This window comes from Streptomyces sp. NPDC046465 (genome assembly GCF_040646035.1).
Taxonomy (GTDB): Bacteria; Actinomycetota; Actinomycetes; order Streptomycetales; family Streptomycetaceae; genus Streptomyces.
Genome location: NZ_JBEYZK010000004.1, coordinates 242,960 through 300,630 on the forward strand (window position 1 = coordinate 242,960; position 57,671 = coordinate 300,630).

A 57,671-nucleotide genomic window follows, 5' to 3' on the forward strand; every position below is an offset into this window, starting at 1 on the left:
GCTGCGTCGTGGACGAGTTGCCGCTGTTGTTGTGGCCGACGCCGCTGCCGTTCACAGTCGCTACGCCCGCATTCGATCCGTTGTTCGCGAAGGCCCCGTTGTCGGCCATCGCGACGCCCGAGAAGAGTGCCGCAGCCAGCGGTACGGCAGCAGCGGCGGCGATGATGCGGGCGGTACGGATGCTTGCCATGTCAATTCCTCCAGAGCAGGAGGCACACACCGGCTGACAGCCGGGCGTGCCCGAAGTGCGGCTTTCCCAAGGCAGTTGGCCGACCGTCTTGGCGTTCCGTGCGGCGTCGCGACTCCAGAGTTGCCCACCGAATCCCCGGCGAACCACCCTGGAAGCCTCAATTCCCCCGCAAGCGTGATGACATGCCGATAAACGCGCCGTGCGCCCCCTGAGTCCGGGCCGAGCCCGGGCCGATCCCGCGCGACCCCCGCCGGACCGCGGTTCGCGTCAGGCGCCGCACGGGGCGAAGCGTTCCGGCAGGGCTCCACACCGAGGCCCGCCCGAGGGGGCGCCGCCCCTCCGAAAGCGCACCACCCCCGCCATCTCCGGGCCATCCCCCCTTCCCTTCTTCGAACGTGTGTACGAACATGGAGTCATGGCCCCCATCGACCGCCATGCCGCCGAGCACCCCGCCACCGGGAATCCCGCCACCGGACACCCCACCACCGGGAATCCGACCACCGGACATCCCGCCGCCGAACCCGCCACCGCCCGCAACACCCCTGGCAACACCCCCGACCGCCGGGCCGGCACCCTCGCGCTCGCCCACGCCCTGTCCGCCGCCGAGCGCGGCCTCGCGGTCATCCCGCTGTCCCGCACCAAGCTCCCCGCCCTGCGCTCCCCCCACCACGAAGATCCCCACCCGGCCGTCTGCCACGGCGAATGCGGCCGCCTCGGACACGGCGTCCACGACGCGTCGACCGATCCGCAGCGCATCCGGGCACTCTTCGCCGCCGCCCCCTGGGCCACCGGTTACGGCATCGCCTGCGGCCTGCCGCCGCACCACCTGATCGGCATCGACCTGGACACCAAGTCCGGTACGGACGCTCCGGCGGCCCTGCGCGAACTGGCCCTGCGCCACCTCTTCACGATCCCCGACACCGTCGTCGTGACGACGCCGAGCGGCGGCCGCCACCTCTGGCTGGCGGGCCCGGTCGGCACCGTGGTCCCCAACTCGGCGGGCCGGCTCGCACCCGGCATCGACATCCGGGGCGCGGGCGGCTACCTCGTCGGCCCCGGATCCCGAACCGAACACGGCGTCTACGGCACCGTCCCCGGCACCGCCCACCTGCCGCCCGCGCCCTGTCCGCCCGCACTGCTTCGCCTGCTGGCGCCCCCACCGCACGCCCCCGACCGGTCGTCCCACCAGTCGTCCCACCAACCGCCCCACCCGGCCGGGCACCCCGCTGCGGAGGCCCAACGCGGCCAGGGCCTTGTCCAGTTCGTGCTCGCGGCGCACGAGGGCCAGCGCAACACCCGCCTCTTCTGGGCGGCCTGCCGTGCCTACGAGAACGGCATCGGCGAGGCCCTGGCCCCGCAGCTCACCGACGCCGCCCTCCGCGTCGGCCTCACCGAGCGCGAGGCTCACTCGACGATCGCCTCGGCGGCACGCCTGACGGGACACGCCTGACGGGACATGCCAGACAGGACATGCCGGACAGGGCGGCATGCCCCGAATGGGGGGCAAGAACGTGTCCGAGGGCGCGGCCAGGCGTTGGTCACGCGGGCGCCCGACAGGTGTGCTGCTCCTCTGCCGGAGCGACGTCGCGTCGTGGCCCGGCGGGGCGCCTTTCGACTGGCACGTACTCAAGGAGAAACAAGCATGTCCGCAATGAAGAAGACCACCGCAGTCGTGCTGGGCACCGGTGCCCTCATCATGGGTGGCGCCGGCCTCGCCAGCGCCGACTCCGGCGCTCAGGGTGCCGCCCTGAACTCCCCGGGCGTCATCTCGGGCAACACCATCCAGGCCCCGATCCACATCCCGGTCAACGTCTGCGGCAACACCATCAACGTCATCGGCCTGCTCAACCCGGCCTTCGGCAACACCTGCGTCAACGACTGACCGGACACAGCACGCCGTAAGGGGTCACAGCCCGCCCCACACGGCCCCGGCCGAGCGCGCCACCGCCCTTCCTTCCGGTGGCGCGCTCGCGCGTTCCACGCGGTCGGTCGGACAGGGGCCCTCGTAATCCCAGGGGCCCTCGTAATCCGCTGTACGAAGGGCCCCGAGATGTCATAGCATGGTCAGGCTTCTGCTCCGGAGGTCTCGGCAGCAGTCGCCGGAGTTCCTGTTCCTTCTGCGTCGATCTTGAGGTGACGTCCTATCAACCAGGCCATGTAGTCGTCCGCGTTCCCCGCGTGCTGATTTGTCGCACGTGTCCGGGGCGGACGTCGCGCTGGTCTGAGTTGCGTCACCCCCGCAGTTTTCTGTCTTTCCCCGGGTGCAGCTCTGCCGTCTGCCCCGGGTTCCGTGTTTTCCGGCCCCGGTGCGGCTTTCGGCAGGGCTCCCCGATTCCTTTGGATCAGGAGTTCCCGTCGTGTCTTCCTCCGCGCTCGACAACGAGCCGCAGAACACCACCCAGTCCCCAACCCGCCCAGCACCTGGATTGTCGAAGATGGGCTTGGCCGCCTGGATCGCCCTCTTGGTGCTGCTGGGCGCCGAGCTGATGGACATGATCGACCAGTCGGTCGTCCTCACCGCTCTGCCCGCCATCCAGGAGTCGACCGGCGCCGGACCGGACGCGGTGCAGTGGCTGACCACCGGCTATTCACTGCCCATCGCCGTCGGGCTCATCACCGGCGGACGCCTCGGCGACCTCTACGGTCGGCGCAGGATCCTCCTCATCGGCACCGTCGCGTTCACCACGGCCTCGCTGCTGTGCGGCCTTGCCGCCGGGCCAGGTGTGCTGATCGGCGCCCGCGGGCTCCAGGGCGCGGGAGTGGCCCTGATGATCCCGCAGATCCTGGCCACCCTCCATGTCACCTTCGAGGGGCAGAACCGCAGCAAGGTGTTCGGCCTGTACGGGGCCGTCATGTCGCTCGCCAATGTCCTGGGCCCGGTGATGGGCGGTCTGCTGACCGAGGCGGACCTGTTCGGGCTGTCCTGGCGGCCGATCTTCCTGGTCAACGTGCCTGTCGGCCTCGCAGTGATCCTTCTGGGACGCAGGTTCATCCCCGAGTCGACCGTGAAGAAGGCCGACCGGCTTGACCTCACCGGCATGCTGCTGTCCGCGCTGGCCATCGTCCTGATCGTATTCCCGCTCACCGAGGGTCACCTGCATCACTGGCCGCTGTGGTGCTTCGCCCTGCTCGCCGCGGGCGTTCTCGTCCTCGGCGTCTTCCTGCGCCACCAGCGGCGCAAGCAGGGCAACGCACCCCTCGTGGCCCTGTCCCTCTTCCGGAGTCGGCAGTTCTCCGGCGGCATGGCCGCGCAGCTGATGCACGGCCTGCTGTGCGGGCTGTTCTTCATGACCTGGACGCTCTACCTCCAGCGCGGACTGGGCATGAGCCCCTTCCACGCGGCCCTGGCCTTCGTGCTGCTCTCCCTCGGAGAGCTGGCCGGTGCGACGATCGTGGCGAAGAGCGGCGGGCGCTTCGCCCGTCGGCTGCCGCAGGCGGGAGCTCTCGTCGCGCTCGCCTCGATGGCTGCCTACGGGCTCCAGGTCGACGCAGGCCAGGCGGACTTGACCCTGCTGGCGATGACCGCTCCGGTGGTACTGGTCGGGTTCGGCCTCGGCATGGTCGGCGGCCCGCTCGCCGACATGTCGTTGGCGCGAGTCCCGCATGAGGACGCCGGGTCGGCCTCTGGCCTGTTCAACACCGTCATGCACCTGGGCATCGCCCTCGGTACCGCGCTGACCGCCCTGGTGTTCTTCGCCACCACTGACGGCTCGCTCGACGCCGGGCTCAACCGCGACGCGTTCATCACCGTGCTGTGGTGGGTCGGCAGCCTTCTCGCCCTGCTGTGGGCCCTGATGTTCTGCCTGCCCAAGCGGGCGAACAGCCCGGCCGATTGCTGATTCACTCCGCGGCCCGCGCCTCACGAGGTTCCCGACGGTATCGGGGACCTTGTGAGGCGCTCCGGGACAGCCGCGATTCAGGGTGAGACACGCCTGCACGAAAAAGGGTGCCTCTCATGGAGAGACACCCTTCTGAACTGCTACTTCGCTGACCTGCAAGCGGTGGGTGTGGGATTTGAACCCACGGTGGCGTGAACCACGACGGTTTTCAAGACCGTTCCCTTAGGCCGCTCGGGCAACCCACCCCGCGCCGTCCACGGAAACGGAATCCGGACGGCGCGAGGACAAGACTAGCGGGTCAGCTGTCGCCCTTGCGCTGGCCCAGGGTCACGTCGACCGTGTGCTCCTTGCCGTCGCGCTCGTAGGTGATCTTGACGGTGTCGCCCGGCTTGTGTGTCCAGATCTGGCCGATCAGGGTCGGGCCGCTGTCGACCGCCATGTCGTCCAGCTTCGTGATGACGTCGCCGGGCTTGAGGCCCGCCTTGTCCGCCGGGCCGTTCGGGGTGACCGGTTCCGTATTGCCCGCGCCCTGTCGGCTGATGGTCGCGCCGCTGCCCTCCTGCTGCAGGGAGACCGAGGCACCGATCACCGGGTAGACCGGCCGACCGGTCTTGATCAGTTGCTGGGCCACCTGCTTGGCCTGGTTGACCGGGATCGCGAAGCCCAGGCCGATGGAGCCGGACTGGCCACCGCCGCCGCCGAGACCGCCGCCGCTCTCGGCGGGCTTGATCGCGGAGTTGATGCCGATGACCGCACCGCGCGCGTCGAGCAGCGGGCCGCCGGAGTTGCCGGGGTTGATGGACGCGTCGGTCTGCAACGCGCTCATGTACGAGCTCTTGCCGCTCTGGCCGCCGTCGCTGGAGGTCACCGGGCGGTTCTTGGCGCTGATGATGCCGGTGGTGACGGTGTTCGACAGGCCGAAGGGCGCGCCGATCGCGATGGTCGAGTCGCCGACGGCCACGCGGTCGGAGTTGCCGAGGGCGAGCGGCTTCAGGCCCTCGGGCGCGTTCTTGAGCTTGATGACCGCCACGTCATAGCCCTCGGCGCGGCCGACGACCTCGGCGGCGTACTTCTTGCCGTTCGAGAACGTCACCTGGAGCTTGCCGCCCTCCGCGGCCGACGCCACCACGTGGTTGTTGGTGAGGATGTGGCCCTGCTTGTCGTAGACGAAGCCGGTACCCGTGCCGCCCTCGCCGCCGCCGCTCTGGGCCTCGATGGTCACGACGCTCGGCAGCGCGTCGTTGGCGGTCTTGGCGACGGAGCCGGGCTCGCGCTTGAGGTCGCCGGGGGTGTCCGCGGCGGAGACCGTCGTGGAACCCGTGTCGTCGTCGTTCCGCTCGGCCGCCCAGTAGCCGACGCCGCCGCCGATGCCGCCCGCGATCAGGGCGGCGGCGAGCACCGCGGCGACCAGGCCGCCGCGCCGGCCGCCGGGCTTCGGCTCCTGCGGGTGGTACGACGCGCCCCAGCCGGATCCGGAACCGCCGCCTGTGGCGTACGAGGGCACGGCGGGCGGCGGCGGAGGCGGCCAGTTCCCGGCGCCGGGGGCCTGCCCGGGAGCGTGCCCCGAGGCCTGCCCGGGAGCGGTCTCGTGGGGGGCCTGCGGAGCCCCCGCGTAGGCCGGGGCGGGCGCGTGCTCGGGGGCGTGGCCCGGAGCGGAGTGCGCCCCCTCGTAACCCGGCTGCCCGGCGGGCGGGATGGCACCCGTCGAAGCCGGAGCCGCGGCAGCGGAGTCGGCGGGAACAGCGGGAGCGTCCACCGGCGCAGGGGGCGCGGACGGGGCCTTGGGTACCTCGTTGCCCTCGTTCTCGGTGCTCACAGCTCTTCTCCTCGGTCCATGCTGTCGTTGCGTGCGTTCTCGGTCACGGCCTGGCGGTGCCGACTGTGCGTCAGTCGTCTCTGTACGAGTCATCTCTGTTCGAGTCGTCTCCGTACAACTGTCTGCAGTCAGCTTTTCCCATGGGCTGTCAGGGCACCATAAGCCGAGCCTGTGTGTCCGGCGCTCCCGGAGGGTGCCGTCCGGCGAGCCGTCGAGTACCCCGTGATGGCACCATGACGCGGTGACCCTCGCACGACAGCACCAGATCCAGGTCGTCGCCCACCGCGGAGCCTCCGAAGACGCTCCCGAGCACACGCTGGCCGCGTACAAGAAGGCGGTCGAGGACGGTGCCGACGCCCTCGAATGCGATGTACGGCTCACCGCCGACGGGCACCTCGTGTGTGTCCATGACCGGCGCGTCAACCGTACGTCGAACGGCCGCGGGGCCGTCTCCGCCCTCGAACTCGCCGATCTCGCCGCCCTGGACTTCGGGTCCTGGAAGAAGCAGCACGGCGAGGCCGACGAGGGACCCGACTGGGAGGGCTCCGCGGGCGAGGCCACGTCCGTCCTGACCCTGGAGCGGCTCCTTGAGCTGGTGGCCGAAAGTAATGCTTCGGGGCGCCGGGTGCGGCTGGCGATCGAGACCAAACACCCCACGCGCTGGGCGGGCCAGGTCGAGGAGCGGCTGTTTCTGCTGTTGAAGCGCTTCGGTCTGGACGCCCCCTCCCGCGAGGCCGACTCGCCGATCCGGGTCATGAGCTTCTCCGCCCGTTCGCTGCACCGCGTGCGGGCCGCGTCGCCGACGCTGCCGACCGTCTATCTGATGCAGTTCGTCTCGCCGCGCCACCGTGACGGACGCCTTCCCGAGGGCGTCCGCATCGCAGGCCCGGGCATGCGGATCCTGCGCAACCATCCCGGCTACGTGGCCAAGCTGAAACGCGCGGGACACCAGGTGCACGTGTGGACAGTGGACGAGCCGGAGGACGTCGAACTCTGCGCCGAACTGGGTGTCGACGCGATCATCACCAACCGCCCCAAGCAGGTTCTGTCCCAACTGGATCGTCTGGGACTCCGTTAACTCCGGTTACAGGGTGTGCACCGGCGCGTTCGGTCCGTATTCGATCGTTACGAGTGCGTCACCGGACGGGGTTTGGCCGGTTTCCGGTCCAGTCCATTGGGGCATCCACACCGTGGCGTGGGGCAAAGGAGGTCTCGGGGGTGGCGTTGGTGGTGGCACGGGAGGTGCCCACGTCGTCGAGCATGGCCGTTCCCCATGGCCCTGCGGGCGTGGGGGAAGCGAGACGCCGTATGCGCAATCAACTGCGCATGAGCGGGGTCCCGGATTCGGTGGTCGACGATGCCGTACTGATCCTGTCGGAGTTGCTCAGCAACGCCTGTCGGCACGGCAGGCCGCTGGGCCGCGGCATGGTCGGCGACGGTGATGTACGAGCGGCCTGGCACATCGATCGGCAGGGCCGCCTGACGGTCGAGGTGACGGACGGCGGCGGACCGACCCGCCCGGCCCCGGCCACTCCGTCGGTCACGGCGCACGGCGGCCGCGGGCTCAACATCATCACGGCGCTCTCCGACACCTGGGGAGTCCGCGACGACGTGCACGGCGAGGTCACCGTGTGGGTCATCCTTCAAGCGGGGCACCATCGCGAGGATTTCGCTACGCGCGTCGCCGCGCCGACACCGTCCGCGATATCCGAACTCGCCTTCGCCGACCCCTTCGACGACCTGGACTGACCTCGACCGGCCGGGCCGCGAACCGGACCGTTGACCGGGCCGCGCACCGACCCGCGTACGGGCAGCCGTCCCAGCACGCGTCCCGACGGCCCCCGTGCCAACGGCTAGGCTCGCGCCCGTACGCAAGAGAGCCGTAGCCGGGAGACACCCAAGATGGCCAAGAAGCGCCCCCAGACCAAGGGCAAGTCGCAGCAGCCGCAGCTCAAGGACGGGGAGATGCCTGTCGTCGGCGCCCGTGAGCCCTGCCCCTGCGGCTCGGGCCGCCGGTACAAGGCATGTCACGGCCGGGCCGCCGCCCACGCGGTGACCGAGCTGGTGCAGCGCCCCTTCGAGGGCCTGCCCGGCGAGTGCGACTGGGTCGCGCTGCGCGAACTGGTCCCCGCCGCCACGGTCGAGCTGCCCCTCAAGGCCGGGCTCCCCGAGGGCGTCCCCTCGGTCTCCCTCGCCACCGTGCTGCCGATGGCCTGGCCCGCGCTGCGCCGCGACGACGGCTCGGTCCTGCTCGGCCTGCAGAACGACACCTCGTCCGGCGACATCAGCCGCGACCTGGCCGACACCCTGCAGCGCGCCCTGGAGGCCGAGCCGGGTACGCCGGTGAAGGGCCGCCGCGCCCCCGCCGACGGCCCGCGGCTACAGGATCTGCTCGACCCCGCAGGCACGTTCGAGCCGGTCGTGCACGCCGGCTTCGAGTTCTGGGTGCCGGACGCGGAGAACGCGACGCCGGAGGTCTCCGCCTCCCTGGAGCGGGCGAACGACGCCGCCATCCCGACCGTGAAGCTGACCGGCGTGGACGCCGCGTACTGGTGCGAGACGCCGGACAAGAACCACCTGCGCTGGGTCATGCCGCACCCCGAGGAGCAGCTCCTTGACGCCCTTGCCCGGCTGCACGCGGCCGGTACGTCGAGCCTCGGCGAAGGCACCCGGCTCGTCGGCTCCTTCCGCGCGCACGGCCTGACCGTGCCCGTGTGGGACCTGCCGAGCGAGGTCGGCGCCGCGGACATCGAGAAGCCGGCGGCGGAGTTCGCCGAGCGGCTCGCGGCGGCGCTCGCCTCGGACGCCCCGCTGACCCCGGACGAGCGCCGGGCGCGCGGTGGCCTCACCAACCGCCAGGTCACGCTCAGCTGAAGCAGTGTGCGGGGTCGTGCGGGGTCGTGCGGGGTCGTGCGGGTTGTGCCGGGCCCTGCCGTACCACTGACGCGTCAGTCAGTCGGTGCGGCAGGGGAGGAATGGGTGACTCCTGTCACAACTACCCGTAGGCGCAAGTAAATCCCTGTCCGGATAACTGGGATCGAATTTGCCAAGAGCCGATCTCTTGTTACCGTTCAGGTAGCCCGGTTGCTGGTGCATCCCCCGTCGCCAGCAACCGGGCCTTTGCGTGCCCGCAAGCCGGTTCAGGGCTCAACTGCCCTGCGGTGACGCGGAGTTGCTCCCTGAGCGCAGCAACAGCCCGCCCGACTCACCCGCCGCGTACTCCGCCACCGCCGAGTACGCCGCCGCTTCGCCCACCGACCGCTCGCGCGGAGTCTCGCAGGTCGCCGGTTCGTCCCCCGCACCCACCGCACAGTGCATCTGCACGGTGTGCGCGCCGGGTCCCATCAGGGTCAGTACGGCGGTCAGCTCCTCGCCGGTGGCATTGCGGTAATAGGTACGCGCCCAGGTGTCGCGCCCCAGCGTCAGGACGCACGTCTGCGCTTCGACGCCGTCGGGCGAGGAGACTTCGGGGCCGCAGTGGGCGGCGGTGGTGGCGCCGAGACCCGCGAGCAACGAGGGCTCCCGTCCTGCCGCCGCCGGCCGACGCGGCTCCGAAGGGGCGTTCGAAGGGGCGGGGAGGGGCGACTTCGCGTCACCGTCGCCCACCGGCCCCGCGGATGCGCCGGCGAGCGGCAGGAGAACCGTGAGGGCCGCGACGCCCAGGAGCACGATCAGGCGGGGTTGCATGAGCCGAAGATAACGACAGTGGGCGCGCGGCCCGGTCGCCGCGCGCCCAATTCCCCTACAACTCGGGCGCGCTCACACCCGTACGAGTGAGGGCGTCCACGACGGCGTCCACCACCGCTTCGACGTCCGGCACCCAGGGGGCGGCGGAGCCGGGCAGCGGCGCACGCTCCCAGCGGACCTGCCCCTGTCCCGTCCCGGAGGGCGGCAGCGCGAGATAGCCGCCCTCTCCGTGGAAGCGCAAGGAGCCGGGGACGTAGGCCTTCGTATAGAGGAGCTCGCCCAACTGGGCCATGGAGTACGGCGCCACGAGGATGTGGAGCCTGGCTTCGGTGGCGACCACCGGGCCGAGCCTGATGCCCGCCTCGTCGAGTGCGGCGAGGGCGCGCACGCCCGCGTCCACGGGGAGGCTCACGGCGCACGGGGCGCTGTCCCCGGTGGCGAGCACGACGGGTGCGCCGGGTCGGTTGGTCCACCACCAGCGGACCATCCGCTCGTCGGTGGTGGCGGCGAGGAGGCCGGGGTCGAGGGGGTGCGCGCCCGGTACCGCGCAGTCGGGGTCGGGGCAGGCGCACCGGCTGCCGTCGCGCCGGTCGAGGGCGACTCCCGGCAGTACGGGCCACCGCCATGCGGTCGCGAAGGTCAGAGCCGCGCCGAGCTGTCCGGCGCTCCGGCCGGGCTTTCTTCCGATTCGCCAGGACAGGAGCCTGCGTCGCCTTCCGAGGATCTCGCGCATGAGCGCTCGTTCCTTTCCGTTGCACGCCGGCGTTAGCCGGGGAGACTGCGGGCCACATCACACCATGTGTGGATCTCTTCGCTGTACGTACGAGCTGGCACATCCGACCCCAGCCTGCGGCATGGGGAACCACTCTGAACCGAGCGTTGACGTGGCGTGGGGTGGCGGCGCCTGGCGTTTGCCGTCCCGCGATATTGCTTGCCGCCTCCGCCACGGGAGGATGGGGCACGGTCGTCGTGAGTTAGGACGCCCGGGTTCTTGGTCAGGTTCCGGACGGGTCCCAACTGCCCCTGGCCATCACTGAGTACGTACCCAGCGCGACCACTGCAACGCTTTACCGAACAACGTCAGTCGACCCCAATATGCCCTAACCCGGCGCTGTTTTCAGCCATCTTTTCAAGATCTTTTTCAAGTCACGCAATTCCCTCGGACACCAGGAATCCCAGCAGGACAATGCTGGACATCCCCTCATCAGTGCGTGTACATCTGGAGGCACTGCTAGCGGCGCAGAATGACATGGGGGTTTGCGATGCTATTGAGCATTACGCACCGGCCGGAAAGCCGTCAGCCATGAACGCCCCGCACCTTCCGAAAGTGGCCGGAATCGATTCCACAGTTCCGCCACCGGCCCACACTGTCGCGCCCACCGCGCAAGCCACGCCCGCCACGGCACCCCCGCAGGACACCTCCCTGCCGTGCGCACCGGGAGCCGTGCTCCAGGACCGCCTCGCGGGCTGGGTCTCCGACCTCACCACGCTCCACGAACTCACCGAGCGGATCGCCCGCACAGCCACCCTCGACGACGCCCTGCACGAGCTCCTGCGCGCCGGTGCCGCACTGGTGGGAGCCCGGCGCGGACTCGCCGTCGTGGAGCCCGGCGACGGGCTCGGCCCCGACACCACCGTCGGCCTCGGCCTCGACCGCGCCGACCTCGGGCACCTCGAGACGGTGCCGCGCGACGCCACCGCGTACGGCAGGATCCTCGACGCCGCGGAGGGCCGGCCGGGCGGTGTGCCGGACGAGATCGCACAGCCCGATCTGCTAGCCGACGACAGCCTCGACCCGCGCCACCGCGAGGTGGCCGCCCGCCTCGGCTACGCCGCGAGCTACGCCCTGCCCCTGGCCACTGGGACGGCGGGCCGGATCGGCGCCGCGGTCTGGCTGTACGACGAGCCCGCCGAACCGGCCGAGCGCCGCCGCCACCTCGTCGGGCTCTACACCCGCCACGCCACCGAGCACGTGGCGCGGCTGATCGAGCTGGACCGCGCCCGCGCGGCCGACGCCACCCTGCGCGAGGAGCTCATGCCCTCGCGGCTGCCCCGGATCGCCGGGGTGCAGCTCGCCGCCCGGCACCGCACGGGCCCGCGCGGCGGCGGCGACTGGCACGACGCGCTGCCGCTGCCCGACGCGGCGCTCGGACTCGCGGTCGGGTCCGTGACCGGCTCGGGGCCCAGCGCCGTGGCCGCGATGGGACGGCTGCGCGCCTCCCTGCGGGCGTACGCCGTGATGGAGGGCGAGGACCCGGTCGCCGTCCTCTCCGACCTGGAGCTGCTGCTGCGGCTTACCGAGCCCGCGCGCTCGGCGACGGCCCTCTTCGCGTACTGCGAGCCCGCCCTGCGCAAGGTCGTCCTCGCCGGTGCCGGGCACAGCCCGCCGCTGATCATCGGCGAGCGGCGCACGGAGTTCGTGGAGACCTCCCTGTCCGCGCCGCTCGGGATGCTGGCCTGCTGGGAGGCGCCGAGCGTGGAGATCAGCCCGGAGCCCGGAGAAACGGTGCTTCTCTACACCGACGGCCTTCTGCACCGCACCGGCGACCCGATGGACCGGGCCTTCGCGCGGCTGCACGCGGCGGCGGCGAGCGTGCCGAGGAGCGTCAGGGACGACCCCGGAGCCATCGCCGACCACGTGCTGCGCACCGTCCTGCCGGACGGCCTCGACACGGCGGACAGCGACGAGGACGTGGTGGTGCTCGCGGCCCGCTTCGAGTGAGACGCCGGGCACGCGCGCGTGGAGACCTCTTCCGCGCTTCCTTGTGAGGCGCCGGGCACGCGCTTCTTCGTGAGGCGCCGGGCACGCTGTGTAAGAGGCCTTCCGGCCCTGAGCCCCCTTCCGTACGCCCGTACGATGGAGGACGGCCCAGTGTCGTACATAGGAGGCAGATCGTGTCGGAGGCGCTCAACCCGGCTGAACCCATTGCTGCTACCGCAGCGGGTGCGGACGAGACCGAAGAAGAGCCGATCAAGCAGCGCAAGAACGGCCTGTACCCGGGCGTTTCCGATGAGCTCGCCGAGAACATGCAGTCCGGCTGGGCCGACACCGAGCTGCACGACCTGCAGCCGATCGCGCAGGCCGAGCACACCGCCGCCCGCCGTGCCGCGCTCTCCGCGCGCTTCCCGGGCGAGCGTCTCGTCGTTCCCGCGGGCAACCTGAAGACGCGTTCGAACGACACCGAGTACGCCTTCCGGGCCTCCGTGGAGTACGCGTACCTCACGGGCAACCAGACCGAGGACGGCGTCCTGGTCATGGAGCCCACCGCGACCGGCCACGACGCCACCGTGTACCTGCTGCCGCGCTCCAACCGTGCGAACGGCGAGTTCTGGCTGGACGGCATGGGCGAGCTCTGGGTCGGCCGCCGGAACTCCCTCACCGAGGCCGAGAAGCTGTACGGCCTGCCCGCCTCCGACGTGCGCGAGCTCACCGACGCGCTGCGCGAGGCCACCGGGCCCGTCCGCGTCGTGCGCGGCCACGACGCCGGCATCGAGGCGGCCCTGACCGACAAGGTCACCGCCGAGCGCGACGAGGAGCTGCGCGTCTTCCTCTCCGAGGCCCGGCTGGTCAAGGACGCCTTCGAGATCGGCGAGCTGCAGAAGGCCTGCGACTCGACCGCCCGCGGCTTCGAGGACGTCGTGAAGGTCCTCGACAAGGCCGAGGCCACCAGCGAACGCTACATCGAGGGCACGTTCTTCCTGCGCGCCCGCGTCGAGGGCAACGACATCGGCTACGGCTCGATCTGCGCCGCGGGCCCGCACGCCACCACCCTGCACTGGGTGCGCAACGACGGAGCCGTGCGCTCCGGCGAGCTGCTGCTGCTCGACGCCGGTGTGGAGACGCACTCGTACTACACCGCGGACATCACGCGCACGCTGCCGATCAACGGCCGCTACACCGAGCTGCAGAAGAAGATCTACGACGCCGTGTACGAGGCCCAGGAGGCGGGCATCGCGGCCGTCAAGCCCGGCGCCAAGTTCCGCGACTTCCACGACGCCTCGCAGCGCGTGCTCGCCGAGAAGCTCGTCGAGTGGGGCCTCGTCGAGGGCCCGGTCGAGCGCGTCCTCGAACTCGGTCTGCAACGCCGCTGGACCCTGCACGGCACCGGCCACATGCTCGGCATGGACGTCCACGACTGCGCCGCCGCGCGCACCGAGGCGTACGTGAACGGCACGCTGGAGCCCGGCATGTGCCTGACCGTCGAGCCCGGCCTGTACTTCCAGGCGGACGACCTGACCGTGCCGGAGGAGTACCGCGGCATCGGCGTCCGGATCGAGGACGACATCCTCGTCACGGAGGACGGCAACAAGAACCTGTCGGCGGCTCTGCCGCGCACGTCCGACGATGTCGAGGCGTGGATGGCGCAGCTCAAGGGCTGAGCAGCTTCCTGCCGGACCGGGCCTCTTCTTTAAGAAGGGGCCCGGTTCTGCGTTTCCGGGTTGCCGGGCTGCCGGGTTGCCGGGTTGCCGGGTTGCCGGGGTTTCGGGGTTTCCGGGCTTGGGCGGGGCACGGCCTAGCGCTCGTCCTCGCCTGCCACCTTGGCGGTGCTCAGGGCGATGCGGTTCCAGGTGTTGATGGTGAAGATCAGGGCGAGGACGCGGGCCAGTTCCGGCGCGTCGAAGTGGCGGGCCGCCTCGGCGTAGACGTCGTCCGGCACGCCGCCACGGGAGACGAGCGTGACGGACTCGGTCAGGGCGAGGGCCGCCTGCTCCTTCGCCGTGAAGAAGCTCCTGGCCTCGCGCCACACGCCGATCATGTGCAGCCGCGCCTCGTCCTCACCGGCCTTGCGGGCGTCGGAGGTGTGCATGTGGAGGCAGTAGGCGCAGCCGTTGAGGAGCGAGGCGCGGATCTGGATCAGCTCGACCAGGACCGGGTCGAGGCCTTCGCGGGCGGCGGCGTCGAAGCCTATGAGGGCCTTGAACGCCTTGGGGGCGGACTTGGCGAAGTCGAGGCGGGGCGCGTGCTCGTGGGCCTGGACGGTCGTGGTGGCGGCGGTCTGCGGGATGTTCGCGCTGTTCGTGTTGTTCGTGTTGTTCGTGTTGTTCGTCATGACCATGAATCTACGGGCGGAAAAGACCTCGGGTAGGGTGCATTTTCATGCCGGAATCATGGGTCAATCTGGCGGAGCCCATCGGCAGCGACCTGCATGTGGAGCTGTCGGGCCCCGGAAGTCGCCGCGCCGTTCTGATCCGTGCGCTGCGGGACGCCGTACGCGAGGGCAGGCTCGCCCCCGGCACCCGGCTGCCGCCCTACCGCTCGCTCGCCGCCGACCTCGGTCTGGCCCGCAACACGGTCGCCGACGCCTACGCCGAACTGGTCGCCGAGGGCTGGCTGACCGCGCGGCAGGGCTCGGGCACGCGGGTCGCGGCCGGGACCTCCGCCGCCGGGGCGCCACCCCGGCGCGCGCGAAGGCCCGCCCCTGCCCGGCCCGCCGCCCCCGCCCACAACCTTCGCCAGGGCACGCCGGACGCCGCCTCCTTCCCCCGCACGGCCTGGCTCGCGGCCGCCCGTCGCGCACTGGGCGCCGCGCCCAACGAGGCCTTCGGCCCCGGCGATCCGCGCGGCAGGACCGAGCTGCGCCAGGCGCTCGCCGACTATCTGGCGAGGGCCCGCGGAGTGCGTACGGACCCCGAACGGATCGTGGTGTGCTCCGGCTTCGCGCACGGCCTTCGGCTGCTCTTCGGGGGCGCGCGGGGCGCGGGCGGCGGGGTGCTGCGCGGGCCCTTCGCCGTGGAGTCGTACGGCCTCGGCTTCCACCGGGAGATCCTGGAGGACTCGGGCGTACGGACGGTGCCGCTGGGCCTGGACGAACAGGGCGCCCGCGTCGAGGAGTTGGCGGGAGGCCTACGGGTACGCGGCGTGCTGCTCACGCCCGCGCACCAGTTCCCGACCGGCGGTCCGCTGCGGGCCGCCCGGCGCGCGGCGGTCGTCGACTGGGCCCGTACCGGCGGTGGTGTGGTCCTGGAGGACGACTACGACGGAGAGTTCCGTTACGACCGCGAGCCGGTCGGCGCCCTGCAAGGCCTGGACCCCGAACGGGTCGTCTATCTGGGCTCGGTCAGCAAGAGCCTGTCCCCCGCGGTGCGCCTGGGCTGGATGGTCCTTCCGGAGCACCTCGTCGACGGCGTCCTCGCGGCCAAGGGGGAGCGGGAGGCGTGGGCGAGCGTCCTCGACCAGCTGACGCTCGCCGACTTCATCGCCTCCGGGCAGTACGACCGCCACATCCGCCGGATGCGCCAGCGCTACCGGAGCCGCCGCGACCGTATCGTCACCGCCCTCGCCGAACACGCCCCGCACATCGCGGCCACCGGCATCGCGGCAGGCCTGCACGCGGTGCTACGGCTGCCGCCCGGCACGGAGGCGTCCGCGGTCAAGGCCGCGTCCTGGCAGGGGATCGCGCTCGACGGCCTCGCCGCGTTCCGGCACCCGCGGGCGACGATGCCCGCCGGGGACGGGCTCGTCGTCGGCTACTCGACACCGGCCGAGCACGCGTACGGGGCGGCCGTCGAGGCACTGCTCCGGGCACTGCCACCCGCGGACGACCTCTCCGTAGACGGCTCCTCCGTAGACGGCTCCTCCGTAGACGGCCTCTCCGTAGAGGGGAAATAGGCCCGGCTCCTTGATCGTTCAGGGTGGATACCAGTCGGTACGCGGAGGGGATCTGACCATGAGCAGCGCGAGTGGCACCGTCGGTGCCGGGGCCGTCGACAGTCATGCCGTCGACATCGACGACGGCGTCAACAACGCCAACCCCTTCAACCGCCGTGTCATCGAGGAGTTCCGGGCCAACGGCGGCCGGGTCGGCGGGCCGTTCGAAGGGGCGAGTCTGCTTCTGCTGACCACCCGTGGCGCGAAGAGCGGGCTGCCGCGGACGACTCCCGCGGTCTATCTGCCGGACCCCCGACCGGACAGTGGCCGCCTCGTCGTCTTCGCCTCCAACGGGGGCTCGGAAAAGGCCCCAGGCTGGTACCACAATCTCCTGCGCGACCCCGCGGTCGTCGTCGAGGTCGGCACGGAGCGGTACGAGGCCCGCGCCACGCCCGTCGACCCTCGCGAGCACGACGAGCTGTGGCGTCGCCAGATCGAACGGGACCCGAACTTCGCGGAGTTCCGGGACCGGGCCCCGCGCACGATCCCGGTGATCGCGCTGACCCGCACGGATCAGTCCGTGGCGTCCTCCGGGTAAGGCACCCAGCGGTACCCGTCGCCGTCCCGGTGGACCGTGCCGAAGGGGACGTCCGCGAAGTGGATGCCGAAGCCGATGGTGCCGGGCTCCGCGAGCTCGGCGACCAGGGCGCGGCGGGCCTCGGCGGCCGCGTCCCGGTCCAGGTCCGGGGCGGCGGACCACTCGGGGTGGGCGACCTGGACGGGCGAGTGCAGCGCGTCGCCGAACGCGATGACGCGCTGTCCACCGGCGGAGATGACGTACGCGGTGTGCCCGGACGTGTGCCCGGGGATCAGCCGGGCCCGGACGCCGGGGCGTATCTCCTCGCCGTCGGCCACGGTGCGCACCCGCGGTGCGAGAGCCGCGAGGATGTCGTCGCCGAGCCCCTCCGCACCGGCGTGTCGGCGTCCGGCCCACTCCTGTTCGGCCAGCAGGTACTCGGCACCGGCGAGCGCGGGCCCTTCGCCGCCGGGCGCGGCCTGCCAGGCCCAGCCGACGTGGTCGGGGTGGAGGTGGGTGAGGGCGACCGCGCCTATCTCCGCCGGGGGGCGGCCGGTCGCGGCGAGGCTGTCGAGCAGCGACCCGCTCCGGACGGCGCCGAGCCGCGCGCCCTCTTGCGCGGGCATCGTCATCGGGCCGAATCCGGCGTCGATCAGCAGGGCACCCGCGCTGTCCCCGTCCTGCTCGACGAGGAGGCCGCCGATGCTCGCCACCAAGTAGCCGTCGGAGTCCAGGTATTCGGGGTGCGCGGCCCAGTCGGCCTCGGTGGACGCGGCGAACCACAGGCGGGGCGACAGTTGCACCATGCCGTCGGGTACGTACGTCAGCTTGAGGGGGCCGATGCGCAGCGAGCGCATCCGCGCGGGGCTCCTGAGCCGGTCGCCGCCATCTGCCGCTGTCTGACTACTAGTTGTCATGATTGCTGCCAACCGCGTTGCGGGGCCCCACATTCCCGCACCCACGCCGTCATACGGTTCAGGCCGTCATCAACGGCGCGTCCTCACGCCACTTGAGGATCTTGTCGAAGCTGATCACCGCGCCGCCCCTGCCCGGCTTGTTGCCGAGGTGGACGTGGTCGGCGAGTTCCCTGATGAGGCAGAGGCCCCGCCCGTGCTCGTCCGTCTCCGCGGCGGGCGGCCGGGGCGCCGGGCAGCCGCGCGAGACTCCGGCTCCGGGGAAGCCCGGTCCGGAGTCGGTCACCTCGATACGGCACTTCTCGCCGTCCAGATAGGCCGTGACCCGATACCCGCCCGTACCGCCCACCGCGCTCCCGGGGATGCCCGCACCGCCGTGCTCCACCGCGTTGGCGCACGCTTCGCTGAGAGCGACCGACAGATCGTAGGAGACCTCCGGGTCCACGCCCGCCGTCTCCATCGTGCCGATCAACAGGCGGCGGGCAAGCGGAACGCTCGCAGCTTCGCGCCGCAAATGGAGAGACCACCAGATGCTCATGCTCCAGCCTCCTGGCTGCGGCTCGACATACCGATACGTATTGCCACACGCGCTCACGGCTAAGCGCCCGCCCGACGTGATACCGCCCATACGGCGGATGCGCGCCCCCCGCCACCCGGTGTAGGACGGCGGCACCGGAACCCTCCCGGCCCGGCCCGCGAACCCGTCCGACCGGCCGCAGAAGCCCCCAACACCCTGGAACAGGACCTTCCGGACCTGCCGTACGCACCGGGTGGGCCCAGTGCGATGATGGCCCCGCCATGACTGCCCCCCACCAGCGCCAGCCGTGCGACGGAGCCGATCTCCGGCTGCTCAGGGCCGCGACATTCGCCGCGGTCTGCGTCGTGCTGTCCGCCGGGGGCCATGTGCTCGCTTCCTGCGCGGGCGTCCCGCTGTGGACGCTGGGTCCGGCCTTCCTCCTCGTGCTCGCCGTCGCGCTGCCGCTCGCCGGACGGGCCCGTTCGCTGCCCGGCATCGCCGCGCTGCTCGCGGTGGGACAGCTCGGCCTGCACGCCCTGTTCGGCCTCGGCCAGCACGGCGCCACCGCCGTCTCCGTCACCGTCACTCGTGACGGTGACGGCACCCTGGTGGAACGGGCCGCGCGCCTGGTCTGCGGGGCGGGCGCGGCGACGATCACGCCCGCGCAGGCCCACCGGATCCTCACCACCGCGGGGCTCGGCCCCGGCGGCACGGGCGGCTCCGGAGCGGCCCACTCCGCAGGACACGGGCACGGCAGGTCCGCCGCCGCGGCCGCGGGCACCGCCCTTGACTCCGTGGCGGGCGCGCCGGGGGCCGGAGGGTCCATGAGCTCGATGGGGTCGATGGGCGCCATGTCGCTCCTGCCCTCCGTGCCCATGCTCATCGCCCACGTCCTCGCCGCCCTGGCCGCCGGCTGGCTGCTGCGCCGCGGCGACGTCGCGCTGCTCCGCCTCGTCCGGCTCGCCGACGGGGCGCAGGGGGTCGCCGAAGGGGCGCTCGTACGTTCGCTGCGTTCGGCGCTCACCCTCGTACGCGCCCTGCGGGCGGGGCTGCCCGGCGCGCCCGAGACGACCGGGCCGCGGACTCCGCGCACCGCTCGGCTCGCGCTGCCGAAGCCGCGCACCGTCGCGCTCGAGGACACCGTGATCAGGCGCGGCCCACCGGCGGGGCTCCGCGACATCGAACTCGCCGCCTGAGGCGACACACTCCACACCGCTGTACGGAGGGGTCGCCCGGCGCCGCGCGCGTGCCCGACCGGCCGCGCTCACCCCTCGTATTCAGCACCGGTAGGCGACCCACGCGTCGCACACCGCTCACCACTGACGAAAGTGGAGTGTTCCTGTCATGAAGATGTCCCGTATCGCCGCCGTCGGCACCGTCGCCGCCTCCGCCGTCCTCGTTCTCTCGGCGCCCGCGTTCGCGCACGTCAGCGTCTCCCCGGAGGGCGAGGCCGCCAAGGGCGGGTACGCCACGGTCAACTTCAAGGTGCCGAACGAGATGGACGACGCCTCGACCAACAAGCTCGAGGTCTCCTTCCCGACCGACCACCCGCTGGCCTCCGTCATGACGCAGCCCATCCCCGGCTGGACCGTCAAGGTCACCAAGAGCAAGCTCGACAAGCCGCTGGAGATCCACGGCGAGAAGATCGACGAGGCCGTCTCCAAGGTCACCTGGACCGCCGACGGCAAGGGCATCCAGCCCGGCACCTTCCAGAAGTTCCCGGTCTCCATGGGCCAGCTGCCCGAGGACGCCGACCAGCTCGTCTTCAAGGCGATCCAGACGTACGACAACAAGGACGTCGTCCGCTGGATCGAGCCGCAGCAGAAGGGCCAGGAGGAGCCGGAGCACCCGGCGCCCGCCCTCGAGCTGACCGCCGCCTCCGAGGGCCACGGCGCCGCCGGTGACACCGCGTCGGACGACAAGCCCGCCAAGACCGAGAGCGCGTCCTCCGACTCCTCGGACAGCAGCGACACCACCGCCCGCGTCCTCGGCATCGTCGGCATCGTCGTCGGCGCCGCGGGCGTCGCGTTCGGCGTGCTCGCGGGCCGCCGCCGCGTCACCGGCTGAGCCGCGGGATCGAGCCACCCACGGGGTGCGCCGCCGCGGCAGACAGCCGCCCCGGTGCACCCCGGCCCCCTCACATCTGGGACATTTTCGTATGCGCACGATGAGCTCGAAGAGCCACTCCACGTACCCCTCGCAGAGCGCCGGGAAGAGCACCCGCAAGAAGCTCGCCGCGGCCGCCCTGCTGGCCGCGGCCGCTCTCACGCTGACCGCCTGCGGCAGCGGTGACGACAAGAAGTCGACGGCCGACGTCTCCGTAGAGACCGATTCGGGCAAGGCCGCCACAGTCCTCGACCAGCCGTACAAGAAGCCGGACCTCGTCCTCAAGGACACGCACGGCAAGAAGTACGACCTGCGCAAGGAGACCGCGGGCAAGCCGACGCTGATCTACTTCGGCTACACGCACTGCCCGGACGTCTGCCCGCTGACGATGAACAACATCGCGGCCGCCAAGCAGAAGACCCTGTCCAAGGCCGACCAGAAGAAGCTCAAGGTCGTCTTCGTCACCACCGACCCCGGGCGCGACACCCCCCCGGAGCTCGGCGAGTGGCTCAAGGGCGTGGACGCCGACTTCGTCGGTCTCACCGGTGACTTCGCCACCATCCAGGCAGGCGCCCATCAGCTCGCCATCAGCGTCGAGCCGTCCAAGAAGGACAAGAAGGGCAAGATCGTCTCGATGCACGGCACGCAGGTCATCGCCTTCTCGCCGAAGACCGACGCGGGATACGTCATCTACAACGACAAGGCCACGGCGGACGACTACGCCAAGGACCTCCCCAAGCTCCTCAAGGGACAGAACCCGTGAACCACCGCACCACCCGACACCGCGCGCTCACCGGCGGAGCCGTGGCGCTGGCCGCCGCACTCACCCTGGCGGGCTGCGGCGACTCGGACTCCGACAAGGCGTCCGGCCCGGCCTCCGCGAAGGCACCCGAGCTCAAGGTCGGCGGCGCCTACATCCCCGAGCCCACCATGGACGACATGGCGGCCGGTTTCTTCACGCTCACGAACAAGGGCGGCGCCGACAAGCTCACCTCCGCGAGCAGCGACGTCGCGGGCTCCATCACGCTGCACAGCACCAAGGGCGGCACGATGAAGGAGCAGAAGTCCTTCGACGTGCCCGCCAACGGCCACCTGGACTTCGCCAGCGGCGGCAACCACCTGATGCTCGAAAAGCTCAAGCGCAAGCCGGAGAAGGGCCAGAAGGTCGCCCTGACACTGCACTTCCAGAAGTCGGACCCGATCACGATCGAGGTGCCGGTCAAGGAAGCGACGTACAAGCCCGCGCAGCACGACACGTCACACAACTCGCACTGAGGGACGGACCGTTGATGCAGACCATCGCTCCCCGCTCCAGGGTCGCCCCCCGGACCAGCGCCGCCCCACGCGTCTGGCGGCTCCTCCTCGTGCTCCTCGCCGCGACCGGCGCCTTCCTCGCCGGGGCCGCGCCGGCCTCCGCGCACGCCGCGCTGACCGGCAGCGACCCGAGGCAGGGAGCGGTGGTCGCGTCGGCCCCCGCCCAGGTGAAGCTCACCTTCTCGGAGAAGGTCGCCATGTCGGACGGCTCGGTGCGGGTGCTCGACCCGTCCGGCAAGCGCGCCGACAACGGCAAGGCGACGGACCTGGGCGCCAACACGTACGGCGTGAAGCTGCGGCCGGGCCTGCCCGACGGCACCTTCACCGTCGCCTACCAAGTGGTCTCCGCCGACAGCCACCCGGTCTCCGGCGCCTTCACCTTCTCCATCGGCGCGCCCTCCGACACCAAGGTCGCGCTGCCCGACCAGGAGGCAGGCGGCGGTCTGGTCGGCCTGCTCTACGACATCACCCGCTACTTCTCGTACGCCGGGTTCATCGTGCTCGTCGGCGGCGCCGCCTTCATCCTCGGGTGCTGGCCGCCCGGCGCCGCGGTGCGGCCCCTGCAGCGGCTCGTGACGTCCGGCTGGGTCACGCTCACCGGTTGCACCCTCGTCCTGCTGCTCCTGCGCGCCCCCTACACCGGCTCCGGCAAGCTCGGTGACGCCTTCGACATGGGCAAGCTCGGCGACGTCCTCAACACCAAGACGGGTGCGGCCCTCGTCTCCCGGCTGCTGCTCCTCGCCGCCGCCGCGCTGTTCATCGCGGTGCTCTTCGGCGCGTACGTGAAGCGCGACGGGCCCGAGGAGGCCGCCGAGAAGAAGGACCTCACCTTCGGGCTCGCCATCGGCGGCACCGTCGTCGCCCTCGGCATCGCGGCGACCTGGGCGATGGCCGAACACGCCTCGACCGGCATCCAGGCAGGCATCGCGATGCCCGTCGACGTGCTGCATCTGCTCGCCGTCGCCACCTGGCTCGGCGGGCTCGCGGCGCTGGGCCTCGCGCTGTTCCGCACGGCGTCGGTGGACGCGCGGGCCGTGCGGCGGTTCTCGACCGTGGCGTTCACCAGCGTCGTCGTCCTCGCCGCGACCGGCACCTATCAGGGGTGGCGCCAGGTCGGTTCGTGGTCGGCGCTGACCGGCACGTCGTACGGGCAGCTGCTCCTCGTCAAGATCGGCCTGGTCGTCGTCCTGGTGGGCGTCGCCTCCATCTCCCGCAGGTGGACCCGGCGCATCGCCGCCGAGGCGGGCGGCACGGCCCCCGAGGTGGCCGCCGCCGTGGTCGTCGAGCAGCGCGGCAAGCAGTCGTCGACGAAGCCGCAGAAGAAGGCGCAGAAGAAGCCGGTCACGGTGCCCGCGTCCGGCGAGGGTGCGAGCGGCTCGGGCGGCTCAGGCGGCTCGGGCGGCTCAGGCGGCTCGGGCGGCTCAGGCGGCTCGGGCGGCTCAGGCGGCTCGGGCGGCTCGGGCGGTGACTCCAAGCGCTCCGCGCAACTGGCGCGCCAGCAGGCCGCCATGGACACCGCCCGCGAGAAGCGCGTCCGCGACGCCGACCCGCACCGCTCAGGACTGCGCCGCTCGGTGCTCGCCGAGACCGGTGTCGCCGTCGTGCTGCTCGCCGTGACGACGATCCTCACCACCACCGAGCCGGGCCGCACCGAGGAGGAGGCCGCCAACGCCACATCGGCGGCGGCGGCACAGCGCTCGGGCCCGCTCAGCCTCAAGGTGCCCTTCGACACGGGCGGCACCGACGGCAAGGGCACCGTGCAGCTGGACCTCGACCCGGGCCGCAGCGGCAGCAACGCCCTGCACGTGTACGCGAAGCGCCCCAACGGCAGCGCCTTCGACGTCCCCGAGGTGAAGCTCTCCTTCACCCTCAAGTCGAAGGACGTCGGGCCGCTGCCCGTCAAGCCCGACCACATCGCCACCGGACACTGGAGCGCGAACGGCGTGCAGATCCCGATGGCAGGAAATTGGCAGATCGCGGTGACGGTGCGGACCTCCGACATCGACCAGATCACCGTGAAGAAGAACGCGCAGATCGGCTGAACGGAACCACCATGGCGGACAACGGCATTTCGAGGCGACGGCTGCTCGGCACCGCGGGCGCGACCGGTCTCGCGCTCGGCGCGGCGGGTGGCGCCGCCGGATACGCCGCGGCGCCCGCGTCGGACGGGTCCGCCCCGGCGGGCTCGTCGTCCGCCCTGGCGAGCCTCGGCACGGACGAGGTGATGTTTCACGGGAAACATCAGCCCGGCATCACCACGCCCATGCAGTCCCGCGGCCATCTGGCCGCCTTCGACCTGGCGGCGGGCGCGGGCCGCAAGGAGGCGGCGGCCCTGCTGCGCCGCTGGTCGGCGGCGGCCGAACGGCTGATGGCGGGCAAGCCGGCCGACGGCGAGGACACGGCGGTCGCCCGCGACGCGGGTCCGTCCTCGCTCTCCGTCACCTTCGGTTTCGGTGCCTCCTTCTTCTCCCGCACGGGCCTGCGGAAGCAGCGTCCGGATGCCCTGAACCCGCTGCCCGACTTCTCCTCGGACCGCCTCGACAAGGCGCGCAGCAACGGCGACCTGTGGGTGCAGATCGGCGCGAACGACCCGCTGGTCGCCTTCCACGCGCTGCGCGCGCTCCAGCGGGAGGCGGCGGGCACGGCGAAGGTCCGCTGGCAGATGAACGGGTTCAACCGTTCGCCGGGCGCCACCGCCCGCCCGCTGACCACGCGCAACCTGATGGGCCAGATCGACGGCTCGAACAATCCCAAGCCGTCGGAGAAGGACTTCGACCGGCGCGTCTTCGTTCCGGAGGATGGGGATCCGGCGTGGATGGCGGGCGGCTCCTACGTCGTCGTGCGCCGCATCCGCATGCTCCTCGACGACTGGGAGAAGCTCGGCCTGACGGAGCAGGAGGCGGTCATCGGGCGGCACAAGTCGGACGGCTCGCCGCTGACCGGCGGCACGGAGACGACCGAGCCGAAGCTCGACAAGACGGGCCCGGACGGCAAGGTCGTCATCCCGGTCAACGCGCACGCCCGCATCACGCGGCCCGACCAGAACGGCGGCGCCGCGATGCTGCGGCGCCCGTTCTCGTACCACGACGGCTTCGACGCCAAGGGTGAGCCCGACGCGGGTCTGCTCTTCGTCTGCTGGCAGGCGGACCCGATGACCGGCTTCATTCCGGTGCAGCGCAAGCTCGACCGGGGCGACGCCCTGTCGGACTTCATCCGGCACGAGGCGAGCGGGCTCTTCGCGGTGCCGGGCGGTGCGGCGAAGGGCGAGTACGTGGGGCAGCGGCTGCTGGAGGCGTGAGCCGGGGCTTGCTGGAGGCGTGAGCCGGGGCTTGTTGGAGGCGTGACCGCGGTTCGCGGGGGCTACACGGGGGCGTACGTCTTCTTCGTACGCCCGTACGTGCGGCGGGCGCCGCTCTGTGAGACGCGTGAGCCGTGCCACGTCGGGCCCATTAGGGTGACGGTATGTCGGCGACGCGCTATACGTACCTGGGCCCCGAAGGCACCTTCACCGAGGCGGCCCTCCGCACGCTGCCCGAGGCGGCCACCAGGGAGCTCGTCCCCATGGTCTCCGTGCCGGCCACGCTTGACGCGGTCCGCAGCGGCGAGGCGGCGGCCGCCCTCGTACCGATCGAGAACTCCGTCGAGGGCGGCGTCACCACCACCGTCGACGAGCTCGCCAAGGGCGAGCCCCTGATGATCTACCGCGAGGTCGTCCTGCCGATCGCGTTCGCACTCCTGGTGCGGCCCGGCACGAAGCTCAAGGACATCAAGACGGTCACCGGTCACCCCGTGGCCCAGCCGCAGGTCCGCAACTGGCTGGCCGCGCACCTGCCGGACGCCGTGTGGGAGTCGGCGGCCTCGAACGCGGACGGCGCCCGCCTCGTCCAGGAGGGCCGTTTCGACGCCGCCTTCGCGGGCGAGTTCGCCGCGGCGACGTACGGCCTCGAACCGCTGGTCAGCGAGATCCACGACGCGGCCAACGCCGAGACGCGCTTCGTCCTGGTCGGCCGCCCGGCCCGCCCCGCCGCGCCGACCGGCGCCGACAAGACCTCCGTCGTCATCTGGCTGGGCGACGACCACCCCGGCGCCCTGCTCGAACTGCTGCAGGAATTCGCCGTGCGCGGCGTCAACCTGATGCGGATCGAATCGCGGCCGACGGGCCAGGGCATCGGCAACTACTGCTTCTCGGTGGACGCCGAGGGCCACATCACGGACCGCCGGGTCGGTGAGGCGCTGATGGGTCTCAAGCGGATCTGCCCGCAGGTGCGCTTCCTCGGCTCGTATCCGCGCGCCGGAGTGGCGACGGAGGATGTCCGGCCGCAGCGGCCCGGCACCACCGACAGCGAGTTCATGGCGGCGTCGGACTGGCTGGCACGCTGCCAGGACGGCCGTTTCTAGCCACGCGCGACAGGTCGCTTCGGACCGCTCTCCGTAGCCCCGTCAGCCGCTTTTCTGCGGCCCTTCTGCCTGCCCTGTGGCTATCCCTTGCCTGCTCCCCGCAGTCCTACCGCAGTCCTACCTGCAGATTTACGTTGTCCACAGAAGTTATCCACAGGCGCGCGTCTCGACCTGGGGACAAGTCGACAACGAAGCACGACATGGTCGACAAATCGGCCCACAGCCCCCAAGTCCTTTCACGGTCCGCCACGTCACCCCTCGTCCACTCTTTTCTATTGATCAACTCTTTGGAGTGAGGTATTTCCACTCGAAAGTGGGTGTGCGCGTGGTTTGGGAAGAGAACCTTTCGTCCCGCGCGAGGCTTTCGGAACGCCTCCTTCCGGCATCCACAGATCTTTCGCACAGGCTGTGGATAACCGTCCGGAGTCGCTGATTCCTGTGGACAACCACAGTGGACAGGCGGCCCAAGTCCCGCCTCCCACAAGGGGTTCCGGTCAAGGCGACGGACACGCTCTGCCCCATTTCGGGGAATGGTGCCCTTTTTATTGACCCAGATCGACTCAGCCGGGCGGGCGACCGGCCCCGGGAATTTACATTCCGGCAAAACAGACATAACGCACACCGTGGAATATCGATTCGTAGGCCGGAACCGCACGACGGTAGCCTTGAGGGGTGATTGACCTTCGCCTGCTCCGTGAGGACCCCGACCGTGTTCGCGCCTCCCAGCGCGCCCGTGGAGAGGACGTCGCGCTCGTCGACGCCCTGCTCTCCGCCGACGAGCGGCGCAGGTCGTCCGGCCTCCGCTTCGACGAGCTCCGCTCCGAGCAGAAGGCGCTCGGCAAGCTGATCCCCAAGGCCGCGCCCGAGGAGAAGCAGGAGCTTCTCAAGAAGGCCGGCGAGCTCTCCGCCGCGGTCAAGGCCGCGAACGCCGCACAGGACGAGGCGGACGACGAGACCAAGCGGCTCCTGCAGCAGCTGGGCAACATCGTCCATCCGGACGTCCCGGTCGGCGGCGAGGAGGACTTCGTCGTCCTCGACACCATCGGCACCCCGCGCGACTTCGCCGCCGAGGGCTTCGAGCCCAAGGACCACCTGGAGCTCGGCGAGCTGCTCGGCGCCATCGACGTCGAGCGCGGCGCGAAGGTCTCCGGCTCGCGCTTCTACTACCTCACCGGTGTCGGCGCCCTGCTCGAACTGGCCCTGGTCAACGCCGCCATCGCGCAGGCGACCGAGGCCGGCTTCATCCCGATGCTGACCCCGTCCCTGGTCCGCCCGCGCGCCATGGAGGGCACCGGCTTCCTCGGCCAGGCCGCGGAGAACGTGTACCACCTGGAGAAGGACGACTACTACCTCGTCGGCACCTCCGAGGTCGCGCTCGCGGCGTACCACATGGACGAGATCATCGACGCCGACAAGCTGCCCCTGCGGTACGCGGGCTTCTCGCCCTGCTACCGCCGCGAGGCCGGCACGTACGGCAAGGACACCCGCGGCATCTTCCGCGTCCACCAGTTCGACAAGGTCGAGATGTTCTCGTACGTCGACCCGGCCGACGCCGAGAACGAGCACAAGCGCCTCCTGGAGTGGGAGAAGCAGTGGCTGACCGGCCTCGGCCTGCCGTTCCAGGTGATCGACGTGGCCACCGGTGACCTCGGCTCCTCGGCCTCGCGCAAGTACGACTGCGAGGCGTGGATCCCCACCCAGGGCAAGTACCGCGAGCTGACCTCCGCCTCGAACTGCGACGGCTTCCAGGCCCGCCGCCTGTCGATCCGCATGCGCGAGAACCGCGACGGCAAGAAGGCCCTCCAGCCCCTCGCCACCCTGAACGGCACGCTGTGCGCCGTGCCGCGGACCATCGTGGCCATCCTGGAGAACCACCAGCAGGCCGACGGCTCCGTGGTGGTGCCCGAGGTCCTGCGCCCGTACCTGGGGGGACGAGAGATTCTGGAGCCCATCGCCAAGTGAGTCACCCTGCCCCGGTCCCGCCCTCCTTCCCGTACAAGCTGGTCGCGACCGACCTCGACGGGACGCTGCTGCGCTCCGACGACACGGTTTCGGGACGTACGCGCCAGGCGCTCACCGCGGCCACCGCGGCGGGCGCGGCGCACATCATCGTCACCGGCCGTGCGGTGCCCTGGACCCGCCACATCCTCGACGACCTCGGTTACGAGGGGCTCGCGGTGTGCGGCCAGGGCGCGCAGGTCTACCACGCGGGGGAGCACCGGCTGCTCACCTCGGTGACGCTCGACCGGCAGCTCGCGGGGCTCGCGCTCGCCAAGATCGAGGCGGAGGTCGGCCCCCTCTTCCTGGCCGCGAGCCGCGACGGCATCGACGGCGAGGTGATCGTCGGCCCGGGGTACGGGGTCCAGGACGGCCCGCTCCCGGCCGTCCCCTTCACGGACGTCGCCGACCTGTGGGCGGCCCCGCTGAACAAGGTGTACATCCAGCACCCCGGCCTCGGTGACGACGCGCTGACCGAGGTGGCGCGCGACGTGGCGGGTGACCTGGTCGGCGTGACCATGGCGGGCGAGGGCATAGTCGAACTCCTCCCGCTCGGCCTCTCCAAGGCCACTGGCCTCTCCCTGGCGGCGCGCCGGCTCGGCGCGAAGGCTGCGGACACGATCGCGTTCGGCGACATGCCGAACGACATCCCCATGTTCGGCTGGGCGGCACACGGCGTGGCCATGGCCAACGCCCACGACGAGCTGAAGATGGTCGCTGACGAGGTGACGGCGTCGAACGAGGCGGACGGCATCGCGGTGGTGCTCGAGCGGCTGCTGGGCTGAGAGCCTGCCTGAACCCGCCCCGGCCGACGCACCGGGGGGAGGGGCGGCCCGCGCAGCGATGCGGACCCCGCGCGCTCGAAGCGGCCGCCCCCGGGCAGCTCCCCCGTGAAGCGGGACTCTACGAAGTGGGTGACCACATCGGAGCCTGCCGCACGCTGCCCTGCCGGGAACTCGACGGACCGTTTGACGGGTACGTCGGCTCCTCTCCCGGACGGTTACCGCACCGGTTTCCCGTTGCGGTGACGTCAACTACTTTGCCCTCGACCCGAATTCACCGCCACCGAATAAATCGGGTCACTTGAACCGAATAAATCGAGGGCGGCCCGGACCGGGCCGCCCCCGGGCCGGGCCGCCTCGCACCGGGTCACTCCTCACCGGCCAGCGTCAGCGAGCGCAGCTTCTGCCCCGCGTACCAGGTGGCGAGCGCCGTGACGGCGACCAGCAGGACCGTCGCGGCCGGCAGGCCGACGTCCGAGGTGATCAGGTCGCCGTGACCGACCTTCTGAGCCACCGCGAGGGACCACTGCTGCACGCTGAGCGTGCGTGCTCCGGAGACCAGCGATCCGAACAGCGCCTCCCACACGAGGGCGTAGACGAGGCCGAAGACCACGGCGTGCCGGGTGATCGTGCCGAGGAGCAGGAAGATCGCGGCGTACGTGACGGACGCGACGAGCGCGGCGATCGTGTACGCGATGGCGATCTGCTGGCCGTTGCCGTTCAGGATCATCCCCGCGATGAACGTGGGGATCGCGGAGAAGGCCATGGTCACGGCGATGGCGACGATCAGCTTGGTGAAGATGATCGTGGGCCGCTTGACCGGCTTGGACAGCAGGTAGACGACGGAGCCGTCGTCGATCTCGGGGCCGATCGCGCCGGTGCCCGCGATGACGCCGATGATCGGCACCATCGTGGCGAGCGCGAAGCCGCCGAGGACGTCGACGGCCACTTGGTCGTCGGCGCCGCTGAAGCCCCGTACCGCCGCAGAGATGACGATCAGGAGGAGGGGCAGGGCGAAGAGGATCAGAGCCCGGCGCTTGCCGAGCAGGGCCCGGTAGGTGAGCCGGGCGACAGTGGGGTTGTACACGGTGACTCCCTTCAGGCCGCGACGAGGTAGGAGAAGACCGACTCGAGGGACTCGTCCGATGGCGAGACCGTCAGGAGCCGGATGCCGTGTTCGCGGGCGACCCGGGGCAGCAGCGCCGTGAACCGCCCGAAGTCGACCGCCTGGATACGCAACGCGCCCTCCTTGAGGTCGACTTCGATGCCGGCCGTCGACGGGTCAGCGATCAGGGCGGCGGCCAGGGTGCGGTCGTCGCTGGAACGGATCAGATAGCGGTGCGGGCGGTCGGTCATCAGGCGGCGGATCCTGCGGAAGTCACCACTGGCCGCGTGCCGTCCGGCGACGATCACCTCGATGTGCGAGGCCAGTTGCTCGACCTCTTCGAGGATGTGCGAGGAGAACAGGACCGTGCGGCCCTGGTCGCCCATGGTCCGCAGGAGCTCCATGAGCTGCATGCGCTGGCGTGGGTCCATGCCGTTGAAGGGCTCGTCGAGCAGCAGCACGGACGGGTCGTGGACCAGGGCGGAGGCCATCTTCACGCGCTGGCGCATGCCCTTGGAGTACGTGGAGATCTTGCGGTCCTGCGCGTACTCCATCTGGACGGTGGCGAGCGCCTTCTTGGCGGCCCGCTCGTCCAGGCCGTGCAACTCGGCGTTGGCGACGACGAATTCGCGGCCCGTGAGGAAGTCGTACATGCCCTCGCGCTCGGGGACGATGCCGATGTCCCGGTAGATCGCCTCGTTGCGCCAGATCGGCTTCCCGTCGAGGGTGACGCTGCCCGTGGAGGGGGCGAGGAAGCCGCCCATCATGTTGATGAGGGTCGATTTGCCCGCGCCGTTCGGACCGAGGAGCCCCGTGACTCCCGGGCCGATGTTCATGGTGATGTCGTTGACCGCCACCACGTTGCCGAACCAGCGCGACGTGTGGTCGATGCTGATGGTGGTCATTAGAGGCCGACCTTCCGGTAGCGGCGCATCAGTGCGCCGTAGCAGCCCGCGATGAGGCCGAGAACGACTACTACGTAGACGACGCCCACGCCGGACGACGGGCCTTCCCCTCCGGGGAAGGCGGACGTCGCGCCGAGGAAGGCGGTCTGTACGCCGTCGACGAGCGTGATCGGCGAGAAGAGGCCGAGCCAGGCGATGGCTCCGCTGCTGCCCTGCTCGAAGGCGATCGCCTGGACCGTGGACACCGCTCCGTAGGTGATGGTCAGGACGGCGATGACGGCGGCGATGCCGAAGCCGCGGCGGGGCGTGACCGCCGAGATGATCAGCGCGATGCCGGAGAAGAGCAGGCAGAGCACCGCTACGGAGACCAGGCCTTGGGCGAACCCTGCCGTCTGGTCGGCGAAGTCGAGTTTGGCGAGCAGCGCGCCCACGTAGAGCACGAGGAGCGGCGCGGCGGTGAGGACGAAGAGGGCGCAGGACATCGCGGCGAACTTCGCCAGTACGTAGTCGCCGCGTTCGATGGGACGCGAGAAGTAGAGGGGCACCGTCTTGAAGCGCAGGTCGCGCGACACGGTCTGCGGGGCCTGGGCCGCCAGGAAGAGGCTGATGACGGCCTGGAGCACGATCGCGTAGCGGGTGTAGTCGACGGGGAGGTCGTCGGCCTTCGTGGCGACGGCGACCGCCACCATGATCGCCGCGGGCAGGCACATGACCGCGAACAGGATCATGGGCAGGACCTTGGACTTGGCGGAGCGCCCGAGTCCGTACGCGCCGCGCAGGCTCTGGGAGAAGAGCGAGCGGCGGGCGTAGGAACGGCCGAGGCGCGGTCCTTCGTAGTTGCGGTATCCGATGTTGTGGATCCGGGTGGACTCGGTGCTCATCGCGCCCCTCCCTCCTTCTGCTGTGCGGCAGCGGTGGCCGACCGGGCGGCCGCGCGCTCGGTCACGGGCTCGGTCACGGGCTCGGTCACGGGCTCGGTCACGGGCTCGGTCACGGGCTCCTGCCGCGGCTGCTGCGGCTCGTCCTTGAAGACCTCCGCGATGTGGTGCCTGCGCTGTTCCATCCGGACCAGGCCGAGGCCGAGGTCGGCGACGAGGTCGCGCACGATGTCGTACGTCTCCTCGCCGTCGGCGGTGAGCAGGATCGTGTGTCCCGCGCCGGGCAGTTCGCCGCCGGTCTCGGTGCCGATGCCGCGGTCCCGCAGCGCGTCGCGCAGGGCGCGGGTGCCGTCGGGGTGCTCGTCGGTGTCGGTGACCTCGACGGCGAGCGTCGTGGTGGCCTGGGTGAAGTCGGTGGTGGAGCTGGACCGCAGGAGCTTGCCGCCGTCGATGACGACGACGTGGTCGCAGGTGCGCTCCAGCTCGCCGAGGAGGTGCGAGGTGACCAGGACCGAGATGCCGAAGTCGGTGTGGACGCGGCGGATCAGGCCGAGCATCTCGTCGCGGCCGACCGGGTCGAGGCCGTTCGTCGGCTCGTCGAGGAGGACTAGTTGGGGGTCGTGGACGAGGGCCTGCGCGAGCTTCACGCGCTGCTTCATGCCGGTCGAGTAGCCGCCGATGGGGCGGTACCGCTCTTCGTAGAGCCCGACGTGGCGCAGGGTGTCCGCGGTGCGCTCGCGGGCCGCGGTGGGTGGGAGTCCGGACATGCGCGCCATGTGGACGACGAACTCGGTCGCCGAGACGTCGGGCGGCAGACAGTCGTGCTCGGGCATGTATCCCACGCGTTCGCGGATCTCACCGCCGCTCGTGGCGACGTCGAGGCCGAGCACGGCGGCGCGGCCCTCCGTGGCGGGGGACAGACCCAGCAGGATCTTGATCAGAGTGGACTTGCCGGCTCCGTTGGCTCCGACGAGGCCGGTCACACCGGGCCCGATATCCATGGAGAGCCGGTCAAGCGCGGTCACCCTCGGGAACCGCTTGCTCAGGCTTTCGGTCGCGATCACAGTCACGCTTCGACGCTAGTGGCGCGGACCATACGGGTCGTCAGTCCATGGGCTTGCCCTGACCTCACTCTGGAGTATTACGGGCCCGTAGGGGTCGTCCGGAAGTCGATCCCTACGGGTTCTTCCGGACGTGTCCCGCAGGGTTGGGCAGAACTCTTGACGTAGCCGCCGGGCATTGTCACATTCATCAGTGTCAAGTTACGACCGCGTACGGCGATGGACCGGACACGGGATGGACCGGACTCGGGACGGACGGTGGCATGACCTCAGCAGTGGCAGGCGAGCTCTCCGCGGAACTGCGGGGGTTCAGAGAAGTGCAGACCCTCGCGTATGAATGCGCGGAGGCGGTCGCGGCCCAGCTCAAGCCGGGTGTGACGGAGCGCGGGGCGGCGCGGATGCAGCGCGAGTGGCTGCGCGAGCGGGGTGTGCGGGACTGGTTCCACCTGCCCTTCGCCTGGTTCGGGGACCGCACGGCGTTCGTGAACTTCCGGGTCCCCCTGCAGTTCTTCCCGACCAACCGCAAGCTGGAGCCGGGGATGCCCTTCATCCTTGACATGGCGCCGGTGTACAAGGGCTTCACCGCCGACATCGGCTATTCCGGCTGCCTCGGTCTGAACCCCGTGCACGACAAGCTCCTCGCCGACCTGGAGGCGCACCGCGAGCTGCTCCTGCGCGAGGTGCGCGAGCGCCGCCCGCTCCGGGAGATCTATGAGGACGTCGACCGGCTCATGGTCCGCCAGGGCTATGCCAACCGTCACCGCGCCTATCCGTTCGGCGTCATCGCGCACAAGGTCGACCGGGTCAAGGAGCGCCGGCTGACCCCGCATGTCTTCGGGTTCGGCACGCAGTCGCTGAAGGGTCTCGCGAGCGACGCGATCCACGGCCACCGGGACGGCTGGTCGCCGCTGTGGTCCCCGTACAAGTTCTCCGACCACCCGCCCCAGAAGGGGCTGTGGGCGGTCGAACCGCACCTCGGATTCAGGGGTACGGGCGCGAAGTTCGAGGAGATCCTGGTCGTCACCGACTCCAAGGACCCCGAGGAGAGCGCGTTCTGGCTGGACGACGATCTGCCGCATGTGCGGCGCTGGGCTGAGGAGAGGGCCGCCGCATGACGACCGGAGACATCGGCAAGGACACCGGCGTGGGTGTCGGCGCGGGCACCGGCGGGATTCTGAAGGGCGCGCGCGAGCGATGGGTGCGCACGGGCGGCGTGGAGCTGTGCGTCGCCGAGCTGGGCGAAGCCGACCGGCCCACGGTCCTGCTGGTGCACGGCTATCCGGACTCCAAGGAGGTGTGGAGCGAGGTTGCCGAGCGCCTCGCCGACCGCTTCCACGTCGTGCTGTACGACGTCCGCGGGCACGGCAGGTCGACCGCCCCGCAGCCGTTGCGCGGCGGCTTCACCCTGGAGAAGCTGACCGACGACTTCATGGCGGTCGTCGACGCGGTCAGCCCGGACAGGCCGGTGCACGTGGTCGGGCACGACTGGGGCTCGGTGCAGTCCTGGGAGTTCGTCACCGTGAAGCGCACCGAGGGCCGCATCGCGTCCTTCACCTCGATGTCGGGTCCCTCGCTCGACCACTTCGGCCACTGGATCAAGCAGCGCGTGTCCCGGCCCACCCCCCGCAAGGTGGGCCAACTGCTCGGCCAGGGCGCCAAGTCCTGGTACGTGTACATGCTGCACACCCCCGTGCTCCCCGAGCTCGCCTGGCGCGGCCCGCTCGCCAAGCAGTGGCCGAAGATCCTCCAGCGCCTGGAGAAGGTCCCGGCCGGCGACTATCCGACGTCGTCGCTGCCTCAGGACGCCGCGCACGGCGCCTGGCTCTACCGCGACAACGTCCGCGCGCGGCTGCGCAGGCCCCGCACCGACGCGTATGCCCACGCGCCCGTGCAGCTCATCACGCCCTCCGGAGACATCTTCCTGTCCGAGCGGCTCTACGACGAGCTGGAGCTGTGGGCCCCGCAGCTGATCCGCCGCACCCTGCCGGCCAAGCACTGGGTGCCGCGCACCCGGCCCGACCAACTGGCCGCTTGGATCGGCGAATTCGTCACGACGAACGAGGATGGCATGCCCGTCAACGACAGCGGCGCGACCGGCAGGCACGCCGACCGGTTCGGCGGTCAGCTCGTGCTGGTCACCGGTGCGGGCAGCGGCATCGGACGGGCCGCCGCCTTCGCGTTCGCCGAGGCGGGCGCACGCGTGGTGGCCGTCGACCGGGACGCCGAGAGCGCGGCCCGTACGGCGGAGATGGCCCGCCTGATAGGCGCCCCGGCCGCCTGGGGGGAGACGGTCGACGTCACCGACGAGCAGGCCATGGAGAAGCTCGCCGAACGGGTCGCCACGGAGTACGGCGTGGTGGACGTCCTGGTGAACAACGCCGGCATCGGCCTCGCGGGCTCCTTCCTCGACACCAGCAGCGAGGACTGGAAGAAGGTCCTCGACGTCAATCTGTGGGGTGTGATCCACGGCTGCCGGCTCTTCGGCAAGCAGATGGCCGAGCGCGGCCAGGGCGGCCACATCGTCAACACCGCCTCCGCCGCGGCGTACCAGCCCTCCCGGACCCTGCCCGCCTACAGCACCTCCAAGGCGGCCGTCCTGATGCTCAGCGAGTGCCTGCGCGCGGAGCTCGCGGGCCAGGGCATCGGCGTCTCCGCGATCTGCCCGGGCATCGTGAACACGAACATCACGGCGACGTCCCGCTTCGTCGGTGTCGAGGCCGACGAGGAGAAGCGCCGCCAGAAGAAGTCCGCCCGGCTCTACGGCATGCGCAACTACCCGCCGGAGAAGGTCGCCGACGCGATCCTGGACGCCGTCGTCAAGAACCGGGCGGTGGTCCCGGTCACCCCCGAGGCCCGTGGCGCCCGCCTCCTGTCCCGGTTCAGCCCGAAGGCCCTGCGTGCGATAGCCCGATTGGAGCCGCCGCTGTGAGCAAGGAGACCGATCCGCGGACACGGACCGAGGAGCACTACACGATCGTTCCGCGCCGGGTCTCGTTCGACTGGGACGGGACACCGCTGCACTGGATACCGGACGAGCCGACCGCCACCCACGTCATCAATGTCCTGCACCTGCTGCTCCCGGCGGGGGAGCGGTGGTTCGTGAAGGTCTTCAAGGAAGGCCTGCCGCTGATCACCGACCCGGTGCTGCGCAGTGACGTCAAGGGGTTCATGGGCCAGGAGGCCACGCACAGCGTGCAGCACGCGCATGTGCTCGACCACCTGGCGGCGCAGCGCCTCGACACCGCCGCCTTCACCAAGTACGTCGACTTCCTCTTCGAGAAACTCCTCGGCGAGCGGCCGCCGTTCGGCGCGCCGGTGCCGACACAGGAGTGGCTGCGGTTCCGCCTTTCGATCGTCGCCGCGATCGAGCAGTTCACAGCGGTCCTGGGCAACTGGGTCCTGCACGCCGAGGGCCTCGACCGCGCCGGTTCCGACGAGGTGATGCTCGACCTGCTGCGGTGGCACGGCGCGGAGGAGGTCGAGCACCGCGCGGTCGCCTTCGACATGTACCAGCACTGCGGCGGCCGGGGCCTTCCCCGGTATGCCCGCCGGATCGCGGGCATGACGGTCACGGCGCCGGTGCTGCTGTACCTGTGGATGTGGGGCACGGCCTATCTGATCCGCCACGACCCCCAACTCGCGGGCCGCCTGCGGTACTCACTGGCGGAGCACAACCGGGCGGTCGGCAAGGGCCTGCTGCCCACCTGGGGCGAGATAGGGACGGCGATACCGCGCTACCTGCGGCGGTCGTACCATCCCTCGCAGGAAGGCTCGTTGCGCAAGGCCGTCGCATATCTGGCGCAGTCGCCCGCGGCGCGGGCCGCGGCGGGCGCGATCGGCAGGGCGGCGATCCAAGGTCCGGGCGTCCACCGCCCAGGGTCTGGCACGAGGTAATACGAAGGGCGGGGAGCGTGGCGTACACGGAGCCCACAGAGCACCGGGCGGAACACCGCCCGGAGTACCGCATCGAGGATCTGGCGCACCACAGCGGCGCGACGGTCCGTACGATCCGCGCCTATCAGGACCGCGGGCTGCTCCCCCGCCCGGAGCGGCGCGGCCGGTCCAATGTGTACGGGGACGCGCATCTGGCCCGGCTGCGGCAGATCGCGGACCTGCTCGACCGCGGGTACACGCTGGCCTCCATCAAGGAGCTCTTGGAGGCCTGGGACGCGGGCCGGGGGCTCGGTGGGGTGCTCGGACTGGCCGCGGAGGTCGACGGCCCGTGGACGGACGAGAAGGCCGACCGGATCACGCGCGCCGAGCTCGACGCGGCCTTCGGCGGTACGCCCGACGAGGCGGCGGTGGCCGACGCGGTCGCCCTCGGCGTGCTCGAACCGATGCCGGGGCGCGAGGACGAGTTCCTGGTGCCGAGCCCTCAAGAGCTGTCGGTGGCGGTGGAGTTGTATGCGGCGGGTGTGCCGCTTCCGGCGATCTCGGGCCATTTGCGGGAGTTGAGGGGCCAGGTCGAGCACATAGCGTCCCGTTTCCTGGAGTTCACGACCGAGCACGTGTTCGCGCGCTATCTCGGTCCGCACCCGCCGACCGAGTCGGACGCGGCGGAAGCGGCTTCGCTGGTACGAAGGCTCCGGCCGCTCGCCCAGCAGTCGGTGGACGCCGAACTGGCCCGCGCGATGCGCCTGTTCGCGACGCGCCACCTCCGTCAGCACCTGGAACCCGGCCAGCGCGCCCAGGCCCCCGATGAGCCGCGGAGCGTCGCGCTGCCGATGTCCACAATGCGTGCCGTGCAGGCTCTGGTTGGCGAGGAGAACGCGGCGGCGTTCATCGCGGCTGCCGCCGAACGCGAGGTGCAGACAAGGACATTGGACGCACTAGCCGCAAGTCCGCACAATACACAGCAACTTGACCAAATGCCGCCTCACACCTAAGAGTTATCCACAGAATTATCAACTAGCCTGTGGATAACCCGACTTGGCTGTGGATCAAACCTTCGGACCGAAATACATCGATGAAAAGTGGGTGGACAAAAATCGAGTGCGCGGAGAACGGATCACCGCGACGCTGAAGGCATGAACGAAAGATCCGCGCCAGCCAGGGCCACTCCGTGGCCGTCGACCTCGATCTGCCCCCTGCGACGCCGCCCGCGTACCTCTACCACGGCACCATCGCCGCCCACCTGGCCGCGATCCGCGCCGAAGGGCTGCGCCCCATGAACCGGCACGCCGTGCACCTCTCGGCCGACCGCGAGACGGCGACACACGTCGGCGCCCGTCGCGGACGGCCCGTCGTCCTGTCCGTCGACGCGGGCAGGATGCACCGCGACGGCCATGTGTTCCAGGTCAGCGCCAACGGCGTCTGGCTCACGGCCGCCGTACCGCCCGGCTGCCTGCGGTTTCCAGGGCCGCACTGAACCGAGCGGGGGGACTCAGCCCAGCTGGCGGACCGCCTCCGTGGCGATCTTCTCGAACACCGACTCGTCCGCGGCGAAGTCGGAGCCGGGGATCGGCCAGTGGACGACGATCTCCGTGAAGCCCAGCTCCTGGTGACGGCCCGCGAAGTCCACGAAGGCGTCGACGGACCGCAAGGGGCGGCTGCGGTCCGGCGTGAAGCCGGTCAGCAGGACCTTGTCCAGCTCCGCCGTGTCCCGGCCGATCTCCGCGCACGCCTTGCCGAGCTTCTCGATCTGCCCAGCGAGCGCCTCGCGGGACTGCTCAGGCGTGCCCGCCTCGAACAGCTTCGGGTCCCCCGTGGTCACCCACGCCTGCCCGTGCCGGGCAGCGAGCTTCAGACCGCGCGGGCCGGTGGCCGCCACGGCGAAGGGCAGCCGGGGCCGCTGCACGCACCCCGGGATGTTGCGGGCCTCGGTCGCCGAGTAGAAGGCCCCCTCGTACGTCACCGAGTCCTCGGTGAGGAGCCGGTCGAGCAGCGGCACGAACTCCCCGAACCGGTCGGCGCGCTCACGCGGGGTCCAGGGCTCCTCGCCGCTCTTCAGCAGCGTCGTGGCGTCGAAGCCGTTGCCGCCCGCGCCGATGCCGAGCGTGATCCGGCCGCCGGAGATGTCGTCGAGCGAGATGAGTTCCTTGGCGAGCGTCACCGGGTGCCGGAAGTTGGGCGACGTGACGAGCGTCCCGAGGCGCAGCCGCTCGGTGGCCGCCGCGGCGGCGGTCAGCGTGGGCAGAGCACCGAACCACGGACCGTCGCGGAAGGTGCGCCAGGCCAGGTGGTCGTACGTGTACGCCGCGTGGAAGCCGAGCTCCTCGGCCCGCAGCCACTGGTCGCGGGCGCCCTCGTGCCAGCGACGGACGGGAAGAATCACGGTGCTCAGGCGCAGACTCATGTCACAGAGCTTACGGTGACGCCCGCGTGCCGCCGGTCCTGCCCAGGGGCCCCAGGGCACTCAGATGTGCGCCCCAGCGCACGCCCGTGCACACAGGTGCGGGACAATCGGCCGTGTGACCTCAGCTACCCCAGGGCCCCAGCGCCCGGCCCCCGACGCCCCGGCAGCCACCGCTTCGGCAACCGGCGCCCCGGCCGGGCCGCGACCGCGCCCGCGGCCCCGGCTGATCGCGACGGACCTCGACGGCACGCTGCTGCGCGACGACAAGACGGTCTCGGACCGCACCGTCGCGGCGCTGGCGGCCGCCGAAAAGGCCGGTATCGAGGTCTTCTTCGTGACCGGCCGTCCGGCCCGCTGGATGGACGTCGTCAGCGCCCACGTCCACGGCCACGGCCTCGCCATCTGCGGCAACGGCGCCGCAGTGGTCGACCTGCACGGCGGCCCCGGCACCCACAGCTTCGTCAAGACCCGCGCGCTGCAGCGGGAGTGCGCCCTCGATGTCGTGCGCCGACTGCGCGCCGCCGCGCCGGGCACGTCCTTCGCGATCGAGCGGACCGGCGGACTGCACCACGAGGAGACGTACCCGCCGCTGCACATGGAGCCCGGCGAAAGCGTCGCACCCGCCGAGAAGCTGCTCGCCGAGCACCCGGCGGACTCCGCCGCCGCCGACCAGCCCGTACTGAAGGTGCTGGCCTTCCACCCCGGCCTTGCCCCCGACGAGTTCCTGGTGCTCGCCCGCGCGGCCATCGGCGACCGGGCCACGGTCACCCGCTCCAGTCCCAGCGCCCTCCTGGAGATCAGCGGACCCGGCGTCTCCAAGGCCAGCACCCTGGAGCTGTGCTGCGCCGAGCGCGGCATCACCCCGCAGGAAGTCGTCGCCTTCGGAGACATGCCCAACGACATCGAGATGCTCGCCTGGGCGGGCACGTCGTACGCGATGGGCAACGCCCACCCCGACGTCGTCGCCGCGGCCTCCGAGCGCACCGTCGCCAACAACGACGACGGCGTCGCGGTCGTGATCGAACGGATCCTCCAGGAGAGGCTGCGTAACGCATAACGGAGAAACGCATAACGGAGAAGGGGCAACGGGCAACAGGTAGCGAGCCCCCGCGCGGTTCAGAGCCTGACGCCCCGCTTGGCCAGCCACTTCAGCGGGTCGACCGCCGACCCCTGATGCGGTGTGCGCCGCGCCTCGAAGTGCAGGTGCGGTCCGGTCGAGTTGCCGGTCGTACCGGCCTGCCCGACCCACTGGCCGGGACGCACCCGGTCCCCTCGTTCGACGGTGACGGCCGCGAGGTGCGCGTACTGCGTGAAGTGCCCGCCCTTGTGCCGCACCACGACCTCGATGCCGAAGCCCCCGCCGCACGACACGCTCTCCACTCGGCCCGCACCGACCGACCGCACGGGCGCCCCGATGCCGACCGCGAAGTCCTGCCCGGTGTGCCGGTGCGCCCAGTGCTCACCGGCGCTGTCGAAGCCCGCCGAGAGCTCGTACGACGCCACGGGCGCCACCCACGCGCGCGTGACGGGTCTCCTCGGCTGGTCGAGCCGGACCGCCCCGCGGCACTTCCCCGCGGCGACCGACCGGTCGGCCTCGCCCTGCAGGGTCCACCGCGCCGTCTCCAGCTTCCGTCTGATGTCCCGCTTGAGCTGCGCCAGGCGCACGTTGCGCCGCTCCAGGACACGCTTGGCGCGGGCCGCCTCGCGCTTGGCGACGGCGAGGGCGACCGCCGCCCGCCGAGTCTTGGCGACGACACTGTTGACGGCGAGGTCCGCCTGCCGGAACGCCTGCTCCCCGCGCACCAGGTCGTCGGGGCTGTCCGCGAGGAGCAACTGGGCGGTGTAGGGCAGGCCGCCGCCACTGCGGTACTGGGCGCTGGCCAGTCGGCCCAGGTCGCCGTGGAGCGCCTTCGCCTCGTGCCGCTCCTCGGCGAGGAGCCGGCCCAGTTTCCGGACCTTCACCTTCTGGATGCCGGCCGCCCGATGCACCTCTTCGTAGCGTGCGGTTGCCGTGGAGGCCTCTCTGTAGAGCCGCGCCACGTCAGCGCTCGTGCCCGGCCCCTCGGAGGCGTGGGCGGCGGTGGGAGGCATGGCCCAGAGCAGCGCGCACAACAGCACCGGCAGCGCCGGCACACTGACGAACGGGCGCGGACGGCTGCGGATCAGGACCATGCCCCGGATCGTTGCCCGCCGCGGCGGCGCGGTCCCTGTGCCACTCGTGCACGCGGGGTGCACGATGCCCGTACGGCCCACCCGGGTACCGCCGAACAGGGGCCCCCGCCGCCCGCCGCGGAATCCGAACGCCGCCGTCAGGACGGGGACCGCGTCAGTACGGCGCCTCCCACACCACCGTCGTGCCCCCGCCGTCCTCGCCGATCCCGGACCCGTACCAGCTGTCGCCGCCCAGCGACTCGGCCCGTCTCTTGAGATTCTTCAGGCCGCTGCGACGGCCTCCCTCCGCGATGCCCACGCCGTCGTCGGCGACGGTCAGGCGGGCGCCGTGCTGCCCGTCGGGGAGAACCACGGTCGAGTCGACCACGACGTCGATACGGGCGGCCTGCGCGTGCCGGAACGCGTTGGACAGCGCCTCCCGCAGCGCCGCGATGAGGTTCTTGCCGGTCAGTTCGCCGACCACCGTGTCGACGGGCCCCACGAAGTGGTGCGAGGGCTTGAAGCCCAGCGGTACGGCGGCCATGTTGATCTCGCGCAGGACCCGGGTGCGCAGCCCCGACGGCGCCTCGGCAGGGCCCTGCTGCAGCGCGAAGATCGCCGTACGGATCTCCTGGATCGTCACGTCCAGCTCGTCGACGGCCCTGCCGACGCCGACCTGCACCTCCGGCACGACCGACCTGCGCTGGGCGCTCTCCAGCATCATCCCGGTGGCGAACAGCCGTTGGATGACGAGGTCGTGCAGGTCCCTGGCGATCCGGTCGCGGTCCTCGTAGACCGCGAGCCGTTCCCGGTCCCGCTGGGCCTCGGCCATCATCAGCGCCAGCGCGGCCTGCGAGGCGAACTGGGTGGCGAGCGTCCGCTCCGCCTCGCTGAACGGGCGCCCCCCACGCGCGCGTGGCGTCACGAGCGTGCCGAGGACCCGGCCGTCGCTCTGTAGCGGCAGCATCATGACGGGGCCGAAGGCGCGGGCGATCTCGGTCATGACGCGTGGGTCGGCGGCCACGTCGTCGATGAACACGGAGTGACCTTCGAGGAGGTCGGCCACGATGCGGCTCTCCGGAGGGACGATCACGCCGAGGGCCCCGATGGGCTCCTCCGAAGAGACCGCGACGACCTCCATGCCGCCCTCCTCGTCCGGCAGCAGCACGATGCCCGCGGTCGAGTCCGCGAGGTGCCTGGCCTGCTCGGCGACGACCGCGAGCGCGTCCTCCGCGTCGCTGCCGGACAGCAGGGCGGTGGTGACGGCCACGGAGCCGTCGATCCATCGCTCACGCTGCTTGGCGGCTTCGTAGAGGCGTGCGTTTCCGATGGCGATGCCCGCCTCCGTGGCGAGGACGCGCACCATGTGCACGTCGTAGTCGTTGAATTCCGCCCCGTCCCGCTTCTCCGTCAGGTAGAGGTTGCCGAAGATCTCGCCCTGGACGCGGATGGGGACGCCCAGGAAGGTCCGCATCGGGGGATGGTGCGCCGGGAATCCGCAGGAACGCGGGTCGGCGGAGAGATCGCCGAGGCGCAGCGTCCGCGGCTGGTGGATGAGGGCGCCGAGAAGGCCCTTGTGGCCGTCGGGCAGATGCCCGATCCGCTCGGCGGTCTCCGCGTCGATGCCGTGGTAGACGAAGTCGGAGAGCCCCTCGCCGTCCTCGGCGACGACGCCGATCGCGGCGTAGTGGGCGTCCGCGAGCTCGGCGGCCGTCTCACAGATGCGATCCAGGGTGGTGTGCAGTTCGAGCCCGGTACCGACCGCCCGCATGGCTTCGAGCAGCTGCGGCACCCGCGAGGTCAGCTCGGGCGAGAGCCCCTGGAGGCTGCGGGTCGCCCGTGCCGCCGCCTCGACCGAGTTCGCTGTGCCGTCGGAGGGCGGGGGGTCGGCGGAGGCCGAGGGTGCTGACATGCCTTTGAGCCTAGTAAGTCCTATTTGCAGGGGAAAGTCGAAGCCATTGCCGATCTTCCCCGAGTCCCGGTTCCCCGCACATCCGCAGCACCGTCCTCACCCCGCACATCCGCAGCACCGTCCTCACCCCGCACATCCGCAGCACCGTCCTCACCCCGCCACCAACAGATCTGCCGCCCGCTCCACCTCCAGCATCCGCCGCAGCGGCCCCTCCTCCGCCGCGAGCTCCGCGTACGTGCCGCGCTGCGCCACCCGCCCCTCCTCCAGGACGATCACCTCGTCCACGGCGTCGAGCCCGGCGAGCCGGTGGGTGATGAGCAGGGTCGTGCGGCCCTCGGTCGCGGCCAGCAGGTCGGCGGTGAGGGCGTCGGCGGTCGGCAGGTCGAGGTGCTCGGCGGGCTCGTCCAGGATGAGGACGGGGAAGTCGGCGAGGAGCGCGCGGGCCAGCGCGAGGCGCTGTCGCTGCCCTCCGGAGAGCCGTGCTCCGTGCTCGCCCACGAGCGTGTCGAGCCCGTCGGGCAGCGCATGGGCCCAGCCGTCGAGCCGCGCGCGCTTCAGGGCGTCATGCAACTCCTCCTCCGAGGCGCCCTTCTTGGCGAGCAGCAGATTCTCGCGCACCGAGCTATCGAAGATGTGGGCGTCCTGGGCGCACAGCCCGACCGTCCGGCGCACGGTGTCACCGTCCAGCGCGGTCGCGTCCGTGCCGCCGAGCGTGTACGTCCCCGCGTGCGCCCCGAGGAAGCGCAGCAGCACCTGAGCGAGCGTCGTCTTGCCGGAGCCGGACGGGCCGACCACCGCGATCCGGCGTCCGCGCTCCAGCGTCAGACCGACGCCGGCGAGCGCGTCCCGGTTCTGCCCTTCGTACCGGGCGCGCAGCCCCTCGACGCGGAGCGGGAAGGGCGTCTGGGGCGCCTGTGCGGGCACGGCGGGCTCGGGGACGGGTACGGGCGCGTCGAGGACCTCGTAGACCCGCTCTGCGCTCTTCCTGACCCGCTGGCGGTACTGCACGGCGAGCGGCAGCCCCAGCACCGCTTCGAAGGCGGCCAGCGGCGTGAGTACGACCGCGCCGAGGGCGACGCCGCTGAGCCGCCCGTCATGGACCGCCTGGACGCCGACGAGCGAGGCCGCGGCCACGGTGAGCCCGGTGACGAGTGCCCCGAGGCCATCACCGAGCGCGGTGGCGGTGGCGCCCCTGGAGGCGATCCGGGTCAGCTCGGCGTCGGCCTCCCCCGCCTTGGCCGTACGACGCTTCAGCGCACCGGCGACGGTCAGTTCGGCGGTCCCGGTGAGCAGGTCGGCGACGCGGGTGGCGAGCACCCCGCGCGCGGGGGCCAGCTTCCGCTCCGTGCGCCGGGCCACGGCACCGCTCACCCATGGGACACCGGCGCCCGCGGCGAGCAGCCCCACGGCGAGCACGGCACCCGCTTCGGGCAGCAGCCAGGCGGTGAAGCCGACGGCGCCCGCGCTCACGAGGGCCGCGGCGGACGCGGGGAGCAGCCAGCGCAGCCAGTAGTCCTGCAGCGCGTCGACGTCGGCGACCAGGCGCGAGAGGAGGTCGCCGCGCCGGGCCCCGCGCAGGCCCGCGGGGGCGAGCCGCTCCAGGCGCCGGTAGACGGCGACCCGGGTGTCGGCGAGCATCCGCAGCACGGCGTCGTGCGAGACGAGGCGTTCCGCGTACCGGAAGACGGCGCGGCCGATCCCGAAGGCGCGGGTCGCCGTCACGGCGATCATCAGGTACATCACGGGGGGCTGTTCCGAGGCCCGCGAGATCAGCCACCCGGAGGTGGCCATGAGGCCGACAGCGCTCCCGAGCGCGAGGGCGCCGAGCAGCAGTGCGAGCGCCAACTGCCCACGCCGGGCCCGCGCGGCCGCCCGGACCCGCCCCAACAGGCTCCGCCGCGAGGGCTCCAGAGACTTCGGAAGCCCGGCGCCACCGCCGCTGTCGTTCCCGGTGCCGTTCTCGTTCCCGGTGCCGTTCTCGTCGTTCTGGTTCCCGGTGCCGTTCTCGTTCTGGTTCTCGTAGGCAGGCATTCCATGCGCCGACGCCGACGAGCGGAACCCACCCTGCGCCCCCCGCCGCCCGCCATCGCCGCCATCCACCGCCACACCGATCCGCACCACCCTGTCGGCCACAGCCAGCAGCGCGGGCCGGTGCACGACCAGCAGAACGGTCCGTCCCATGGCCAGCCTGCGGACCGCCTCGACCACCTCCGCCTCGGTCCCGCCGTCGAGCGCCGCCGTCGGCTCGTCGAGAAGCACGACGGGCCGGTCGGCCAGAAACGCCCGTGCCAGGGCGAGCCGTTGCCGCTGTCCGGCGGAGAGCCCGGCCCCGTCCTCACCGAGGGCGGTGTCGACCCCGGCGGGCAGCGCGTCCACGAACTCCAGGGCACCCGCCTCCCGCAGGGCACCCCGCAGCTGAGCGTCGTCCGCGTCCGGCCGCGCGAGGCGTACGTTCTCCGCGACGGTCCCGGCGAAGAGGTGCGGCCGCTGCGGCACCCAGGCGATCCGCTCCCGCCACCGCTCGGGCGAGACGTCGGCCAGATCGACGCCACCGACGCACACCCGCCCCTCGGTGGGCCCGACGAACCCGAGCACCACGTTCAGCAGGGTCGACTTGCCCGCCCCGCTGGGGCCCACGAGCGCCACGGTCTCCCCGGGCGCCACCTCGAAGGCCGCTCCGGAGACCGCATCCGACGTCCGCCCCGGATACCGGACCGTCACGCCTTCCACGCTCAGAACACCCGAGGGCGCCGCCCCGGCCCCGGCGGCCGGCACCGGGGTCTCCAGGACCTCGAAGATCTCCTCGGCGGCCGAGAGCCCCTCCGCCGCCGCGTGGTACTGCGCCCCGACCTGGCGCAGCGGGAGGTAGGCCTCAGGCGCGAGGACGAGGACGACGAGTCCGTCGTACAGCTCCATCTCGCCGTGCACGAGCCGCATGCCGATGGTGACCGCGACCAGTGCGACCGAGATCGTCGCGAGCAGTTCCAGGGCGAACGACGACAGGAAGGTGATGCGCAGCGTCCGCATCGTCGCCTGCCGGTACTCGCCGGTGATCTTGCGGATGGACTCGGCCTGCGCCTTGGCACGACCGAACACCTTCAGGGTGGGGAGCCCCGCCACCACGTCCAGGAAGTGGCCCGAGAGCCGCGAGAGGAGCCGCCACTGGCGGTCCATGCGGTTCTGCGTGGCCCAGCCGATCAGGATCATGAAGACCGGGATGAGCGGCAGGGTCACGACGATGATCACCGCCGACACCCAGTCCTCGGTGACGATGCGGGCGAGCACCGCCACGGGCACCACGACCGCAAGTCCCAACTGCGGCAGATAGCGCGAGAAGTAGTCGTCGAGCGCGTCGACTCCGCGCGTGGCGAGGGAGATCAGCGACCCCGTGCGCTGCCCCCCGAGCCACCCGGGCCCGAGCGCGCCCGCCTGCTCCAACAGCCGCCCCCGCAGCTCCGACTTGACCGCCGCGCTGGCCCGGTGCGCGGCGAGCTCGGTCAGCCAGGCGACCAGGCCCCGTCCGGCCGCGACGGCGGCGAGCAGCACCAGCGGGGTGCCCAGGTCACCCGCGGAGAGGTCCTTCTGGAAGGCGCCCACCACGATCTCGGCGACGAGCATCGCCTGACCGATGACCAGGCCGGCCCCGATCAGCCCCAGGACGACCACTGCCACGAGGAAGAAGCGGGTGGCGCGGGCGTACCGAAGCAGGCGCGGGTCGATCGGTTTCACGTGAAACACACCCTCCGAAGGACGGGGGACAGGCAGGTCGAAACGGGCTCAGTGCGCGGCATCGGCGATGTGCTGGGTCCCGATCCGCTTGCGGAACACCCAGTACGTCCACGACTGGTAGAGCAGCACGACCGGCGTCGCGACGCCCGCGCACCACGTCATGATCTTCAGGGTGTACGGGCTCGACGAGGAGTTGGTGACCGTGAGGCTCCACTCCTCGTTCAGCGACGACGGCATGACGTTCGGGAAGAGCGTCAGGAAGAGCATCGCGACGGCGGCCGCGATCGTGATCCCGGAGAGCGCGAACGACCAGCCCTCGCGCCCGATCTTGATCGCGGCGATGGCACCGACGAGCGCGACAACCGCCACGGCCATCGCGATCATGCTCTTGCCGTCACCCTTGTCGGCCTGGGTCCAGATCAGGAACCCGAGCGCGAGGACGGCGGTGACGAGTCCGAGGCCCAGCGCCATCTTCCGCGCCCGCACCCGGATGTCGCCCACCGTCTTGAGCGAGGCGAACACCGCGCCGTGGAAGGTGAACAGCGTCAGGGTGACCAGGCCGCCCAGGATCGCGTACGGGTTCAGCAGGTCCCAGAAGGTGCCCACGTACTCCTTGTGGGCGTCGATCTTCACGCCGCGCACGATGTTGCCGAAGGCCACGCCCCACAGCAGCGCCGGGATCAGCGAGGTCCAGAAGATCGCGTGTTCCCAGTTGGTCTGCCACCGCTCCTCGGGCCGCTTGGCGCGGTACTCGAAGGCGACGCCGCGCACGATCAGGCAGATCAGGATGAGCAGCAGCGGCAGGTAGAAGCCGGAGAAGAGCGTCGCGTACCAGTCGGGGAAGGCGGCGAAGGTCGCGCCGCCCGCCGTGAGCAGCCACACCTCGTTGCCGTCCCAGACGGGGCCGATGGTGTTGATGAGGACCCGCTTCTCGACCCGGTCGCGGGCGAGCAGCTTGGTCAGGACACCGATCCCGAAGTCGAAGCCCTCCAGGAAGAAGTAGCCGATCCACAGGACGGCGATCAGTACGAACCAGACGTCGTGAAGTTCCATGTCCTCGTCGCTCCTTCCTTCAGTACGAGAAGGCCATCGGCCGGTCGGAATCGGAGTCGGCGTCGGAGTCGGAGCCGTTGCCCGGTCCGGGGCCGCCGATCTTGGTGGGCGGGTTGAGGTCCGCCTCGGTCAGCTCGGGCGGGCCCTTCCTGACGTACTTGAGCAGCAGCTTCACCTCGATCACGGCGAGGATCGCGTAGATCAGCGTGAACCCGATCAGCGAGGTGAGCACCTCACCCTGCGAGACCCCGGGGGAGACCGCGTCCCTGGTGCGCAGGACCCCGTAGACCACCCAGGGCTGCCGCCCCGTCTCGGTGAAGATCCAGCCCCAGGCGGTGCCGATGAGCGGGAAGATCAGCGTCCACTGCGAGAGCCGCCACCACCAGTTGCCGAGCTTCGGCGAGAGCTCCTTGTTCTTGGTGAGCATCAGCTTGGGGATGTCGTCCGCCCCGGTGCGGTGTTCCGGCGCGAGCCAGAACTTCTTCCGCGTCAGCCACAGGCCCGCGGTGCACAGCACCATCGAGACCCCGCCGAAGCCGATCATCCAGCGGTACGACCAGTAGGCGGTGGGGATGTTCGGCCGGTAGTCACCGGGACCGAACTTGTCCTGCGCCTCCTTGTTGAGGTCGTTGATGCCGGGGATCTCGGCGTTGAAGTTGTTCTTGGCGAGGAAGGACAGCACCCCGGGGACCTCTATGGCCACGTCGTTGTGCCCCTTGGCGACGTCTCCGTACGCGAAGAGCGAGAACGGCGCCGGCTTCTCGGTCTCCCACAGCGCCTCGGCGGCCGACATCTTCATCGGCTGCTGCTCGTACATGACCTTGCCAAGGGTGTCGGCGCTCACGACGGTGAGCAGCGTCCCGGCGAACGCGGCGACCAGACCGAGCCGCATCGACATCCGCATGGTGCGGACGTGCCGCTTCTTGCGCAGGTGGACGATGGCGATGCCGGTCATGAAGGCGCCGCCGACCAGGATGGCCGCCGAGATGACGTGGAAGAAGTTGACGAGCGTCGTCTCCTGGAAGAGCACCTTCGAGAAGTCGGTGAGCTCCGCGCGTTTGCTGCCGTCCCGCTCCACGATCTTGTAGCCGACCGGGTGCTGCATGAAGGCGTTGGCGGCGATGATGAAGTACGCCGACAGGACGGTGCCGATGGAGACGATCCAGATCGTCGCGCAGTGCAGCTTCTTCGGCAGCTTGTCCCAGCCGAAGATCCACAGGCCGATGAAGGTCGACTCGAAGAAGAAGGCGATCAGCGCCTCGAACGCGAGCGGCGCCCCGAAGACGTCACCGACGAAGCGCGAGTAGTCGGACCAGTTCATGCCGAACTGGAACTCCTGGACGATGCCCGTGACGACACCCATCGCGATATTGATCAGGAACAGCTTTCCCCAGAACTTGGTCGCTCTGAGGTAGTGCTCCTTGCCGGTCCGCACCCACGCCGTCTCAAGGATCGCCGTGAGGGCGGCGAGCGAGATCGTCAGGGGGACGAACAAGAAGTGGTAGACGGTCGTGATGCCGAACTGCCATCGCGCCAGGGTTTCCGGCGCCAGAGCCAGGTCCACTGCGACTTCTCCTTACTCACCGCGGGCCAAGGAGGCAATTTGCCGCCTTTTGTCCCACTGATCTCCGGATGAACCGGGACACGCTTGTGAACGCGTTCACATTCACAAGCATTATGTCGTACGGACTGTCGACACTCAAAGGGGGGTCCCCCCTTACCGCCGGGAACGCGAAGAAGGCCCCGGGACCCTGCCCGAGGCCTTCCTCATCACTTCCACTTCAGCGGCGCACTTCCTTCAGCGGTGCGCTCCAACACGGGCACCGGCGTCCCGCCGCGCCTAGAGCTCCTTGCGGAAGGCCTCCGCCGCCTGCAAGAAGATGTCGTTGGCCTCGGTCTCGCCGATCGTGACCCGCATCCCCTCGCCCGCGAACGGCCGCACGACCACGCCGGCCTCCTCACACGCCGCCGCGAAGTCGGCGGTACGGTCCCCGAGCCGCAGCCACACGAAGTTCGCCTGCGTCTCGGGCACCGTCCAGCCCTGCCCGCGCAGCGTCTCGACCACACGCGTGCGCTCGCCGACCAGCGAACCGACCCGGCCCATCAGCTCGTCCTCGGCGCGCAGCGACGCCACCGCCGCGTCCTGCGCGAGCTGGCTCACGCCGAACGGCACCGCCGTCTTGCGCAGCGCGGCGGCCACCGGCTCGTGAGCGACGGCGAAGCCGACACGGAGGCCCGCGAGGCCGTACGCCTTGGAGAAGGTGCGCAGGACGCAGACGTTCGGGCGGTCGCGGTAGAGCTCGATGCCGTCCGGCACCTCGGTGTCGCGGATGAACTCGCGGTACGCCTCGTCGAGGACGACCAGCACGTCACTCGGCACCCGGTCCAGGAACCGCTCGAGCTCCGCCCTGCGGACCACGGTGCCCGTGGGGTTGTTGGGGTTGCAGACGAAGATGAGCCGGGTGCGGTCGGTGATGGCCGCGGCCATCGCGTCGAGGTCGTGCACCTCGCCGTCCGTCAGCGGCACCCGTACCGAGGTCGCGCCGCTGACCTGCGTGATGATCGGGTACGCCTCGAAGGACCGCCACGCGTAGATCACCTCGTCGCCCGGGCCCGCGGTGGCCTGCAACAGCTGCTGGGCGACGCCCACGGAGCCGGTGCCCGTGGCGATGTGCGAGACGGGCACTCCGAAGCGGTCGGCCAGCTCGGCCATCAAGGTCGTGCAGGCCATGTCGGGGTAGCGGTTGAAGGAGCCGGCCGCGGCGAGCACACTCTCCAGCACGCCGGGAAGCGGCGGATAGGGGTTCTCGTTCGAGGACAGCTTGTAGGCCGCCGGACCGTCGGCCACCGCGGGCTTGCCCGGCTTGTAGGTGGGGATCCCCTCAAGCTCGGCGCGCAGCCTCGGGTTCGTCTCGCTCACCGCAGTCCTCCTCGTAGCCAGTCACAACCAGTTCGAATACTGCTTACCTTATGAGGATTCGGCTCCCCTGCGAATGGGCTTCCGGCATCTCCTCCACGGAGGGGCACGGAGCGGCCCGTGCAGGCGCGCGGAGAGATCCGTGCAGGCGTACGAGGAGAGAGGGGCGCCCCGTGCTCCCCCGTGCGCCGGTGGCTCGCTCCGTGGCGCGCGTCCCTCGTGAAGGTGAGTTGAGACCTCTTCGAGACCTGACCCTTTTGGCAGGCCCATGCGCGACGATCAGGGGCAGCTGTCCATCGGCCCCTTCAACTCCCTTGCATTCCAAGGTCATTGACCCACCCGTGCCATGCAGAAACGTGCCTGTCAACGCGTGAATATGCGCCCCTGCTACCCACCCCCATGAGCCCTACTATCGGCTCGCCATGACAGCAGCAGGGAAGCACCAGGTGAGCCGAGCGGAGACCGCACGCCGGGGCAACCGGCAAAGTCGAGCGGGGATCAGAGACGTCGCCGCAGCCGCCGGTGTCTCCATCACGACTGTCTCCGACGCCCTCAACGGCAAGGGTCGGCTACCCGACGCCACCCGACGCCACGTACGCGAAGTCGCAGAGCGGCTGGGCTATCGCCCGTCCGCGGCGGCCCGCACCCTCCGTACCGGCAAGTCCGGCCTCATCGGCCTGACCGTGACGACGTACGGGGATGAACCTTTCACCTTCACCGAATTCGCCTACTTCGCCGAGATGGCCAGAGCCGCCACCTCGGCCGCACTCGCCAGGGGATACGCCCTGGTGATCCTCCCCGCCACCTCCCGCCGCAGCCCCGTCGACGTGTGGTCGAACGTGGCACTCGACGGGACCGTCGTCGTCGACCCCTCCGATCACGACCCCGTGGTCAGCGAACTGGTCCGGCAGGGCCTTCCGGTGGTCTCCGACGGCCGCCCGGCGGGTTCGCTCCCGGTCACCGCCTGGGTCGACAACGACCACGAGGCGGCGGTCCTGGAGATCCTCGACCACCTCGCGGCCGCCGGCGCCCGCCGGATCGGCCTCCTCACCGGCACCACCACGGACACCTACACGCACCTCTCCACCACCGCGTATCTGCGCTGGTGCGAACGCGTCGGACAGGACCCGGTCTACGAGTCCTATCCCGCGCACGACCCGTGCGCGGGCGCCGTCGCCGCCGACCGGCTGCTCGCCAGGCCCGACCGGCCCGACGCCGTCTACGGCCTCTTCGACCCCAACGGCACCGACCTGCTCGCCGCCGCCCGGCGGTACGGCCTGCGCGTCCCCGACGACCTGCTGCTCGTCTGCTGCAGCGAGTCCACGGTGTACGCCACCACAGAACCGCCCATCACCACGCTCTCCCTCAAACCCCGGCGCATCGGCACGGCCGTCGTACAGCTCCTCATCGACGCCATCGAGGGCCTCGATACGGGCCGGCCCATCGAGCAGGTGATACCGACCGAACTGATCGTGCGCACCTCTTCCGAGCGACGTCCACCGCGCACGACGGTCAGCCCGCCCCGCTCGCCCGGGCACGGCTGACCGCTCCCGCCCGAGCACCCGGCCCCGGGCAGAGGTTGGCATCCTCCCCGCCACCTGCGGGGAAACCTCTGCCCAATTCGGGAGAAAACCTCGGCGAACCGGCCTCCGGAACCGATTCACCACCCCTGGTGCACCACACAGCGGGAGCCGCATTCCTATGATGGGCGGACGACACCGCGGGCCGCTGCGACCAAGCAGTCCGATCTCGGTGCAGATGCGGCGCAATGGTGGTGGAGGGGTCGATGACTCAGGGGGCCGGTCAGGGACCCGATGTGCGGACGGCGACGCTGCGCGACTTCCGCGTACCGGCGTACGTCCATGAGACGACCGGACCCGCCCCGGCGAGCCCCGGAGCGCCCGGCGAACCGCCGGAGGAGGGCTATACCCCCACCCAGCGCGACCTGCCCGTCATCAACCGGGGAGACACGGTCCAGGTGCAGGTCATGCCCGAGCCTCCGCAGCCGCGGGCGAGCGAGGAGTTCGGTCCGCTGTTCGTCGTGGGCGACGTGCACGGCTATCTGGGCGAGCTCGTCGCGGCCCTTCATGAGCAGGGGCTCGTCGACGAAGAGGGCAACTGGTCCGCGGGCAACGCGCGCCTGTGGTTCCTCGGCGACTTCACCGACCGCGGGCCCGACGGCATCGGCGTCATCGACCTCGTGATGCGGCTCTCCGCCGAAGCGGCGGCCGCCGGCGGCTACTGCAAGGCGCTCATGGGCAACCACGAGCTGCTCCTGCTCGGCGCCAAGCGCTTCGGCGACACCCCCGTCAACTCCGGGGCGGGCACCGCCACCTTCCAGGCCGCCTGGCTGCTCAACGGCGGCCAGAAGACCGACATGGAGCGCCTGGAGGACCACCACCTGCAGTGGATGGCCCGCCTGGACGCGATGGAGGAGGCCGACGGCCACCTGCTCGTACACTCCGACACAACCGCCTATCTGGATTACGGCGACTCGATCGAGGCGGTGAACGACACCATCCGGGAGACCCTTACGCGCAATGACGCCGACGAGTGCTGGGACCTCTTCCGCAAGTTCACCAAGCGCTTCGCGTTCCGCGACGAGTCCGGCCCCTCGGCCGTCCGCGAACTCCTCGATGTCTACGGCGGCACCCGCATCGTCCACGGTCACAGCCCCATCCCCTACCTCCTGGGCGACGTCGGCTCCGAGGACGAGTCGGACGGCGGCGGCCCGGTCATCGAGGGCCCGCACGTCTACGCCGGCGGCCTGGCCATCGCCATGGACGGCGGGGTGACCATGGCCGGAAAGCTACTGGTCTGCCAACTCCCTCTGGATAACTGAGCGTTCTTCGGGCAGGTGCCCCTCTACACGATCACGCTGGCCAGGGGGGCAATTTCCGGAAACCCCCTGTCACCGCATGCCGTCACGGCTCTACCATCGGCTTATCCGTAGCAGGCTCCCCTCCGTTTCTGCCCAACGGCTCGTAGCCATGCGAGCCTCAGCCCTACGGAGCATCGGGGGATGCACATGAACAGCGCTCCACACCTGCTCAATGAGGACCGCCCCGAGTACGAGCGGATCCTCGATGAGGCGCTGCGCAACGCACCTGATCGTCCTGAACTCGCCGCAGTGGGCCAGCGGCTCAACACCGAACAACTGCGCACCATGGCCCTGAACGCGACAGCACTGATCACGGCCTCGGCCGCGGCCGAGTACGCGCACTACGTGAAGGTTCGCGAGGAGTTGCGCGAACCTCGACCGACGTCCACATCGATCCGTGAAGGGAACGGACAGAGCGCCGCGGAGTCGGGCTCCGGCGGCATCAGCCTCGCCACCACGATGGGCGAGGTAGCGGAACCGGTGGCCGCGGGAGCCGGGGCGATCGCCGTCGTCGCGGTCCTCGCACCCGTCCTCGCGGGCACGGCCGCGGTGATATTCCTGCTCGTCGGCTACATCCTGAAGATGCTCACGCCCGAGCCCGCCTTCGCGGACACCCTGCTCACCGCGGGATGGCTGTTCGGCGCGCTCACCGCAGGGGGCATCCTGGTCGCCGCGGTCGGTCTGCTCCTGACCGCCCTGCGCAACGGCTCCACCTCGCTCCAGGCAGAACTGCACGGCGAGCGCTGCGAGGAGGTGTCCCGCGCCAGGGAAGACTGGGGCCAGGCGCTCCTCGAGCGGGGCGTCGTGCCGTTCCTGCGGGAGGCCCTGACGGACCCGGGCGGAGCTCCCGCCGCCCGTACGCCGTCGTCGGGCGTCGGGGGATCCGGTGCGAACGGCAGCCGTATGCCTCAACTCGGCTATCACAGGCCGGGATTCAGCAGTCCGGACGGCGGCTCGACCGCGGGGTCGCGCCCGAGCTACTCAAGCCCGGACTTCTCCAGCCCCGACTTCGGCGGGCCCGACCACAAGCCGGAGTAGTCGGGCCGGGGACGGGCACGGGGCAGGGCAGTGACCGGCCGGATGCCGGTGTGCTGCCCTGCTTCCGCGTGCCGTCAGCCGTGGGGACGGCCTCCGGAGTCAGCCGTGGGGGCGGCTCAGTCGGCGATCGGCAGGTAGACCCGGTTGCCCGCCGCGGCGAACTCCTTGGACTTCTGCTCCATGCCCGCGGCGATGTCGTCCTGCTCCAGGTCACCGCCGTGCCGGCGCCGGATGTCCTGCGAGATCTTCATGCTGCAGAACTTCGGCCCGCACATCGAGCAGAAGTGCGCCGTCTTCGCCGGCTCGGCCGGCAGCGTCTCGTCGTGGAACTCCCGTGCCGTGACCGGGTCGAGGGCCAGGTTGAACTGGTCCTCCCAGCGGAACTCGAAGCGCGCGTCCGAGAGCGCGTCGTCCCAGTCCTGCGCGCCCGGGTGCCCCTTGGCGAGGTCCGCCGCGTGCGCCGCGATCTTGTACGTGATGACACCGGTCTTCACGTCGTCGCGGTTGGGCAGGCCGAGGTGCTCCTTGGGCGTGACGTAGCAGAGCATGGCCGTGCCCCACCAGCCGATCATCGCGGCACCGATGCCGGAGGTGATGTGGTCGTAGGCCGGGGCGATGTCCGTGGTCAGCGGGCCGAGCGTGTAGAACGGCGCCTCCTCGCAGATCTCCTGCTGGAGGTCGATGTTCTCCTTGATCTTGTGCATCGGGACGTGACCGGGGCCCTCGATCATCGTCTGTACGTTGTGACGCTTGGCGATCGTGTTGAGTTCCCCGAGCGTCCTCAACTCGGCGAACTGTGCCTCGTCGTTGGCGTCCGCGATCGAACCGGGCCGCAGGCCGTCGCCGAGCGAGTACGTCACGTCGTACGCCGCGAGGATCTCGCAGAGCTCCTCGAAGTTCTCGTAGAGGAAACTCTCCTTGTGGTGCGCGAGACACCAGGCGGCCATGATCGAGCCGCCGCGCGAGACGATGCCGGTCTTACGGCGCGCGGTGAGCGGGACGTACGGAAGGCGCACGCCCGCGTGCACCGTCATGTAGTCCACACCCTGCTCGGCCTGCTCGATGACCGTGTCCTTGTAGATCTCCCAGGTCAGCTCCTCGGCCTTGCCGTCGACCTTCTCCAGGGCCTGGTAGAGCGGCACGGTGCCGATCGGCACGGGGGAGTTGCGCAGGACCCACTCGCGGGTGGTGTGGATGTTGCGGCCGGTGGACAAGTCCATGACCGTGTCGGCGCCCCACTTGGTCGCCCACGTCATCTTGTCCACCTCCTCCTCGATGGAGGAGGTGACCGCGGAGTTGCCGATGTTGGCGTTGACCTTCACCAGGAACTTCTTGCCGATGATCATCGGCTCGATCTCCGGGTGGTTGACGTTGGCGGGGATCACCGCGCGGCCCGCGGCGACCTCCGCGCGCACGACCTCGGGGTCGAGGTTCTCGCGGATCCCGATGAACTCCATCTCGGGCGTGATCTCGCCGCGGCGGGCGTACGCGAGCTGCGTCACCGCCTGACCCGCGCGCCCCCTGCGCGGCTGCCGGGGGCGGCCGGGGAAGACGGCGTCGAGGTTCTTCAGGCCGCCGCGGGGCGAGGTGTGCTTGATGCCGTCGTCCTCGGGGCGGGGCGGGCGGCCGGTGTACTCCTCGGTGTCGCCGCGGGCGATGATCCAGTTCTCCCGCAGCGGCGCGAGGCCGCGGCGGACGTCGGTGTCGATGGCCTCGTCGGTGTACGGCCCTGACGTGTCGTACAGGGTGACGGCCTTGCCGTTGGTGAGGTGCACCTGGCGGACCGGCACGCGCAGATCGGGGCGCGAACCCTCGACATACGCCTTGTGCCAGCCGATGGACTTCCCGGCCTCGTCAGCCGCGACGGTGTTCTCGTCGCTGCCGGAGGCAGGCGTGCGTGCGTCCGATGTGGTCATGAGACCTACTCCCTACGCCGGCATTACCCGGTAACAGGTTCGGCGGTCGACGCAGCGGATTCCGTACGGCTCGTGCACGATCGTGCCGGTTCGTACGGAGGTCAGCGCCCTCTCAGCCCGGTGCTCCGAGCTCCCGCGATTGCAAAGGTGGCTCCACGCTAGCGTCATCTCGGGCGCGCTGAACAGAGGGCCCCCTCCGTTCTTGCGATGATCGGGCAGTGACCACCACAGAGCCGCCGCTTCCGCCGCCCTCTCGTCCCCCGTCCCAACCGCCGGGCTTGAACCCACCGTCGGACGGGAACGGACCAGGTCACGGGGAGGGTCAGGGACACGGGCACGGGGGCCACGGGCACTCACACCACCACGGTCCCGCCGCGCCCGTCTCCAAACACCTGCGCAAGGTCATCGCCGCGGTCCTGATCCCCTTCGCCGCCGCGGTCGTCGTCGGCCTTGCGGTGCTGTGGCCGGGCGGCACACCGGGCCACGAGCGCACCGGCGTCGGATTCGACCGGCAGACGCAGGCGGCGAAGGTCACGAAGGTGCGGGAACTGCCCTGCAAGGACCTCAGCCCCTCGCAGACCCCGCCGAACGGTGACACCTCCACCGCCGAAGGCCAGTCCGCGCAGTCCCGGGCGGCAGGCATCTGCAAGCGCGCGACGGTCGAGGTCAGCAACGGCAAGGACAAGGGCCGCACCTTCACCGAGATCATCCAGCCGGACTCCCCCCGGCAACTGCGCCAGGGCCAGCAGGTGGTGGTCGCCTACGAGCCCAAGGCCCCCGAAGGACTGCAGTACTCCGTCACCGACGTGAACCGCAAGCTCCCGATGGCGCTGCTCGCCGGCATCTTCGCCCTCGCCGTCGTCGTGGTGGGACGGTTGCGCGGCGTGATGGCCCTTGTCGCACTCGCCATCAGCTTCATGGTGCTCACGTTCTTCATCCTGCCCGCGATCCTCCAAGGCTCGAACCCGCTGGTCGTGGCGGTGATCGGGGCGAGCGCCATCATGCTGATCGCGCTCTATCTCTGCCACGGCCTCACGGCCCGTACGTCGGTCGCGGTGCTCGGCACGCTCATCTCCCTCCTGCTGATCGGCCTGCTCGGCTCG

47 protein-coding genes, 1 tRNA gene, 1 pseudogene and 1 riboswitch (2 of these 50 running past the window's edge) are annotated in these 57,671 nt (G+C 70.8%); of the genes and pseudogenes, 29 read left to right on the plus strand and 20 right to left on the minus strand.

Annotated elements, in window-relative coordinates; all coding sequences use genetic code 11:
* Positions 1-190 carry the 5' portion of a hypothetical protein gene (locus ABZ953_RS08655; RefSeq protein WP_361718874.1) on the minus strand. It extends 122 nt beyond the left edge of the window, so 190 of the gene's 312 nt are visible here — the first part of the coding sequence; its start codon is at positions 188-190; its stop codon lies off the left edge, out of view.
* Between the two features lie 415 nt (positions 191-605).
* Here ABZ953_RS08655 and ABZ953_RS08660 point away from each other — a divergent pair, with 415 nt between their 5' ends.
* The 3 genes from ABZ953_RS08660 (at position 606) to ABZ953_RS08670 (ending at position 4,029) form a co-directional block, all read left to right on the plus strand.
* The gene (locus ABZ953_RS08660) at positions 606-1,640 is read left to right on the plus strand and encodes a bifunctional DNA primase/polymerase (RefSeq protein ID WP_361718877.1); all 1,035 of its coding nucleotides are present in this window, start codon (positions 606-608) and stop codon (positions 1,638-1,640) included.
* A 192-nt stretch (positions 1,641-1,832) separates the two neighbouring features.
* Positions 1,833-2,072: a chaplin gene (locus ABZ953_RS08665; RefSeq protein WP_361718880.1), complete on the plus strand. Its 240-nt coding sequence runs from the start codon at positions 1,833-1,835 to the stop codon at positions 2,070-2,072.
* Between the two features lie 475 nt (positions 2,073-2,547).
* Positions 2,548-4,029 (plus strand): MFS transporter, encoded by a 1,482-nt coding sequence (locus ABZ953_RS08670; RefSeq protein ID WP_361718883.1) that lies wholly within the window; start codon positions 2,548-2,550, stop codon positions 4,027-4,029.
* A 160-nt stretch (positions 4,030-4,189) separates the two neighbouring features.
* Here the strand turns inward: ABZ953_RS08670 and ABZ953_RS08675 are convergent.
* Positions 4,190-4,274, minus strand: a tRNA-Ser gene (locus ABZ953_RS08675).
* 53 nt (positions 4,275-4,327) lie between these two features.
* Positions 4,328-5,845, minus strand: a complete 1,518-nt coding sequence (locus tag ABZ953_RS08680) for a trypsin-like peptidase domain-containing protein (protein ID WP_361718886.1) — start codon at positions 5,843-5,845, stop codon at positions 4,328-4,330.
* Between the two features lie 241 nt (positions 5,846-6,086).
* Between ABZ953_RS08680 and ABZ953_RS08685 the strand changes: the two genes are divergently transcribed.
* From ABZ953_RS08685 to ABZ953_RS08695, 3 genes are all read left to right on the plus strand, one after another.
* On the plus strand, positions 6,087-6,923 hold the full coding sequence (locus ABZ953_RS08685; protein ID WP_361718889.1) for a glycerophosphodiester phosphodiesterase: 837 nt from the start codon (positions 6,087-6,089) through the stop codon (positions 6,921-6,923).
* Between the two features lie 53 nt (positions 6,924-6,976).
* The gene (locus ABZ953_RS08690) at positions 6,977-7,594 is read left to right on the plus strand and encodes an ATP-binding protein (protein ID WP_361718892.1); all 618 of its coding nucleotides are present in this window, start codon (positions 6,977-6,979) and stop codon (positions 7,592-7,594) included.
* A 153-nt stretch (positions 7,595-7,747) separates the two neighbouring features.
* Positions 7,748-8,719 carry a DUF5926 family protein gene (locus tag ABZ953_RS08695; protein WP_361718895.1) on the plus strand — a complete coding sequence of 324 codons (972 nt, stop codon included), beginning with the start codon at positions 7,748-7,750 and terminating at the stop codon, positions 8,717-8,719.
* 273 nt (positions 8,720-8,992) lie between these two features.
* On the opposite strand, the gene ABZ953_RS08700 is transcribed toward ABZ953_RS08695, so the two are convergent.
* The gene (locus tag ABZ953_RS08700; RefSeq protein WP_361718898.1) at positions 8,993-9,532 is read right to left on the minus strand and encodes a hypothetical protein; all 540 of its coding nucleotides are present in this window, start codon (positions 9,530-9,532) and stop codon (positions 8,993-8,995) included.
* A 55-nt stretch (positions 9,533-9,587) separates the two neighbouring features.
* Positions 9,588-10,265: a bifunctional DNA primase/polymerase gene (locus ABZ953_RS08705; protein WP_361718901.1), complete on the minus strand. Its 678-nt coding sequence runs from the start codon at positions 10,263-10,265 to the stop codon at positions 9,588-9,590.
* Positions 10,266-10,718: 453 nt separating this feature from the next.
* On the opposite strand from ABZ953_RS08705, the gene ABZ953_RS08710 reads away from it, so the two are divergent.
* Together ABZ953_RS08710 and ABZ953_RS08715 are read left to right on the plus strand one after the other, a co-directional pair.
* A complete protein-coding gene (locus tag ABZ953_RS08710) occupies positions 10,719-12,254 on the plus strand; it encodes a PP2C family protein-serine/threonine phosphatase (protein WP_361718904.1) in 1,536 nt (511 codons plus the stop codon).
* A gap of 203 nt (positions 12,255-12,457) precedes the next feature.
* The gene (locus ABZ953_RS08715; protein WP_361719260.1) at positions 12,458-13,912 is read left to right on the plus strand and encodes an aminopeptidase P family protein; all 1,455 of its coding nucleotides are present in this window, start codon (positions 12,458-12,460) and stop codon (positions 13,910-13,912) included.
* Between the two features lie 134 nt (positions 13,913-14,046).
* Here ABZ953_RS08715 and ABZ953_RS08720 read toward each other — a convergent pair whose 3' ends face one another.
* Complete coding sequence (locus ABZ953_RS08720) at positions 14,047-14,589, minus strand: carboxymuconolactone decarboxylase family protein (RefSeq protein ID WP_361718907.1); 543 nt, start codon at positions 14,587-14,589, stop codon at positions 14,047-14,049.
* Between the two features lie 41 nt (positions 14,590-14,630).
* Here ABZ953_RS08720 and ABZ953_RS08725 point away from each other — a divergent pair, with 41 nt between their 5' ends.
* Together ABZ953_RS08725 and ABZ953_RS08730 are read left to right on the plus strand one after the other, a co-directional pair.
* Complete coding sequence (locus tag ABZ953_RS08725) at positions 14,631-16,142, plus strand: PLP-dependent aminotransferase family protein (protein WP_361718910.1); 1,512 nt, start codon at positions 14,631-14,633, stop codon at positions 16,140-16,142.
* A gap of 58 nt (positions 16,143-16,200) precedes the next feature.
* A complete protein-coding gene (locus ABZ953_RS08730) occupies positions 16,201-16,719 on the plus strand; it encodes a nitroreductase/quinone reductase family protein (RefSeq protein ID WP_361718913.1) in 519 nt (172 codons plus the stop codon).
* Here ABZ953_RS08730 and ABZ953_RS08735 read toward each other — a convergent pair.
* The gene (locus ABZ953_RS08735) at positions 16,695-17,615 is read right to left on the minus strand and encodes an MBL fold metallo-hydrolase (RefSeq protein ID WP_361718916.1); all 921 of its coding nucleotides are present in this window, start codon (positions 17,613-17,615) and stop codon (positions 16,695-16,697) included. The genes ABZ953_RS08730 and ABZ953_RS08735 overlap by 25 nt on opposite strands.
* A gap of 58 nt (positions 17,616-17,673) precedes the next feature.
* Positions 17,674-18,150 carry an ATP-binding protein gene (locus ABZ953_RS08740; RefSeq protein WP_361718919.1) on the minus strand — a complete coding sequence of 159 codons (477 nt, stop codon included), beginning with the start codon at positions 18,148-18,150 and terminating at the stop codon, positions 17,674-17,676.
* 260 nt (positions 18,151-18,410) lie between these two features.
* On the opposite strand from ABZ953_RS08740, the gene ABZ953_RS08745 reads away from it, so the two are divergent.
* The 9 genes from ABZ953_RS08745 (at position 18,411) to ABZ953_RS08785 (ending at position 28,730) form a co-directional block, all read left to right on the plus strand.
* Positions 18,411-19,325 (plus strand): hypothetical protein, encoded by a 915-nt coding sequence (locus ABZ953_RS08745; RefSeq protein ID WP_361718922.1) that lies wholly within the window; start codon positions 18,411-18,413, stop codon positions 19,323-19,325.
* 148 nt (positions 19,326-19,473) lie between these two features.
* The gene (locus ABZ953_RS08750; RefSeq protein WP_361718925.1) at positions 19,474-20,196 is read left to right on the plus strand and encodes a YcnI family protein; all 723 of its coding nucleotides are present in this window, start codon (positions 19,474-19,476) and stop codon (positions 20,194-20,196) included.
* A 100-nt stretch (positions 20,197-20,296) separates the two neighbouring features.
* Positions 20,297-20,998, plus strand: coding sequence for an SCO family protein (locus ABZ953_RS08755; RefSeq protein ID WP_361718928.1), 702 nt, complete (start codon positions 20,297-20,299; stop codon positions 20,996-20,998).
* The gene (locus ABZ953_RS08760) at positions 20,995-21,510 is read left to right on the plus strand and encodes a copper chaperone PCu(A)C (RefSeq protein ID WP_361718931.1); all 516 of its coding nucleotides are present in this window, start codon (positions 20,995-20,997) and stop codon (positions 21,508-21,510) included. Before ABZ953_RS08755 ends, ABZ953_RS08760 begins: the two co-directional genes overlap by 4 nt.
* A gap of 14 nt (positions 21,511-21,524) precedes the next feature.
* Positions 21,525-23,591, plus strand: coding sequence for a copper resistance protein CopC (locus tag ABZ953_RS08765; RefSeq protein WP_361718934.1), 2,067 nt, complete (start codon positions 21,525-21,527; stop codon positions 23,589-23,591).
* Positions 23,592-23,602: 11 nt separating this feature from the next.
* On the plus strand, positions 23,603-24,847 hold the full coding sequence (efeB, locus tag ABZ953_RS08770) for an iron uptake transporter deferrochelatase/peroxidase subunit (RefSeq protein WP_361718937.1): 1,245 nt from the start codon (positions 23,603-23,605) through the stop codon (positions 24,845-24,847).
* A gap of 164 nt (positions 24,848-25,011) precedes the next feature.
* A complete protein-coding gene (gene pheA, locus ABZ953_RS08775) occupies positions 25,012-25,947 on the plus strand; it encodes a prephenate dehydratase (protein WP_361718940.1) in 936 nt (311 codons plus the stop codon).
* 672 nt (positions 25,948-26,619) lie between these two features.
* Positions 26,620-27,909, plus strand: coding sequence for a serine--tRNA ligase (gene serS / locus ABZ953_RS08780; RefSeq protein ID WP_361718943.1), 1,290 nt, complete (start codon positions 26,620-26,622; stop codon positions 27,907-27,909).
* Positions 27,906-28,730, plus strand: a complete 825-nt coding sequence (locus tag ABZ953_RS08785; protein WP_361718947.1) for an HAD family hydrolase — start codon at positions 27,906-27,908, stop codon at positions 28,728-28,730. The genes serS and ABZ953_RS08785 overlap by 4 nt, the downstream gene beginning before the upstream one ends.
* Positions 28,731-29,094: 364 nt before the next feature.
* Here ABZ953_RS08785 and ABZ953_RS08790 read toward each other — a convergent pair whose 3' ends face one another.
* Genes ABZ953_RS08790 through ABZ953_RS08805 form a run of 4 tightly spaced genes read right to left on the minus strand, consistent with a single transcriptional unit; the run spans position 29,095 to position 32,679 of the window.
* Entirely contained in the window at positions 29,095-29,814 is a 720-nt protein-coding gene (locus ABZ953_RS08790) for an ABC transporter permease (protein ID WP_361718950.1), read from the minus strand.
* A gap of 11 nt (positions 29,815-29,825) precedes the next feature.
* Positions 29,826-30,737: an ABC transporter ATP-binding protein gene (locus ABZ953_RS08795; protein ID WP_361718953.1), complete on the minus strand. Its 912-nt coding sequence runs from the start codon at positions 30,735-30,737 to the stop codon at positions 29,826-29,828.
* The gene (locus ABZ953_RS08800; protein ID WP_361718956.1) at positions 30,737-31,618 is read right to left on the minus strand and encodes an ABC transporter permease subunit; all 882 of its coding nucleotides are present in this window, start codon (positions 31,616-31,618) and stop codon (positions 30,737-30,739) included. The genes ABZ953_RS08795 and ABZ953_RS08800 overlap by 1 nt, the downstream gene beginning before the upstream one ends.
* Positions 31,615-32,679, minus strand: a complete 1,065-nt coding sequence (locus ABZ953_RS08805; RefSeq protein ID WP_361719263.1) for an ATP-binding cassette domain-containing protein — start codon at positions 32,677-32,679, stop codon at positions 31,615-31,617. Before ABZ953_RS08805 ends, ABZ953_RS08800 begins: the two co-directional genes overlap by 4 nt.
* A gap of 260 nt (positions 32,680-32,939) precedes the next feature.
* Here ABZ953_RS08805 and ABZ953_RS08810 point away from each other — a divergent pair, with 260 nt between their 5' ends.
* From ABZ953_RS08810 to ABZ953_RS08830, 5 genes and pseudogenes are all read left to right on the plus strand, one after another.
* Complete coding sequence (locus ABZ953_RS08810) at positions 32,940-33,791, plus strand: M24 family metallopeptidase (protein ID WP_361718959.1); 852 nt, start codon at positions 32,940-32,942, stop codon at positions 33,789-33,791.
* Entirely contained in the window at positions 33,788-35,605 is a 1,818-nt protein-coding gene (locus ABZ953_RS08815; RefSeq protein WP_361718962.1) for an SDR family oxidoreductase, read from the plus strand. The genes ABZ953_RS08810 and ABZ953_RS08815 overlap by 4 nt, the downstream gene beginning before the upstream one ends.
* Complete coding sequence (locus ABZ953_RS08820; protein WP_361718965.1) at positions 35,602-36,570, plus strand: metal-dependent hydrolase; 969 nt, start codon at positions 35,602-35,604, stop codon at positions 36,568-36,570. Before ABZ953_RS08815 ends, ABZ953_RS08820 begins: the two co-directional genes overlap by 4 nt.
* 17 nt (positions 36,571-36,587) lie before the next feature.
* Positions 36,588-37,562: a MerR family transcriptional regulator gene (locus ABZ953_RS08825; protein ID WP_361718968.1), complete on the plus strand. Its 975-nt coding sequence runs from the start codon at positions 36,588-36,590 to the stop codon at positions 37,560-37,562.
* A gap of 149 nt (positions 37,563-37,711) precedes the next feature.
* Positions 37,712-38,044 (plus strand): annotated as a pseudogene (locus ABZ953_RS08830) (RNA 2'-phosphotransferase); the annotation flags it as partial.
* Positions 38,045-38,059: 15 nt separating this feature from the next.
* Here the strand turns inward: ABZ953_RS08830 and ABZ953_RS08835 are convergent.
* A complete protein-coding gene (locus ABZ953_RS08835) occupies positions 38,060-38,971 on the minus strand; it encodes an LLM class flavin-dependent oxidoreductase (protein WP_361718971.1) in 912 nt (303 codons plus the stop codon).
* Positions 38,972-39,194: 223 nt separating this feature from the next.
* On the opposite strand from ABZ953_RS08835, the gene ABZ953_RS08840 reads away from it, so the two are divergent.
* A complete protein-coding gene (locus tag ABZ953_RS08840; protein WP_361719266.1) occupies positions 39,195-40,028 on the plus strand; it encodes a Cof-type HAD-IIB family hydrolase in 834 nt (277 codons plus the stop codon).
* A gap of 59 nt (positions 40,029-40,087) precedes the next feature.
* Here ABZ953_RS08840 and ABZ953_RS08845 read toward each other — a convergent pair whose 3' ends face one another.
* The 6 genes from ABZ953_RS08845 to hisC all read right to left on the minus strand — a co-directional run bounded on the left by ABZ953_RS08845 (position 40,088) and on the right by hisC (position 50,736).
* Entirely contained in the window at positions 40,088-41,143 is a 1,056-nt protein-coding gene (locus ABZ953_RS08845) for a M23 family metallopeptidase (RefSeq protein WP_361718974.1), read from the minus strand.
* A 154-nt stretch (positions 41,144-41,297) separates the two neighbouring features.
* Positions 41,298-43,034, minus strand: coding sequence for a GAF domain-containing protein (locus ABZ953_RS08850; protein WP_361718977.1), 1,737 nt, complete (start codon positions 43,032-43,034; stop codon positions 41,298-41,300).
* A gap of 150 nt (positions 43,035-43,184) precedes the next feature.
* The gene (cydD, locus tag ABZ953_RS08855) at positions 43,185-46,763 is read right to left on the minus strand and encodes a thiol reductant ABC exporter subunit CydD (RefSeq protein WP_361718980.1); all 3,579 of its coding nucleotides are present in this window, start codon (positions 46,761-46,763) and stop codon (positions 43,185-43,187) included.
* A 48-nt stretch (positions 46,764-46,811) separates the two neighbouring features.
* A complete protein-coding gene (gene cydB, locus ABZ953_RS08860; protein ID WP_361718983.1) occupies positions 46,812-47,816 on the minus strand; it encodes a cytochrome d ubiquinol oxidase subunit II in 1,005 nt (334 codons plus the stop codon).
* 19 nt (positions 47,817-47,835) lie between these two features.
* Positions 47,836-49,380 (minus strand): cytochrome ubiquinol oxidase subunit I, encoded by a 1,545-nt coding sequence (locus tag ABZ953_RS08865; RefSeq protein WP_361718986.1) that lies wholly within the window; start codon positions 49,378-49,380, stop codon positions 47,836-47,838.
* A 276-nt stretch (positions 49,381-49,656) separates the two neighbouring features.
* The gene (gene hisC / locus ABZ953_RS08870; protein WP_361718989.1) at positions 49,657-50,736 is read right to left on the minus strand and encodes a histidinol-phosphate transaminase; all 1,080 of its coding nucleotides are present in this window, start codon (positions 50,734-50,736) and stop codon (positions 49,657-49,659) included.
* 419 nt (positions 50,737-51,155) lie between these two features.
* On the opposite strand from hisC, the gene ABZ953_RS08875 reads away from it, so the two are divergent.
* The 3 genes from ABZ953_RS08875 to ABZ953_RS08885 all read left to right on the plus strand — a co-directional run bounded on the left by ABZ953_RS08875 (position 51,156) and on the right by ABZ953_RS08885 (position 54,652).
* Positions 51,156-52,277 (plus strand): LacI family DNA-binding transcriptional regulator, encoded by a 1,122-nt coding sequence (locus ABZ953_RS08875; protein WP_361718992.1) that lies wholly within the window; start codon positions 51,156-51,158, stop codon positions 52,275-52,277.
* Positions 52,278-52,519: 242 nt separating this feature from the next.
* Positions 52,520-53,575: a metallophosphoesterase gene (locus ABZ953_RS08880; RefSeq protein ID WP_361718995.1), complete on the plus strand. Its 1,056-nt coding sequence runs from the start codon at positions 52,520-52,522 to the stop codon at positions 53,573-53,575.
* A gap of 180 nt (positions 53,576-53,755) precedes the next feature.
* Positions 53,756-54,652: a hypothetical protein gene (locus ABZ953_RS08885; RefSeq protein ID WP_361718998.1), complete on the plus strand. Its 897-nt coding sequence runs from the start codon at positions 53,756-53,758 to the stop codon at positions 54,650-54,652.
* Between the two features lie 116 nt (positions 54,653-54,768).
* On the opposite strand, the gene thiC is transcribed toward ABZ953_RS08885, so the two are convergent.
* Complete coding sequence (gene thiC / locus ABZ953_RS08890; protein WP_361719001.1) at positions 54,769-56,568, minus strand: phosphomethylpyrimidine synthase ThiC; 1,800 nt, start codon at positions 56,566-56,568, stop codon at positions 54,769-54,771.
* Positions 56,561-56,715: riboswitch (TPP riboswitch) on the minus strand. (Overlaps the previous gene by 8 nt.)
* 71 nt (positions 56,716-56,786) lie before the next feature.
* Here thiC and ABZ953_RS08895 point away from each other — a divergent pair.
* Positions 56,787-57,671 carry the 5' portion of a YibE/F family protein gene (locus ABZ953_RS08895; protein WP_361719004.1) on the plus strand. The gene runs 579 nt beyond the window's last position, so only the first 885 of its 1,464 coding nucleotides appear in the window; it begins with the start codon at positions 56,787-56,789; the stop codon falls past the right edge of the window.

Bases quoted from the DNA above. Each gene is read 5' to 3' on its own strand.
- ABZ953_RS08660 (WP_361718877.1), top strand. From the start codon at position 606: ATGGCCCCCATCGACCGCCATGCCGCCGAGCACCCCGCCACCGGGAAT.
- ABZ953_RS08665 (WP_361718880.1), top strand. From the start codon at position 1,833: ATGTCCGCAATGAAGAAGACCACCGCAGTCGTGCTGGGCACCGGTGCC.
- ABZ953_RS08695 (WP_361718895.1), top strand. From the start codon at position 7,748: ATGGCCAAGAAGCGCCCCCAGACCAAGGGCAAGTCGCAGCAGCCGCAG.
- ABZ953_RS08700 (WP_361718898.1), bottom strand. From the start codon at position 9,532: ATGCAACCCCGCCTGATCGTGCTCCTGGGCGTCGCGGCCCTCACGGTT.
- ABZ953_RS08705 (WP_361718901.1), bottom strand. From the start codon at position 10,265: ATGCGCGAGATCCTCGGAAGGCGACGCAGGCTCCTGTCCTGGCGAATC.
- ABZ953_RS08710 (WP_361718904.1), top strand. From the start codon at position 10,719: ATGCTGGACATCCCCTCATCAGTGCGTGTACATCTGGAGGCACTGCTA.
- ABZ953_RS08720 (WP_361718907.1), bottom strand. From the start codon at position 14,589: ATGGTCATGACGAACAACACGAACAACACGAACAACACGAACAGCGCG.
- ABZ953_RS08725 (WP_361718910.1), top strand. From the start codon at position 14,631: ATGCCGGAATCATGGGTCAATCTGGCGGAGCCCATCGGCAGCGACCTG.
- ABZ953_RS08730 (WP_361718913.1), top strand. From the start codon at position 16,201: ATGAGCAGCGCGAGTGGCACCGTCGGTGCCGGGGCCGTCGACAGTCAT.
- ABZ953_RS08735 (WP_361718916.1), bottom strand. From the start codon at position 17,615: ATGACAACTAGTAGTCAGACAGCGGCAGATGGCGGCGACCGGCTCAGG.
- ABZ953_RS08740 (WP_361718919.1), bottom strand. From the start codon at position 18,150: ATGAGCATCTGGTGGTCTCTCCATTTGCGGCGCGAAGCTGCGAGCGTT.
- ABZ953_RS08745 (WP_361718922.1), top strand. From the start codon at position 18,411: ATGACTGCCCCCCACCAGCGCCAGCCGTGCGACGGAGCCGATCTCCGG.
- ABZ953_RS08750 (WP_361718925.1), top strand. From the start codon at position 19,474: ATGAAGATGTCCCGTATCGCCGCCGTCGGCACCGTCGCCGCCTCCGCC.
- ABZ953_RS08755 (WP_361718928.1), top strand. From the start codon at position 20,297: ATGAGCTCGAAGAGCCACTCCACGTACCCCTCGCAGAGCGCCGGGAAG.
- ABZ953_RS08765 (WP_361718934.1), top strand. From the start codon at position 21,525: ATGCAGACCATCGCTCCCCGCTCCAGGGTCGCCCCCCGGACCAGCGCC.
- efeB (WP_361718937.1), top strand. From the start codon at position 23,603: ATGGCGGACAACGGCATTTCGAGGCGACGGCTGCTCGGCACCGCGGGC.
- pheA (WP_361718940.1), top strand. From the start codon at position 25,012: ATGTCGGCGACGCGCTATACGTACCTGGGCCCCGAAGGCACCTTCACC.
- ABZ953_RS08795 (WP_361718953.1), bottom strand. From the start codon at position 30,737: ATGACCACCATCAGCATCGACCACACGTCGCGCTGGTTCGGCAACGTG.
- ABZ953_RS08800 (WP_361718956.1), bottom strand. From the start codon at position 31,618: ATGAGCACCGAGTCCACCCGGATCCACAACATCGGATACCGCAACTAC.
- ABZ953_RS08810 (WP_361718959.1), top strand. From the start codon at position 32,940: ATGACCTCAGCAGTGGCAGGCGAGCTCTCCGCGGAACTGCGGGGGTTC.
- ABZ953_RS08815 (WP_361718962.1), top strand. From the start codon at position 33,788: ATGACGACCGGAGACATCGGCAAGGACACCGGCGTGGGTGTCGGCGCG.
- ABZ953_RS08835 (WP_361718971.1), bottom strand. From the start codon at position 38,971: ATGAGTCTGCGCCTGAGCACCGTGATTCTTCCCGTCCGTCGCTGGCAC.
- ABZ953_RS08845 (WP_361718974.1), bottom strand. From the start codon at position 41,143: ATGGTCCTGATCCGCAGCCGTCCGCGCCCGTTCGTCAGTGTGCCGGCG.
- ABZ953_RS08850 (WP_361718977.1), bottom strand. From the start codon at position 43,034: ATGTCAGCACCCTCGGCCTCCGCCGACCCCCCGCCCTCCGACGGCACA.
- cydB (WP_361718983.1), bottom strand. From the start codon at position 47,816: ATGGAACTTCACGACGTCTGGTTCGTACTGATCGCCGTCCTGTGGATC.
- ABZ953_RS08875 (WP_361718992.1), top strand. From the start codon at position 51,156: ATGACAGCAGCAGGGAAGCACCAGGTGAGCCGAGCGGAGACCGCACGC.
- ABZ953_RS08880 (WP_361718995.1), top strand. From the start codon at position 52,520: ATGACTCAGGGGGCCGGTCAGGGACCCGATGTGCGGACGGCGACGCTG.
- ABZ953_RS08885 (WP_361718998.1), top strand. From the start codon at position 53,756: ATGCACATGAACAGCGCTCCACACCTGCTCAATGAGGACCGCCCCGAG.
- thiC (WP_361719001.1), bottom strand. From the start codon at position 56,568: ATGACCACATCGGACGCACGCACGCCTGCCTCCGGCAGCGACGAGAAC.